34 protein-coding genes and 1 riboswitch are annotated in these 40,499 nt (G+C 66.6%); of the genes, 13 read left to right on the plus strand and 21 right to left on the minus strand.

Annotation, left to right across the window (positions count from 1 at the left end):
- From AC1DR7_RS12395 to AC1DR7_RS12445, 11 genes are all read right to left on the minus strand, one after another.
- Positions 1-689 (minus strand): hypothetical protein (locus tag AC1DR7_RS12395; RefSeq protein ID WP_478076505.1); only part of this gene is annotated, 689 nt, incomplete at its 3' end.
- 68 nt (positions 690-757) lie between these two features.
- Positions 758-2,002: a rhamnosyltransferase WsaF family glycosyltransferase gene (locus tag AC1DR7_RS12400; RefSeq protein ID WP_478051682.1), complete on the minus strand. Its 1,245-nt coding sequence runs from the start codon at positions 2,000-2,002 to the stop codon at positions 758-760.
- On the minus strand, positions 1,999-3,834 hold the full coding sequence (locus AC1DR7_RS12405) for a glycosyltransferase family 2 protein (protein ID WP_457318214.1): 1,836 nt from the start codon (positions 3,832-3,834) through the stop codon (positions 1,999-2,001). Before AC1DR7_RS12405 ends, AC1DR7_RS12400 begins: the two co-directional genes overlap by 4 nt.
- A gap of 52 nt (positions 3,835-3,886) precedes the next feature.
- Positions 3,887-5,134, minus strand: coding sequence for a class I SAM-dependent methyltransferase (locus tag AC1DR7_RS12410; protein WP_256775316.1), 1,248 nt, complete (start codon positions 5,132-5,134; stop codon positions 3,887-3,889).
- The gene (locus tag AC1DR7_RS12415; RefSeq protein WP_457318215.1) at positions 5,115-6,347 is read right to left on the minus strand and encodes an ABC transporter ATP-binding protein; all 1,233 of its coding nucleotides are present in this window, start codon (positions 6,345-6,347) and stop codon (positions 5,115-5,117) included. Before AC1DR7_RS12415 ends, AC1DR7_RS12410 begins: the two co-directional genes overlap by 20 nt.
- Positions 6,344-7,126 (minus strand): ABC transporter permease, encoded by a 783-nt coding sequence (locus AC1DR7_RS12420; protein ID WP_256775315.1) that lies wholly within the window; start codon positions 7,124-7,126, stop codon positions 6,344-6,346. The genes AC1DR7_RS12415 and AC1DR7_RS12420 overlap by 4 nt, the downstream gene beginning before the upstream one ends.
- 3 nt (positions 7,127-7,129) lie before the next feature.
- Positions 7,130-8,323 carry a cystathionine gamma-synthase gene (locus AC1DR7_RS12425; protein WP_457318216.1) on the minus strand — a complete coding sequence of 398 codons (1,194 nt, stop codon included), beginning with the start codon at positions 8,321-8,323 and terminating at the stop codon, positions 7,130-7,132.
- Positions 8,324-8,455: 132 nt separating this feature from the next.
- Positions 8,456-9,826, minus strand: coding sequence for a pyridoxal-phosphate dependent enzyme (locus AC1DR7_RS12430; protein ID WP_478051906.1), 1,371 nt, complete (start codon positions 9,824-9,826; stop codon positions 8,456-8,458).
- A 222-nt stretch (positions 9,827-10,048) separates the two neighbouring features.
- Complete coding sequence (locus AC1DR7_RS12435; protein ID WP_256775312.1) at positions 10,049-10,267, minus strand: HP1242/YdcH family protein; 219 nt, start codon at positions 10,265-10,267, stop codon at positions 10,049-10,051.
- Between the two features lie 368 nt (positions 10,268-10,635).
- On the minus strand, positions 10,636-11,547 hold the full coding sequence (locus AC1DR7_RS12440) for a hypothetical protein (RefSeq protein ID WP_478054195.1): 912 nt from the start codon (positions 11,545-11,547) through the stop codon (positions 10,636-10,638).
- Positions 11,547-11,948: a DUF4398 domain-containing protein gene (locus tag AC1DR7_RS12445; protein WP_306175462.1), complete on the minus strand. Its 402-nt coding sequence runs from the start codon at positions 11,946-11,948 to the stop codon at positions 11,547-11,549. Before AC1DR7_RS12445 ends, AC1DR7_RS12440 begins: the two co-directional genes overlap by 1 nt.
- A 97-nt stretch (positions 11,949-12,045) precedes the next feature.
- On the opposite strand from AC1DR7_RS12445, the gene AC1DR7_RS12450 reads away from it, so the two are divergent.
- Positions 12,046-13,179, plus strand: coding sequence for a PilT/PilU family type 4a pilus ATPase (locus tag AC1DR7_RS12450; protein ID WP_038690656.1), 1,134 nt, complete (start codon positions 12,046-12,048; stop codon positions 13,177-13,179).
- 106 nt (positions 13,180-13,285) lie between these two features.
- On the opposite strand, the gene maiA is transcribed toward AC1DR7_RS12450, so the two are convergent.
- Together maiA and AC1DR7_RS12460 are read right to left on the minus strand one after the other, a co-directional pair.
- Positions 13,286-13,930, minus strand: a complete 645-nt coding sequence (gene maiA, locus AC1DR7_RS12455; RefSeq protein ID WP_457318220.1) for a maleylacetoacetate isomerase — start codon at positions 13,928-13,930, stop codon at positions 13,286-13,288.
- A 29-nt stretch (positions 13,931-13,959) separates the two neighbouring features.
- Positions 13,960-14,949, minus strand: a complete 990-nt coding sequence (locus AC1DR7_RS12460; protein WP_256775310.1) for a fumarylacetoacetate hydrolase family protein — start codon at positions 14,947-14,949, stop codon at positions 13,960-13,962.
- Between the two features lie 489 nt (positions 14,950-15,438).
- On the opposite strand from AC1DR7_RS12460, the gene AC1DR7_RS12465 reads away from it, so the two are divergent.
- A complete protein-coding gene (locus AC1DR7_RS12465; protein WP_256775309.1) occupies positions 15,439-16,839 on the plus strand; it encodes a DEAD/DEAH box helicase in 1,401 nt (466 codons plus the stop codon).
- A 215-nt stretch (positions 16,840-17,054) separates the two neighbouring features.
- Here the strand turns inward: AC1DR7_RS12465 and AC1DR7_RS12470 are convergent, their stop codons facing one another.
- Positions 17,055-19,637: a M14 family zinc carboxypeptidase gene (locus AC1DR7_RS12470; protein WP_478051441.1), complete on the minus strand. Its 2,583-nt coding sequence runs from the start codon at positions 19,635-19,637 to the stop codon at positions 17,055-17,057.
- 72 nt (positions 19,638-19,709) lie between these two features.
- Complete coding sequence (locus tag AC1DR7_RS12475; protein WP_478076506.1) at positions 19,710-22,361, minus strand: TonB-dependent receptor; 2,652 nt, start codon at positions 22,359-22,361, stop codon at positions 19,710-19,712.
- A gap of 188 nt (positions 22,362-22,549) precedes the next feature.
- On the opposite strand from AC1DR7_RS12475, the gene queD reads away from it, so the two are divergent.
- Both queD and AC1DR7_RS12485 read left to right on the plus strand, forming a co-directional pair.
- On the plus strand, positions 22,550-22,903 hold the full coding sequence (queD, locus tag AC1DR7_RS12480; RefSeq protein WP_312237236.1) for a 6-carboxytetrahydropterin synthase QueD: 354 nt from the start codon (positions 22,550-22,552) through the stop codon (positions 22,901-22,903).
- Between the two features lie 194 nt (positions 22,904-23,097).
- The gene (locus AC1DR7_RS12485; RefSeq protein WP_457319637.1) at positions 23,098-23,454 is read left to right on the plus strand and encodes a phasin family protein; all 357 of its coding nucleotides are present in this window, start codon (positions 23,098-23,100) and stop codon (positions 23,452-23,454) included.
- A 298-nt stretch (positions 23,455-23,752) separates the two neighbouring features.
- Here AC1DR7_RS12485 and AC1DR7_RS12490 read toward each other — a convergent pair whose 3' ends face one another.
- Entirely contained in the window at positions 23,753-25,222 is a 1,470-nt protein-coding gene (locus AC1DR7_RS12490) for a sensor histidine kinase (protein ID WP_457318889.1), read from the minus strand.
- Positions 25,219-25,938 carry a response regulator transcription factor gene (locus tag AC1DR7_RS12495; RefSeq protein WP_256775305.1) on the minus strand — a complete coding sequence of 240 codons (720 nt, stop codon included), beginning with the start codon at positions 25,936-25,938 and terminating at the stop codon, positions 25,219-25,221. Before AC1DR7_RS12495 ends, AC1DR7_RS12490 begins: the two co-directional genes overlap by 4 nt.
- 149 nt (positions 25,939-26,087) lie before the next feature.
- On the opposite strand from AC1DR7_RS12495, the gene msrB reads away from it, so the two are divergent.
- The 4 genes from msrB to AC1DR7_RS12515 all read left to right on the plus strand — a co-directional run bounded on the left by msrB (position 26,088) and on the right by AC1DR7_RS12515 (position 31,181).
- The gene (gene msrB / locus AC1DR7_RS12500; RefSeq protein ID WP_457318891.1) at positions 26,088-26,594 is read left to right on the plus strand and encodes a peptide-methionine (R)-S-oxide reductase MsrB; all 507 of its coding nucleotides are present in this window, start codon (positions 26,088-26,090) and stop codon (positions 26,592-26,594) included.
- 36 nt (positions 26,595-26,630) lie between these two features.
- A complete protein-coding gene (locus AC1DR7_RS12505; RefSeq protein WP_457318892.1) occupies positions 26,631-28,403 on the plus strand; it encodes a cytochrome c biogenesis protein DipZ in 1,773 nt (590 codons plus the stop codon).
- Between the two features lie 16 nt (positions 28,404-28,419).
- Positions 28,420-29,160: a peptide-methionine (S)-S-oxide reductase MsrA gene (msrA, locus tag AC1DR7_RS12510; RefSeq protein ID WP_457318893.1), complete on the plus strand. Its 741-nt coding sequence runs from the start codon at positions 28,420-28,422 to the stop codon at positions 29,158-29,160.
- Positions 29,161-29,762: 602 nt separating this feature from the next.
- Positions 29,763-31,181 (plus strand): aminotransferase-like domain-containing protein, encoded by a 1,419-nt coding sequence (locus tag AC1DR7_RS12515; RefSeq protein ID WP_457318894.1) that lies wholly within the window; start codon positions 29,763-29,765, stop codon positions 31,179-31,181.
- A 267-nt stretch (positions 31,182-31,448) separates the two neighbouring features.
- Here AC1DR7_RS12515 and bioD read toward each other — a convergent pair whose 3' ends face one another.
- Positions 31,449-32,135, minus strand: coding sequence for a dethiobiotin synthase (gene bioD, locus AC1DR7_RS12520; RefSeq protein WP_457318898.1), 687 nt, complete (start codon positions 32,133-32,135; stop codon positions 31,449-31,451).
- 74 nt (positions 32,136-32,209) lie between these two features.
- On the opposite strand from bioD, the gene AC1DR7_RS12525 reads away from it, so the two are divergent.
- A complete protein-coding gene (locus tag AC1DR7_RS12525) occupies positions 32,210-32,692 on the plus strand; it encodes a GAF domain-containing protein (RefSeq protein ID WP_256775169.1) in 483 nt (160 codons plus the stop codon).
- Positions 32,689-33,063: a TfoX/Sxy family protein gene (locus AC1DR7_RS12530; RefSeq protein ID WP_457318895.1), complete on the plus strand. Its 375-nt coding sequence runs from the start codon at positions 32,689-32,691 to the stop codon at positions 33,061-33,063. The genes AC1DR7_RS12525 and AC1DR7_RS12530 overlap by 4 nt, the downstream gene beginning before the upstream one ends.
- Here the strand turns inward: AC1DR7_RS12530 and AC1DR7_RS12535 are convergent, their stop codons facing one another.
- Positions 33,064-33,642: a histidine phosphatase family protein gene (locus AC1DR7_RS12535; RefSeq protein ID WP_457318896.1), complete on the minus strand. Its 579-nt coding sequence runs from the start codon at positions 33,640-33,642 to the stop codon at positions 33,064-33,066.
- A gap of 152 nt (positions 33,643-33,794) precedes the next feature.
- A riboswitch (cobalamin riboswitch) is annotated at positions 33,795-34,026 on the plus strand.
- Positions 34,027-34,147: 121 nt separating this feature from the next.
- Between AC1DR7_RS12535 and btuB the strand changes: the two genes are divergently transcribed.
- Positions 34,148-35,989 carry a TonB-dependent vitamin B12 receptor gene (gene btuB / locus AC1DR7_RS12540; RefSeq protein WP_457318897.1) on the plus strand — a complete coding sequence of 614 codons (1,842 nt, stop codon included), beginning with the start codon at positions 34,148-34,150 and terminating at the stop codon, positions 35,987-35,989.
- A gap of 215 nt (positions 35,990-36,204) precedes the next feature.
- Here btuB and gph read toward each other — a convergent pair whose 3' ends face one another.
- Positions 36,205-36,879 (minus strand): phosphoglycolate phosphatase, encoded by a 675-nt coding sequence (gph, locus tag AC1DR7_RS12545; RefSeq protein WP_478051776.1) that lies wholly within the window; start codon positions 36,877-36,879, stop codon positions 36,205-36,207.
- A gap of 173 nt (positions 36,880-37,052) precedes the next feature.
- Positions 37,053-37,955: a LysR family transcriptional regulator gene (locus tag AC1DR7_RS12550; protein ID WP_457320811.1), complete on the minus strand. Its 903-nt coding sequence runs from the start codon at positions 37,953-37,955 to the stop codon at positions 37,053-37,055.
- Positions 37,956-38,052: 97 nt separating this feature from the next.
- Between AC1DR7_RS12550 and AC1DR7_RS12555 the strand changes: the two genes are divergently transcribed.
- A complete protein-coding gene (locus tag AC1DR7_RS12555) occupies positions 38,053-38,691 on the plus strand; it encodes an NAD(P)-dependent oxidoreductase (RefSeq protein ID WP_457320809.1) in 639 nt (212 codons plus the stop codon).
- A gap of 105 nt (positions 38,692-38,796) precedes the next feature.
- Positions 38,797-39,711 (plus strand): MBL fold metallo-hydrolase, encoded by a 915-nt coding sequence (locus AC1DR7_RS12560; protein WP_457320807.1) that lies wholly within the window; start codon positions 38,797-38,799, stop codon positions 39,709-39,711.
- Positions 39,712-40,499: the final 788 nt, after the last annotated feature.

Here is a 40,499-nt window from a genome sequence, read left to right on the forward strand (position 1 = left end):
GTGCAAACAGGTGCAAACAGCGCCAGCGTCGCCTGCAGTACCGGCTGCACCTTCAGGAACGGTCCCATGTGGTGGCCCAGCCCAGGCCAYGCCCACAAGGAGGTGAGCAGGTGCAACATCTTCGGGTACTTTTCCACCCAGTCCGTACTGCCCGCGCTGAGCTTGGGATAGCCGGCGCGGAACAGATCAAGGCTGAAAGCGATGTGCTGGTGCGTATCCAGCCCCAGGCTGCCGGCACGCATGGAGTAATACGCAGCCAGCTTCAGACAGACCAGCCCGCCCAGCACTGCCGGGACCCATGCCAATGCCGATCCTGGCGCAACGTTGCCGCCCGACAGGCCGCGCCCTCTGTCCTTGAGTAAGCTCCACGTTGCCGCGCCGGCCACGCCCATCACGAGCAACGGAAGGGCCCATGGCAGGCCCAGGCCCTGCGTCCACGCATAGGTCAGCGGGCTGCACAACAACCACGCCACGATCAGTACGAACTGGCCCAGCAACGCCTTGAAAAACAGCAGCGGTGCACCTGGCTGCGGCACTATCCCCAGCCAGGTGAGCAGCCGGTGTCCGATCAGCGACATCGTGAGCAGCGACACCGTAAGCAGCAGCATGAATTCGAACTGCCAACGGGTTCTGGCAAACAGCGCCACCACCACCAGGTACAGCAGGAACAGCCAGCGCTTGCTGCGCATGCGTGTTTTCAACACATCCAATGTACGTCCCCTGTCCAATCCCTGTGCACCGGCGCCCATCGATGTGGTTACGCCAGTGCCTGCGCCACGCCAGCGGCGATCCGGTCGAAACTGCCCTGCGCCATCAATGGGTGGTCTCCCGAGGCCACCGGCGCGGCCATCATGCCACGCGCTTCGCACGCGTCGACCAGTGCGCTCAGACCCGCGCAGATAGCCTCGGGCGTCATCGACGCCAGCGAATGGACATTGGCCACGGTCTCGTCCAGCCGCTTGTTGTCGTAGCGGTTGGTCAGCACCGACATGCCGAACGCCGCCATCTCCAGCGGCGGATAGCTCGGATGCGGGGACACCATCAACGACAGCCCAATCGACGACGTCGATAGCAGCGTGGCGTACGCATCGATGTCCAGCTTGCCCAGCGCCTTGAGCTTGAACGGCCCCAGGTCCAGGTCGTTTTCAATCTCGCCCGGGGCGGCCACCTGCCATTGGGCCGAGCGCGGATCCTTCCAGCCCCACAGGCGCAGGCCTTCGCAGATCAGCTCGAACGCGTTGCGCGGGGTCCCCGGGCGCGCATAGACGACGATCCGCCGCTCGCGCGCGGTGGTGGCATTGCGCGCCTCGGCCAAGGCAGTACGCAGGCCGTCATGCAGCACCGGCTCGAATACGCTGGCAGTTGCATACCGCATGCCGTGATGGGCGAAGAAGTCGGCGAGCAGGCCGGTATTGAAGATCGCGATGTCACGGTCGCACCGGTAGGTGCTGAGCGACAGCGCGTACTGGCTGGACCATGCATAGAAGCCAGGCTCGAAATCCTGGATCAGGTAGACCATTGGACGGTCGATCCCGCCGTTGGCGTCCTGCCAAGCCGACAGCCGCTGCGCGGCATATGCCGTCCACCACGCGGTGGCTACCCAGATGTCCTCGCCCGCAACCGGCAAGGTTTTGCCATAGCGGTCACTGAACGGAACGATCTGGCGCTGTGCATCGGACGTGGTGCCGGCGGACACCAGGGTATGGTCGGCGAAGCGCGACAGCGCCTCCTCATCTGGCTCGCTGTCCACCAGGATGATGCGCGAGGCGGGGAAGAACCGGCACAGCTCCCGATAGATCAACACTGCAGTATGGATGCCGCCAAAATAGTGCCGGCGGTTGATCGAGGGCAGCACCAGGTTCAGCCGCTTGCCCTGCCACGGGTCGTGGCGCGCATCACAAGGCGTTATTTCCCCGACGCTGGTGGCCGGGGCCACACTGGCCGGGCCACCGGCCTCGAGACGACCGGCGACACGTCGCAGGAGCGAAGCCAGACGACTCATGCCTCGCTCCGCTTCAGGCGCGGTGAGGACGCCATGTAATCCAGGTTGGGGCTGTAGAACGGATCGCCTTCTTCGCGGTACGGCGAATAAGCCTGCGCCGAACGCACGAAATCGCTCTCCGGGATGGCACGCGGATCGCGCGTCTTGGATTCATGGTGGATCATCGAAGACTCGGCCACGTAGACCGTATGGAAGCCAGCGGCATAAGCACGCAGGCACAGTTCGACATCACTGCCACACACGATGAACGATTCGTCGAAGCCACCGACCTGCTCGAATTTGTCGCGGGCAATGACCATGCAGGCGCCGGTGACGGCCAGCACCTGACGCTGCAGCACCGGCGACACGAACAGGTTCTGGTTGTGCTGGGGCACCTCGCCCTTGAAGACATGGTCGGCCCAGCCGCCCATGCCGATCACAACACCGGCATGCTGGATGGTGCGGTCTCCGTACAGCAGAAGTGGACCGCAGACACCGACATCGCGGCGCAACGCATTCTCCACCAGGCGCTGAAGCCAGTCGCCCTTGATGACCTCGGTATCGTTGTTCAGGAACACCAGCACGTCGCCACGTGCCTGGGCGGCAGCCAGGTTGTTCAGCGCCGACCAGTTGAATGGCACGTCGGCGTCGATGACCCGGAAATCACCGCGCTGCGACATCACCTGCAACCACGCCAGCGTCTCGGGCTGGGTAGAGCCGTTGTCGACCACGATGATCTCGTAGGCCGGGTAGTCGGTCATTGCCAGCAGCGATTCGACGCAGGTGCGCAGCAGGTCCAGTCCGTCGCGGGTCGGGATGATGATGCTGGCCATCGGCGCAGGCGCGAGGATCGGGTAGCGGACGTCGTAGCAGAAAAGCTGCTTGCCATCGTCCACCTGGGCACCCGGGTAGAGCACATCGACATGACGCTGGATCGCGCGTTTGCCGGCATCGTGCGCGTAGGGCTTGGAACCGGCATTGGCGGCCGTCGAGCCGGCATGGGCGCGCCAGTGGTACAACACGCGCGGCACGTGGGCTACACGCGCACCGTCAGCCACGCAGCGCAGGACCAGGTCGTAATCCTGCGAACCATCGCAGCTGCTGTCCAGACCGCCGTGACGCTGGATCAAGTTGCGCTCGAAGCTGACCAAATGACCCAGGTACATCTGCGCCATGAACAGGTCATGGTTCCAGTCCGGCTTGAAATACGGGTGACGAAGGCGTCCGTCATCACCCAGCACGTCATGGTCGGAGTACACGATATCGGCGTTGGTACGGACATGGCATTCGACGACCGAGGCCAACGCGTCGGGTTCGAGYAGGTCGTCATGATCCAGGAACGTCACCCAACGACCGCTGGCCTGCGCGAGCGCCGCGTTGGTGGTCGCTGCAATGCCACTGCGCTGCGCCGAACGGGTCACCCGTAACGTGGGGATCTCGCGCTGCAGTTCGGCGAGGATCGAGGCGACATGCGGTTGGTCGGAAGCATCGTCGTGAATGCAGATTTCCCAGTTCCGGTAGGTCTGCTGCTGCACGCTGGCAATGGCCTCGCGCAAGAAATTCTCCGGCGTGTTGCAGACCGGCATCACCACACTGATCAGGCCGGCGTCGGCCGGTACCGGCACCGGTCGCTGGGCGGCCAGCCACTGCGCATACGCATCAGGCGCAAGCGGGTTCGGCGGGGTCTGCGGCCCATTGGCATAGGCAAGGATCGCCCGCACCAATTGTCGCGGCCCCTTGCGCGAGGCACGCGCAAGCGCAGAGAAGATGCTTCCTGCGGAAACACCTTGGCCCTGTGCACGGCGGACGCTCCAGTAGATCGCCTTGAGCACGTTGCTCAGTTTGGACAGCATCAGATAACTCCCTTTTTATTCGGTGCCTGGGCGCGCACGTAGACAGGCCAACTCACAACGTGACCCATGCGGCGGCGTAGCCGGCCAGCAGTCCGCCGACCCCCAGTGCCAGCATCACCAGCTTCCATTTCCTGCGCGACCGTGTGTAGGCGGCCGCATCGTCCGCCCGCTGGCTTTCCAGCCTGCGGCGCGCCTGATCCTGCTGCTCGCGCTCCTGCAGCAGACGCTGCTCGGCCTGCGCGAGTTGCTCGTCGCGCTGGGAGACGGTCTGCACCATTGCGTGGAGCTCTTCCCGGGCGTGCTGAAGGGCCGTCTGGCTCTCGACGTCACGGGCCAGCCAACCTGCATCGCTTTCGTCTTTGGCCGCCTGCAACTGCTGGGCGTAGTTGGCAGCAGCGCCCCATTCGCGCTTGGCTACCGCCAAGTCTGCGATGTAGGCGTCCAGCATCCGGGCCGTGGATTCCCACTCGCGCTCCGCGTTGTTGGCACGGAGCCCCAAAGCGCGCAGGCCCTTGGCCAACCCGCTCAGCAGGGCAGTCGCTTCCGCGTCCGACCCGGCCTGGAAGGGAGGATTGGCCCGCAGGCGCGCGGCATCGGTGTCACGGCGCACGGCAACGTAGTACTCGCGGTACGGCTCATCGCTATGGTCGCCGGCAAAAACCCGGCTGTTGTACAGGCGATCGGCCGCTTCCACCAAGGGTTCCAGCTCGGGGAACTTGACCTTGATGAAATGCGTGCCCATCAAGCTTGCCCACAAAGTGGCATTGCCTTGGCCAAAGCGCAGTACTTCCATGCCGGCGGCTTCGAAGGTCTGCACGACCTCGGCCGTCTGCACCAGGCCGAACTCCTTGTGCTCCTGCAGCCACACGTAATCTTCACCGAACAACTCATGCCAACGCCCGTTGGCCTCCACCTCGGCCTGCTCCACCCAGGGCCGCTCGGGCGGAAAACCGACGATCACGGCGCGACCTGCAACACGCGCCATTTCTGCGATGGCGCGCGTGCGCAGATCGGCGGGAATATGCTCAAGCACGTCCAGGGACACCACCGCATCGAACTGCTGGTCGGTAAACGGCAGCGCGGTTGCATCGGCGACAACGAAGTCCTTCTCGTCACCCTCAACGTGAAGGTCGGTGTACAGGAAGGTCGCCTGCGGAAGGAACTGGCCCAGCAGGCGTTGCCGATTGGCCCCTACCTCCAGCACGCTCGGCGCGTCGAGCCCCAGGGTCTGGAGCAGGTGTGCGGCCGCAGCGTAACGCTGGTAATGGTCGAACGGGATATCAAGAAGCGTCGACGTCATGGACCTTCCACTCATGGGGGATATAGACCACGCCTTCGCTGAAATAGGGCGCAGCCACGGTGAATACGCTGGCTTCGGACAGGTAGTCCAGGCAGACCAGGCCCTTGTCGGTGAACAGGCCCACATCGACACGGTACGTGCCGGTGAGCAGGGTCATCGAAGGAATGTGATAGGTGACGCGGTGCGACCCACGCGAGGTCGGGATCTGCACGCGCTCCAGATAGGTATTTGGACCGAAGATGTGCAAACCATCCATGCCCTTGATCGCCACGCCGAGCAACAGACCCTGCACCGCGTCGTCGACCACGGTATAGCTGATGTCCACGCTCAACGGCTCGAATGGCGCGAGCATGTCCGTGCTCAACGCAACCGTCTCCAGGTGCGCGGGGATGCTATCCGGGCGTGGCGCACGACACGTCTCGGCCGCCGCCTCACTTGCCTGCTCGCGCCCCAGTTCATAGTCGCGGAATCGATCGGCGACGAAACTGGCCTCGCCATGCAGCTTGACCTTGCCGCCTTCCAGCCACAGGGCGGTCTGGCAGAAGCGCTTTACCTGCTCCAGCGAATGCGAGACGAACAGGATGGTGGCGCCGCGCGCGCGGATCTGCTCGATCCGGGCAAGGCATTTCATCTGGAAGCGGATGTCACCCACCGACAGCGCTTCGTCGATGATCAGCACGTCCGGCTCGGTATGGATGGCCACCGAGAACGCGAGGCGCACGTACATGCCGCTTGAGTACGTTTTCACGGGCCGATCGAAGAAATCGCCGATGTCGGCGAAGGCGATGATCGACTCCAGCTTGTCGTCTACTTCCTTGCGGCTCAGACCCAGCAGCGAGGCACTCAGGTAGACGTTGTCGCGCCCTGAGAAATCTGGATTGAAGCCCGCGCCGAGTTCGAGCAGCGCGGCGAAACGGCCATGGATGTTCACCGACCCGGAGGTCGGGCGGACCGTCCCGCAGAGGATCTGCAGCAAGGTGGACTTGCCTGCCCCGTTGCGGCCGATGATGCCAACGGTCTCGCCGCGGGGCACGACCAGATTGACCCCATCCAGAGCACGGAAGGTACGGCTGGCGCGATCACCGGACGGCCGCAGCAGGGACATCAGGCGATCGCGCGGGCTGGCGTAGACCGGATAGTCCTTGGTGACATTCAGGACTTCGATCGCCGCGTCGGCAAGGGTTGCCGTGTCAGCGGGAAGTGGGCTGTTCATAGGACGTCCGAGAATCCGCGCGAGAGGCGACGGAAGAGAGCGTAGGAGACAAGCGCGAAGATCACCGACAGCGTGAAGTGGGGCAGCAGCACAGCCAGGTCAGGCGCCGCGTTCTGGACCGTGACCGCGCGCAGCTGTTCGATCGGGGTCACCAGTGGATTGAAGTGGATCAGCCCGGCCACGGCCGGAGGCATCGCCTTGGCCGGGAAGAAGATCGGGCTCAGGAACAGCAGCACGCTGCTCAGGATGCCGACGAACTGGCCGATGTCGCGCAGATAGACGCCCAGCGCGGACAACGACCAGGCAATCGCCAGCAGCATCGGGGTCATTTCCAGCAGAATCAGCGGCGCGGTGAGCGCCCAGGCCGAGGGCAGGCCGGATTGCCAGGTTTGCGCGACGAGCAGGATCAGCAAGCCGATCCCAGCGGTCGTCAGCGCGGCCGCCACCTTCACCATGGACAGCACCGGCAGCGGGAACACTACCTTCTTCACGAAGTTGGGCTGCCCAGCGATGATCCCCGGAGCGGTAACCAGCACCTCGGACAACAGGGTGAACGGCACCAGCCCGGCGAACAGCATCAGGGCGAAGTCACCGGTCGATTCGGCCCCTGCCCAGCGTGCCTTGAAGACGCCGCTGAAGACCAGGGTGTAAACGCAGAGCATGAGCACCGGCTGCAGCACCAGCCACAGGACGCCCAACGTGGTAGTGCGATAACGGGCGGCCAGCTCACGCCCCAGCAGCTGGCGGAACAGGAACAGCAGGTTGGCGTGCTTCTGCATCGATCAGGAGTTCCCAGCCAACAGCGCCTGCTCCAGATCCACCTGCAGATCCCCCAACTCCTCAACCCCCACGCTCAGCCGGACCAGCGCATCACTGATCCCCAGCTGCTCCCGGCGTTCCACCGGGATCGACGCATGCGTCATCACCGCCGGATGATTCACCAGGCTTTCCACCCCGCCCAGCGACTCGGCCAGGGTGAACAACTCGGTCTTCTCGCAGAAGCGCTTGGCCGCCGCGAATCCGCCCTTGAGCACGATCGAGACGATGCCGCCGTAGCCGTTCATCTGGCGCGTGGCCAGTTCATGCTGCGGGTGCGAGGTCAGGCCGGGGTAGATCACCTTCTCCACCGCCGGGTGGGTCTCCAGCCACTGGGCCAGGGCCAGCGCGTTGGCGCAATGGGCCTTCATGCGCAGCGGCAGGGTCTTCAGGCCGCGCAGGGCCAGGAAGCTGTCGAACGGCCCCTGCACGCCCCCGATGGAGTTCTGCAGGAACGCCATCTGCTCGGCCAGTTCGGCGTTGTCGCCGACCACCACCATGCCGCCGACCATGTCCGAGTGCCCGTTGAGGTACTTGGTGGCCGAGTGCAGGACCAGGTCCGCGCCCAGTTCCAGCGGGCGCTGCAGCATCGGCGAGGCGAAGGTGTTGTCGACCACCACGATCAGGCCGTGGCGCTTGGCGATGGCGGCCACCGCGGCGATGTCCACGATCTTCAGCATCGGGTTGGTCGGGGTTTCGATCCAGACCATCTTCGTCTGCTCGGTGATCGAGGCCTCGAAGGCGGCCAGGTCGGTCAGGTCCACGAAGCTGAACTGCAGGTTGGCGGTGCGCTTACGCACGCGCTCGAACAGGCGGAAGGTGCCGCCGTAGATGTCGTCCATCGCCACCACGTGGCTGCCGGCGTCCAGCAGCTCCATCACCGTGGAGCTGGCGGCCATGCCCGAGGCGAACGCGAAGCCGCGGCTGCCGCCTTCCAGGGAGGCCACACAGCGCTCGTAGGCGAAGCGGGTGGGATTGTGGGTGCGCGAGTACTCAAAGCCCTGGTGTTCGCCGGGGCTGGACTGGGCGTAGGTGGAGGTCGCGTAGATCGGCGGCATCACCGCGCCGGTGCTCGGATCGGGCGACTGTCCGCCGTGGATGGCCAGGGTAGCCAGGGCAAGTGCACGGTTGCCGTGCCCGGAGAAAGCGTGGTCGGACATGTTGTTTCCCAGCAATGGAGAGCCCCGGTAGGGGCTCCCGCAAAAGGAGCGGAAGTCTATCAGCGGCGGCTTAATTGACCGTTGACGCGGATAAACGCTGATTCAGAGCAGCTGCGGCCGGCGCGGGGCGGTTTACTGGACCCGGCGGCGCAGGTAGTTCAGCAGGTCGATGCGGGTGATCAGGCCCAGGAAGGCGGTGCCGTCCATGACGATGGCGACCTGGCCGCGGTCGAACACCGGCAGCAGGGCCTCGATCGGCGATTTCACGTCCAGCCGGTCCAGCTTGCTGACCATCGCCGTGGCGACCGGGTCGCGGAAGCGGGCTTCGTCGCCGTAGACATGCAACAGCACGTCGCTTTCGTCCACGATGCCCACCAGCTGGTCGCCGTCCATCACCGGCAGCTGCGACACGTCGTACAGCTTCATGCGCTGGTAGGCGGTGGTCAGCAGGTCCTTCGGCCCGATCACCACGGTGTCGCGCTGGCCGTACGGGCGCAGGATCAGGTCGCGCAGATCGCCCGACTGCGGGCGCTCCAGGAAGCCGTTGTCCAGCATCCAGTAGTCGTTGTACATCTTGGACAGGTACTTGTTGCCGGTGTCGCAGACCAGCACCAGCACCTTCTTCGGGGTGGTCTGCTCCTTGCAGTACTTCAGCGCGGCAGCCAGCAGGGTGCCGGTGGAGGAGCCGCCGAGGATGCCTTCCTTGCCCAGCAGCTCGCGCGCGGTATGGAAGCTCTCGGCATCGCTGATCGCATAGGCCTTGGTGACGCGGCTGAAGTCGGCGATCGAGGGCAGGAAGTCCTCGCCGATGCCTTCCACCAGCCAGCTGCCGGACTTGTCGTTGAGCACGCCGTCGTTGATGTACTCGGCCAGGATCGAGCCGACCGGATCGGCCAGCACCAGTTCGGTCTTCGGCGAGGCGGTGGCGAACGCGCGCGACAGGCCGGTCATGGTGCCCGAGCTGCCGCAACCGAACACGATCGCGTCCAGGTCGCCGTCCATCTGTGCCAGGATCTCCGGACCGGTGCCGAACTCATGCGCCGCCGGGTTGTCCGGGTTGCCGAACTGGTTGATGAAGTACGCGCCCGGGGTTTCCTCGGCCACGCGCTGGGCCATGTCCTGGTAGTACTCCGGATGGCCCTTGGCCACATCCGACCGGGTCAGGCGCACTTCGGCGCCCATCGCCTTGAGGTTGAAGATCTTCTCGCGGCTCATCTTGTCGGGTACGACCAGGATCAGCTTGTAGCCCTTCTGCTGGGCGACCAGCGCCAGGCCCAGGCCGGTGTTGCCGGCGGTGCCCTCGACCAGGGTCGCGCCCGGCTTGAGGTCACCGCGCTTTTCAGCGGCTTCGATCATCGACAGGCCGATGCGATCCTTGATCGATCCTCCGGGATTGGCGCTTTCGAGCTTGAGATAAAGCTCGCAGACGCCGGTGTCCAGGCGCTGGGCCTTGACGATCGGGGTCTGGCCAATGAGTTCAAGTACGGAGGAATGGATTGCCATCGGTTCACATCGATTCGCGCCGCAATGCGGCCGGACCGGTGATTATCCGACGGTTGGCGGAGAAAGTCAGGTTGCCGCGATCTACGGCCGTCGGCGGCCGACGAAGGGCCTGCGGCACAAGGCCCTGCACAGAACGACGCGGACGGCGTCCCTCGACGAGGAGACGGACGCCGCCCGCGTCGACGGGGGAAGGTACCGACCGTAGGCCGGTACCCAAAGGGCTCAATGCATGGGGGAGTCGTACATCCGTTCCAGCTTCTGCTTGGCCAGCAGCTTCTCACGCTTCATCCGGCCCAGGGTCAGATCGTCTATCGGCAACACACCCAGCTGGGCATCCATGCACTTTTTGTTCAACTTCTGGTGCCGCTCGTACAGTGCCTTGAATTCCGGGTCACGCTTGCGGCGTGCATCGATCTCGCTCTGGGGCTGACCTTCGAACATGATGAACCTCCTATCGCTTGTTGCAGAAACAAGAACGCCCCGGCCTCACGGCACGGGGCGTTGCTTTTGGGTGGAGCGCCGGACACGAACCGCAACCGAACCTGCACGTGCAACCGGGACTGCCCGGACTGCAGACTGCTGTGGTTCAAGCCCTCGGTTCATCGGCCCGGCCCTCCAATCGTCCGGGTCGCGGAAGGCCACCCGGACAACTGACCCTACGCCTGCTCCGGAGGGTCTTCAAGCGTTTCATCTGAAATTTTCGATGTGGCCCAGCAGAGGTTCAGGCTGAACACGCAGAACAACGAAAATTAAACGAAAACAAGCAGTTGCATCACAACCAACGATCGTGGTCGACCACCGCGCCGTTCTCAGGGCGCGATGATCACCTCGGCCGAACGCGCCTTGGTCGCCGCCGCCTTCTTGCCGCTCACCTGCAGCCGGCTGGCGCTGACGCCCGCGGCCACCAGCGCGTCGCGCAGGGCCTGGGCACGCTGATCGCCCACCCCGGCGGCGGCATCATAGGCCTCGATCCGCACCCGACCCTTCTTGCCGATGTTGAGGTACTCGGCCAGCGCCTTGGCCTGGCCCTTGGCCCCGGCCGACAAAGCACCCTTGCCGGCGGCGAAGGCATCGCCGTTGAAGGTGAAGACCTCGCCGCGGGTGTCGAACTTCGACCCCGGCAGCTTGTTGCCCGAGACCAGTTCGGCCTCTTCGCGGGCCAGCTTGGCCGCGCTCTGCTGGGCTGCGCTCAGGCGCGCGGTCTGCTTGCCGGCCACGCTGGTCAGCGCGGTTTCGGCATCCTGGCGGGCCAGGGCTTCCTGTTCGGCGGCCACGCGCAGGCGCTCGCTCTCCTCGGCCTGGATCTGCGCCTGCACGCGCAGGCGTTCGGCCTCCTGGCGGGCGCGCTGGGCATCGCGGCGGCTGGCTTCGATCAGCAGCTCGCTGCGGGTGCGTTCGAGCTGGTCGACCTCGCGCTGGGCCAGCGCGGCACGTACGCTGGTTTCGGCGATCTCGACCCGGCGCTCGGCCAGGTAACGGGCCTGGTCCACATCACGGCGCTTGGCCTTGGCCAGCTCCGCGACCGCCTGCTGGGCCTGCAGCCGCTCGAAGGCGCCCAACTGGGCCGCATCGGGGTTGGCCTGGATGGCCATCAGCCGCTGGCTCAACTGGGCCACGGCCGGGTCTTCGGCCGCCTGGGCCAGCAGCGGCAGGGCCAGGCTGGCGGCCAGCAGCAGGGTGGAGGCACGCAGCGTCGGGGACTTCATCGGCGAAACCTTCATCAGCGGTTCTCCCCGGTGGCGAGCTGGCGTTGCAGCTGGGTCACCTCATTGCGGCGCAGCTGCAGCTGGGCGGTGGCCGTGGCCTCCTCGCTGCGGGCGCGGGCCAGGTCGGCATCGACCGTGGCGCGAACGGCCAGGGCCGGGGCGTTCTTGCGCTCGCGGCGGTCGCCGGCCGCGCGCTGGGCCTGTTCAAGCCCTTGCCGGGCCACGGCGATCAGGTCCGGGGCGTACTGGTCGGCATCGGCCTGGGTGGCCTTGTCGACCGCCTGCCGGGCCTGCATCAGCTCCAGCGCGCCGTCCTGCGCCTGGGCGGCGCCTGCGAACGCGAGTGTGCACACCGTCACGCATATCAGCAGCGTCCGGTACGGGACACGTCGTATTTGTGCGAAGCTAGGATTCATTGGGGGTGCCGTCGCCAGAAGTAGGAGCGCGGCCATTGTCGGAAGCCTGCGGCGTGCTTGCAATGGCACGCGGCCGATTGTTGGGGAAACATTTCGCATGGATATCGGCTATTTCCTGAAGCTGATGACCGAAAAGAACGCTTCGGACATGTTCTTGACGACCGGAGCACCGGTATACATCAAGATCGAGGGCAAGTTGTACCCGCTGGGCAATACCGGCCTGCCGCCGGGAATGGTCAAGAAGATCGCCTACTCGCTGATGGACGAGGGCCAGGTGCCCGAGTTCGAGCGCGAGCTGGAGCTCAACATGGCCATCGCCCTGGCCGAGGCCGGGCGCTTCCGCGTCAACGTGTTCAAGCAGCGCGGCGAGGTGGGCATGGTGATCCGTGCCATCCGCAGCAAGATTCCCAGCATCGAAGAGCTCAACCTGCCGCAGGTGCTCAAGGACGTCATCATGACCCCGCGCGGGCTGGTGCTGGTGGTCGGCTCGACCGGTTCGGGCAAGTCGACCTCGCTGGCCTCGATGATCGACCACCGCAACAGCACCACGACCGGGCACATCCTCACCATCGAGGACCCGATCGAGTACCTGCACAAGCACAAGATGTCCATCGTCAACCAGCGCGAGGTCGGGCTGGATACGCACGCCTTCCACAACGCGCTGAAGAACGCGATGCGTGAAGCGCCGGACGTGATCCTGATCGGCGAGATCCTGGATGCCGAAACCATGGAGGCGGCCATCGCCTTCGCCGAGACCGGGCACCTGTGCCTGGCCACGCTGCACTCCAACAACGCCGACCAGACCATCGAGCGCATCCTCAACTTCTTCCCGGAAAGCGCCCACCGCAACGTGCTGATGAACCTGTCGCTGAACCTGCGCGCGGTGGTGTCCCAGCGCCTGGTGAAGGGTAAGGACGGGCGTCGCCTGCCGGCCACCGAGGTGTTGATCAACACCCCGATGATCCGCGATCTGCTGCGCCGCGGCCAGGTGCATGAGATCAAGGCTGCGATGGAAGCCTCGCTGGAAGAAGGCATGGAGAGCTTCGACCAGTGCCTGTTCCGGATGGCCAAGAACGGCATCATCGAGCAGGAGGAAGCGCTGCGCGCGGCCGACTCGCGCGATGGCCTGGCGTTGAAGTTCCGGCTGTCCGAAGGTGGCAGTGGCGAGCACGATCCGTACGCGGATTTCTCGGCCAACAGTGCGCCGGCGGCGATCACGCACGGGTTCTGAGGGGTGATCGGGGAGCCACGCGTTGCGTGGCTCTACCGGTGCGGTTTCGATCCAGTCTTTTGAGGAGCCGGCCAACGGCCGGCACTACCCTGCGCGTTACCGCCGGTCAGGCGGCGTCGGGCTGGTTTTCCGGGCGCGCCGTGTCGAAGGCCGGCAAGGCAAGGCACGCCGCATCGATCCGGGCCAGGGTCGGGTACGGCTCCAGGTCCAGGTTGAAGCGGCGCGCGTTGTACAGCTGCGGGACAAGACAGCAGTCGGCAAGGCTCGGGCTGTCGCCATGGCAGAAGCGACCGGTATCGACCGATTCGACCAGCATCCGCTCCATCGCGTCGAACCCCACCCGCATCCAGTGCCGGGTCCAGTCATCGCGCTCGACCTGCGGCACGTTCCAGGTGTCGCTGAAGAACTGCATCACCCGCAGGTTGTTGAGCGGGTGCACATCGCACGCCACCAACTGTGCCAGACCGCGCACCCGCGCACGCCCGGCCGCATCGTCGGGCAGCAGCGCCGGCAGCGGGAACACCTCGTCCAGGTATTCCAGGATCGCCATCGACTGCCGCAGCACCTGCCCGTCATGGCACAGCGTGGGCACCAGTTCCTGGGGATTGAGCGCGGCATAGGCCGCGCTGTGCTGCTGTCCACCATCGCGCACCAGGTGCACCGGGGTGATCCGGTGTGGCAGCTGCTTGAGATTCAACCCGATCCGCACGCGATACGCCGCGCTGGACCGCCAGTAGCTGAACAGTTCGATGGCGCTCTCGTCGGTGGCGGTGGCCGCGTTCAGGGCTTGGCGGCCTGTTCGATGCGCTGCTCGATCGCCCCGAAGATGCTCTCGCCGGCCGCGTCGAGCATTTCGATCCGGACCACGTCGCCGAAGGACATGAACGGCGTGCTCGGCTTGCCGTCGCGCAGGGTTTCCACCGTGCGCTGTTCGGCGAAGCAGGACGCGCCCTTGCTGGTGTCCTCGTTGGCGATGGTGCCCGAGCCGACGATCGCACCGGCGCCCAGCGGACGGGTCTTGGCCGCGTGCGCAACCAGCTGGGCGAAGTTGAACTGCATGTCCACGCCGGCTTCCGGCGCGCCGAACCATTCGCCATTGATATGGGTGAGCAGCGGCAGGTGGACCTTGCTGTCCTGCCAGGCCTCACCCAGCTCATCGGGGGTGACGAACACCGGCGACAGCGCCGAGCGCGGCTTGGACTGCAGGAACCCGAAGCCCTTGGCCAGCTCGCCCGGGATCAGGTTGCGCAGCGAGACGTCGTTGACCAGCCCGACCAGCTGGATGTGGCCGGCGGCCTGTTCCGGGGTCACCGCCATCGGCACGTCGTCGGTGATCACCACGATCTCCGCCTCCAGGTCGATGCCGTAGTCCTCGCTGACCACCTTGACCGCGTCGCGCGGGCCGTAGAAGCCGGCGCTGGTGGCCTGGTACATCAACGGATCGGTGTAGAAGCTCTCCGGCACTTCGGCGCCCCGCGCACGGCGCACCCGCGCCACGTGCGGCAGGTAGGCGCTGCCGTCGACGAATTCATAGGCGCGCGGCAGCGGCGCGGCCAGCGCCTGCAGGTCGATGTCGAACACGCCGTCGGCGCTGCCGTCGTTGAGCGATTCGTACAGCGCGTTCAGGCGCGGCGCCAGGTGCGACCAGTCTTCCAGCGCCTGCTGCAGCGTGGTGGCGATGCCGGTGGCGCGCACGCCGTGGCGCAGGTCGCGCGAGACCACGATCAGGGTGCCGTCGCGGCCGCCTTCCTTCAAAGAACCAAGCTTCATGGGTGGGTATCCGGAATCGCGAAAATAGGTTTCAAGTGTAATCAAATGCGCGGTCAATCCAAGTCGCACTGCGCCAGAACGACGATAGCCCATGCGAATGATGCTGGGGTGGTCGCCTGCGACGGTCGCCCGGCCAACGGCCGGTCGTTACGGATTGCGACGGGCGCCGGGTAGCTCCGGATACGTCGGCGCTGGCGTCTCCAAGCTGAACAGGGGGATTTGGTACGGAACTCAACTATCCGCTAGACTATGCCGGTCTGCAGCGGCCGTCCGTTTCCCTTCGGGATCGCCGGCGATATGGATCATCGATCCGTCGCCCGCCCCCACTCCGACGCCATTCGTCATGCATACCAGTCTGCGCACCGCGCTGGCTGCACCCAATTCTCGCAGCGCGGTTTACGGGAACGCTCCGAGTCAGCCGATCACTCTGATCTGCCTCGCGTCCGGCCATTCGGCCTGGCGTTACTTTGTCTTTGGAGCTTCCACCCGATGTCTTTTGAATCCTTGGGCCTTGCCCCGTTCCTGCTGCGCGCGTTGGCCGAGCAGGGCTACGACACCCCCACCCCGATCCAGGAGCAGGCCATCCCGCTCGCCCTGGAAGGCCGCGACCTGCTGGCCGGCGCACAGACCGGTACCGGCAAGACCGCCGCGTTCGGCCTGCCGCTGCTGCAGCACCTGGGCACCAACCCGCAGGCCGTCGATGGCCCGCGCCGTCCGCGTGCACTGGTGCTGGCCCCAACCCGCGAGCTGGCCACCCAGGTGCATGACAGCCTGCGCGGCTACAGCAAGTACCTGCGCATCCCGAGCGCCTGCATCTACGGCGGCGTCGGCATGGGCAACCAGTTCGACGTGCTGCGCCGTGGCGTGGACCTGCTGGTCGCCTGCCCGGGCCGCCTGATCGATCACATCGAGCGTCGCAGCGTCGACCTTTCCGGCATCGAAATCCTGGTGCTGGACGAAGCCGACCGCATGCTCGACATGGGCTTCCTGCCGTCGATCAAGAAGATCCTCGCCAAGCTGCCGCGCCAGAACCGCCAGACCCTGCTGTTCTCGGCGACCTTCGAAGAGAGCATCAAGCAGCTGGCGCTGGAGTTCATGCGCAACCCGGAGCAGATCCAGGTCACGCCGAAGAACACCGTTGCCGAGAACATCAGCCACCGCGTGCACCCGGTCGATGGCCCGCGCAAGCGCGAGCTGCTGCTGCACCTTCTGGCCCAGGACAGCCGTGAGCAGACCCTGGTGTTCGGCCGTACCAAGCATGGCTGCGACAAGCTGGCCATGTTCCTGGACAAGTCCGGCATCAAGACCGCGGCGATCCACGGCAACAAGAGCCAGGGCCAGCGCCTGCGCGCACTGGGCGACTTCAAGGCTGGCCGCGTGACCGTGCTGGTGGCGACCGACATCGCCGCGCGCGGCATCGACATCAACGAGCTGCCGAAGGTCATCAACTATGACCTGCCGATGGTGGCCGAGGATTACGTGCACCGCATCGGCCGTACCGGCCGTAACGGCGCAACCGGCCAGGCGATCTCGCTGGTGGCCCAGGACGAGGCCAAGCTGCTCCGCCAGATCGTGCGCCTGCTGGACAAGGATATGGACATCCGCGATGTRCCGGGCTTCGAGCCGCAGACCCCGATCCGCTGGGGCAACAGCGCGCCGGGCAAGGCCGAGCTGCCGGGTGGCGATCGCTCGCCGCGCAAGCACGCACGTCGCCCGCACGCCGAGGCCCCGCGCCACGCCCATGCCGGCCCGAAGAAGGCCGGCGGCGCTCAGCGTGATGGCGCCGGTCGCGGTGCTCCGCGTGGTGGCCAGCCGCAGGGCCAGCGCCGTGGCGGTGGCAATGCCGCTGGCGGCCGCAGCCAGGGCGGCGGTGGCGGTCGCGCCAGCTGATCCGTTCGCGGACCGGTTGAATTGAAAAGGGCGACGCTTCATGCGTCGCCCTTTTTTTGGTTTGCATCCGGGCCGTAGAGCCGACCGTTGGTCGGCTGCTCTTCGTTCGGGTGTCCCGGTAGCCGACCAACGGTCGGCTCTACGTGGGATCGCGGTAGCCGACCAACGGTCGGCTCTACGGGTGGCCGCCGTTGCCTTGCGATGGCGGCGTTGCGTTACCCGCGCGGCTTGCTCGGGTTGAGCTGGTTGCCGAAGAAGATCGCGTTCAACAGCAGGCGCTCGGTGCCATGCCAGTACTTGCGGTGGGCCGGATCATCGGCGAACAGCACCACGTTGCCCTGCCCCTGCGGGGACACCAGCAGCCACGCGGCACCGGCGACGCGGCTGCGGTTGCGCTCGGAAAGGTAGCCGTTGACCTTGGGCGCCTCGTCGATGCGCACCACGGTGGAGAACGGATTGCGGCTGGGCTGGAAGCTCAGGCCGTTTTCCTTGTTCACCGCAAGCTGCCGACGCGGCACGCCGAAGCCCAGCGGATGCGTGTTGTCCACGTCCGCGCTGAGGATGTTGCCGCTCACCCGCTCGATGGCTGCGATGTCGCGCTGGTCGCCGAACGCACGTCGGGCGCCTTCCGGCTCCTTCTCCTCCGGCCCCAGCACTTCGTCGCTGAGCTTCTGCTCGATCGCCCAGCGCGCGGCCGTGCCGTAGGTGATCAGCGAGCCACCGGCGTTGATCCAGCGCTTGAGCGCCGCCACTGCGGTGGCGTCCACGCCGGCATAGGTACCGCCGGCCAGGACAATGGTGGTGTAGCGGTCCAGCGTGATCTTGCCCAGCTGGGCCGGATCGATCTTGCTGGCCGGCAACTGCAGGTGCTGATCAAGCAGGAACCATGCCGAGCCGATCTCGGTGGCGCTTACGCCCTCGCCCATCACCAGCGCCACCGCCGGCTTGCGCAGCGCCTTGACGCTGTCACTGCCCAGATCGATGCCACCACGGCTCTGCCCGCTGGACAGCGCCTGGATGTGCACGCCACTGCTGCGTGCGACCGCATCGACCGCGGCAAGCAGCTCGACACCGGCCAGCGGCTGGCCCGCGACCGGCACCACCACGCTGCCATAGCCGAATGACTGCTCGCCCTGCGCGGTGGCCGCGGTGAACGGCTGGAAGGCCGCGCGGGTCACCACGCCCTTGGCCTGCAGCGCATACAGCGCGCGGCTGGCGTTGTAATCGCGCCAATCGAACACGTAGGCGTAGCCCGCCTGACCGCCGACCACGCCACCGTTGGCGGCCGGTACGCTGGCCACGCGCTCGCCACCGGCAATCCGGCTGCGGCTCGCGGCGAAGGCGATGCCGTAGGCCGGCGCGATCGCATAGGAGGTGCTGCCGTAGAACACATCGCCCTTGATCGGCGGGGTGTCGGCGAAGATCGAATGCACCAGGCGGAACTGCGGTTGCGCGGCCTGGACGACGTACGCGCTGCCCGGCTCGAAGCGCTGCCCATCCACGGTGACCGGGGCGCTCAACGCCTGCACCGTGATCTGGTGCTGCAGCAGCAGATCCAGCAGCCGCTGGGTCAGGCCCGGATCGGCCGCGTCGCCGAACACGAAGGACTTCACCGCCTGCTGGTTGGCCTGCTTCAGTGCGGACTGGAAGAAGTCCTTCTGCAGCTTCAGCAGCCCATCGCGTTCGGTCACTGCGCCGCGCACCGTGCCCAGTCCGGTCGCCACCTGGTTGCGGATGGTGAAGCCGAAGGTCAGCAGCCCGTTGGCCGATTCCTGCACGCGGCCGCGCGAGCTGGCCTGCTCCACGGTCACCCCGACCGCGCCGTGGAAGTCCGGGTAGGTCGAGCCGTACACCGGCGAGAAATTGTCGAAGTTCTCGCCCGTGTAATACAGCGAGCCCAGTGCATCCAGTGCCTGCGCGTGGTACTTGGCCAGGGTCTTGTTGAACTCGTACGACGATGCCGGAATCAGCGGGCTGTGCATGCTCGCCGGTGACGGCTCGAAGTAGTAGGTGCTGTCCTTGCCCATCTCGTGGAAGTCGATCTGGACGTTGGGGTACCACTGGTGGAAATAGGCGATCTTCGGTCGCGTGTCCTGCTGGGTGAGGGCCAGCCAGTCGCGGTTGAGGTCGGTGAAGTAGTGGTTGGTGCGGCCCTGCGGGAACGGCTCGACGTGCTCCTTGTCGGCCGGATCGGCCGAGGCCGGCGAGGACGCATAGGCGTTGTGCCAGCTCGCCGCGCGGTCGCGCCCGTCCGGGTTCTGCGCCGGATCGAACAGCACCACCGCCTGCTGCAGCCACTGCGCGGTCTCCGCGCTGCGGTTGGCGACCAGGTAGTAGGCGGTGAGCATCGCCGCTTCGCCGCTGGAGGTTTCATTGCCGTGCACGCTGTAGCCCAGCCACACCACCACCGGGCTGCTGCCGGCGGCCGAGAGCGGCTGCGCCGGATCGGCCAGGGTGACGTGCTGGCGACGCAGCGCGTCCAGGTTCTGCAGGTTCTGCGCCGAGGTCACCGTGGCGATCAGCAGCGGGCGGCCCTCGTAGCTGCGGCCGATTTCTTCAACCTTGATCTTGTCCGAGTGCTTGGCCAGTGCGTTGAAGTAGGCCACCAGCTGATCGTGCCGCGTGTAACGGCTGCCGATCTCATAGCCGAGAAACTGCTGGGGCGTGGGCACGGCCGGATCGAAATCACCGCCGGCCGGGAAGAAGTACGCGCTCTGCGCGGAGGCAGGCGCAGCGAGCACAGACAGCACCAGCGCCACCCAGGCGATGGGAGAGAACAGACGACGTTGCAAAGACACAGCGATTCCCCGAAAGACGGGCCGGTTCCTTCCGGCCCTGTGGATACGCACGCTCCGGTGCGCTGGATGAGGTCAGAAGCGGTAGTCGAAGCCGACGGTGAAGTAGCGGCCGCGCAGGTCGTACTGGCTGAAGTCGTACGGCGCGCGGATGCCCGGGAAGGACGCGTCGTACGGCGGTTCCTCGTCGGCCAGGTTCTGGATCTTGGCGTACAGGGTCAGCTTGTCGATGCCGGTGTAGCCCAGATACAGATCGAACTGGCTGTAGGCATCCACCCGATCCTGTACGGCGGTGGCCGCTGCGCTGGCCTTCTGGTCATAGCCGCTGGTGTAGTACCAGGTGAGCGCGGTGCGGAAATCGCCGTAGCTCCAGTCGAAGGTGGTGGTCGCCTTGTTCTTGGGCAGGGTCGCGCCGAGGTTGCTGCCGGCGTAATCCACCAGCGGGCCACCGACCACGGTGGGGCGGCTGTAGTTGCGCACGTGGGTGAAGGCGGTGCTCAGGCCGAAGTCGCCGGCCTGCGTGGTCGGGAAGCGCTGGCGCAGTTCGACATCGAAGCCGGAGGTCTTCAGCTCACTCAGGTTCTGGTAGCGGTTGAACACCGCCAGCAGCTTGCCGCGCTCATCGCGGCTGACCGCACCCGGCACGTTGTCGGTGACCAGGGTCTGGGTGTTGTTGGTGCCCACCAGGTTTTCCAGCTCGATGCGGTAGTAATCCACGCTCAGGCTGGTGTTGGACCACGGCGAGAGCACGATGCCGGCATTGAAGCTCTTGGTGCGTTCGGGCTTGAGATCGTTGTTGCCGACAGTGAAGAAGGTCGGGTTCTGCCGCGAGCCCGGCACGTCCGGGTCGCGCGGATCGATCACGCTGCCGTAGGCGATGCTGGTGCTGTTGGAATTCTCCGAGAGCGACGGCGCACGGAAGCCCTTGGAAGCGGCCGCACGCACCAGCAGGATGTCCCACGGCTGCCAGCGCAGGCTCAGCTTGGGCGAGAACGCATCGCCGAAATCGCTGTAGTGGTCGGCACGCGCGGCCGCCTGCAGCTCCAGGCGCTCGGCCAGCGGCACGTTGACTTCGGCATAGGCGGCGGTGACCTTGCGCTCGCCGTGCACTTCAGCGATCGCCGGGCGGATCTGCAGGCCGGCATCGATCTGCCAGGGGTTGTTGGAGTCCAGTTTCTCGCGACGCCACTCGGCCCCGGCGGCGAAGCCGATCTCCCCAGCCCAGGTGTGGCCCAGCGCGCCGGAGATTTTGGYGTCCACGCCCTGCAGCACCGATTCGGCCGGGCGCAGCGTGCTGATGTTGATCGCATTGAGAACGTCCGATGACGTCGCGGCCGGATTGAGCAGGTTGTAGCTGCCGCTGGCCAGCGCATCGGCCAATGCGTAGCGGTTGGCGAAGCCGCCGGACACGGTTTCGCGCTCGCTGCTGCGCGCACCGAACGCGCCCACTTCCCAGTCCCAGTTCTGCAGGCTGCCACGCAGCCCGACCAGGCCGCGGTAGGCCTGCGAGCGGTTGGTCTTGATGGTCGCGCCGAGGTTGAAGAAGGTGTACTCGATCGGCACCGCGCGGCCATACGGGTTGTACGGGCTGCTGGCGGGCAGGTTGGAGGAGACCGGTTCGGCCAGGCCGGTATCGGCGTTGAGCGCGAAACGGCCGCTTTCCAGGGTGAAGAACGGGCTACTGCCGAACCAGGACACGCCCTTGATGTCGCTGTAGAGCACTTCACCGAAGGCCTCGATGTTGTCGTTCACCCGGAAGGTGCCGTTGACGTAGGCCTGGTAGCGCTTGGTCGAGGGAATCAGCGTGGTGTACGGCGCCTGGTTGAAGCCGCAGGTGTTGCCGGCCAGGCCGTCGATCGGCGCGCTGGCCACCAGCGTGGTGCCCTGCGGGCAGTTGCCGCTGGCATCGAGCATCGGCACCGACGTGCCATTGACCAGGTAGCGCGCGCCCTTGGCCGACCAGCCGTTCCAGCGCCCGCCAGGCTTGTCGGTGTAGATGCCGGATTTGGTGAGGTCGCGCTGGTCCTGGTCCAGGCGCTCGCGGTTGTAGCCTTCCAGGCTGACCAGGATGTTGTAGCCGTCGGTATCCAGGTCACCGATGCCGCCGACGAACTTCAGGTTCTGCTCGTCCAGCCCGCCCTGGTCGGCRGTGCCGAGGCTGCCACCGAGTTCGGCGCCCTGGAAATTCTGCCGGGTGATGATGTTGACCACGCCGGCCACCGCGTCGGAGCCGTACACGGCCGAGGCGCCGTCCTTGAGCACTTCGATGCGTTCCACGGCCACCAGCGGCAGCGCGTTGAGGTTGACGAAGGTGTCCGACAGGCCGCCGGCCGGGAAGCCGTAATTGGCCAGACGCCGACCGTTGAGCAGCACCAGCGTGTTCTTCTGCGACAGCCCGCGCAGGCCGATGCCGGCCGAACCGGAGGCCCAGCCGTTGTTGGTGGTTTCGTTGTTGGCGTTGCCGGTGTTGGCCGAGATCGAGCGCAACAGGTCGGCGACGGTGGCCTTGCCGGTCTCTTCCAGCTGCTGGCGGCCGATCACCTGGACCGGGTTGGCCGACTCGGTATCGGTACGTTTGATGTTGGAACCGGTGACCCGCACGGCGGCAAGGGTCTTGCTGTCGCCGGCGGCATCGGCGGTTGCATCGGGGGCGGCATCGGCGAACGCGGGCAAAGGCGTAGCCAGAGCGGCGGAAAGCGCCGCTACAAGAAGGGTGTGCTTGGGCATGGACTTCAGTGGGGTGGTGGACGACGAGTTCCGCAGTAATCCATGCCTGGCGATGAACCGGCCAATAACATCTCTTCATACGGATATAAGAGAACCTAACATCTCTTCATCCGGATGGAAATGTTTCCGTGAAGGAGCGATGGGCTGTTGCCGTCACCGCCCGGCAGGTCCACCGGTACAATGCGCCAATGGAAATCTTCAAAGTCTTTACCCTCGAGGCTGCCCACCTCCTCCCCAACGTGCCGCCGGGCCACAAGTGCGCGCGCCTGCACGGGCACTCGTTCCGGGTGGAGCTGAAAGTCGAAGGCGAGCCGGGCGAGCACAGCGGCTGGATCATGGATTTCGGCGACGTCAAAGCGGCCTTCCAGCCCATCTACGACCGCCTGGACCACCACTACCTCAACGACATCCCCGGCCTGGAGAATCCGACCAGCGAACGGCTGGCGATCTGGATCTGGGACGAACTCAAGCCGGCGCTGCCGCAGCTGAGCGAAGTCACTGTGCACGAGACCTGTACCTCCGGCTGCCGCTACCGCGGCTGATCCGCACCAAGGTAGTGCCGGCCGCTGGCCGGCTCCCAGCGCCACGAGCGCCACGAGCGCCCTCGGCACTTTGAAGCAACCCATTGATGTAAAAACAGTTTCACTGATACCGGACCACAACTGGCAACAAGTTGTTGCAATGCAATATATTTGGCGTATGCTGCAGTGCATCAACGTTCTCGAGCCGTCCTGCCATGACGTCCGCGTTCACCGATTCCTTCAGCGCCTACACCCGCCAGCTGGCCGCCACGGCCACGCGTGCCAATCGGCTCGCCCTGGAAAATGCCGAAAGCATGTTCGGGGTGCAGTTGAAGACGCTGGAGAAGAACATCACCGCCACCAGCGGGTTCTTCGGTGACATCGTGCAGTCACGGCAACCGGATACGCTGCTGCCCAAGGGTGCGCAGCTGGCCCGCGACAATCTCGAGCGCTGGACCCATGCCAACCAGGAAGTACTGGGGCTTGGGTTGAAGGCCTCCGAGGCCTTCGGCGAACTCGCCCGGCAGCCGTTCGCGGCCGCCACGCCCGACGCAGGCAAGACGCGCGGCTGAGCAGACACACCATCGAATTTGCGTGGGTCCCTCCCCCCACGCAATCCCAGACCCGACAGAACCCTCCCTCTGTCGGGTCTTTTTTTGGGCGCGCGTCAGCGCCTCGGTTGTTGTCGCTGACCTGCCCACGATCGCCTTGCCGTTTCCCGCCTGCGGAGGGAACGCGCCACGTTGTTTGGCGGGTAGTGCCGGCCGCTGGCCGGCTCCACGTAAACCACACGCAGGCTGCGCGTGCAGCCGACCAAYGGTCGGCTCTACCAGCGCGCGGGCCGTCGACGCAACGTCCCCGCCCCGGGCATCAGCGTGCGGCAGTTGGCAGGGTGAACACGAACAGCGCGCCTTCGCGGCTGTCCATCAGGCGGATGTCGCGGTGGTGCAGTTGCAGGATGCGGTGGACGATCAACAGGCCGAGCCCGCCGCTGTCCGGGCGCGCACTGCCCAACGCGGGCGGCGTGTTGAACAACCCGGCGCGGCGCTCGGGCGCGATGCCCGGTCCGGTGTCGGCGATGGCGACCTGCACCTCGCCGTCCTGCGCGCGTAGCACCACCTCGATGCGGCCGCCTTCAGGAGTGTGGCGGATGGCGTTGTCGAGCAGGTTGGTCAGTACGCGCTCGATCAATGGCAGATCCGCCACGACTGCCGGGAGCCCGGGCGGTATGTCCGCGCTGAGCGTCTGCCGGCGTGCCTGCGCGCCCAGTTCGAATTTCTGGAACACATCCTGGACCAGGTCCGGCAGCGAGAACGCCTGCAGGTCCAGGCTGACCGCGCCGTGTTCCAGCCGCGCCAGTTCGAACAACGCCTGGGCCAGCGCACCGACCTTGCGGCTCTGCGCCAGCGCGATGCCAAGGTAGCGCTGGCGCTCGTCGGCGCTGAGCGTAGCGTCCTTCAGGGCCAGGGTTTCCAGGTAGCCGTGCAGCGAGGACAGCGGCGTGCGCAGGTCGTGGGAAATGTTGGCCACCAGCTCGCGGCGCTGCAGGTCCTGTTCGCGCAACTGCTGCCACTGCTCGCCCAGGCGCTGGCCCATGTGCCCGAAGCTGTGCTGCAGGATCGCCAGTTCGTCGCGCTCACCGGGACGCAGCGGGGTCGGTGGCAGCGGCGTGCCGGCACCGGCGGCGTCCACGTCGAAGGCCTGGATGCGGCGGGTCAGCTGGCGCAGCGGCCGGGTGACCCAACGGAACGCGACCCCGCCGGCCAACAGCCCGACCGCCGCCAGGATCGCCAACGACCACAACGTCGTGCGCAGGGTCGCGTTGGCGGCGATGTTGGCGGCCAGCGCCTCGCGCTGCTCGCCCACCAGCACCACGTAGATGTAGCCGGCCTGGCGTCCCTGCACCCACAGCGGGGCGGCGTTGAACACCTTGCGGCCGGTGGCGCTGCGCGGGTCGTCGCCGAGGATCGGCAACGGTTCGTCGCGCAGCAGGGCGCGTACCGGCGCCAGGTCCACGCGGTCGCGCTTGAGGTGGCCATCGGGCGCGTCATGGCCGAGGATGCGGCCCGCGTCGTCGAGCAGGTACACCTCGACGCTGGGATTGACCGCCATCAGCTTGCCGAACAGCGCGCGCACTTCGCCGCCGCGCATGCCGCGCGCGTCCATCAATTCACCACTGCGCGCGATATGTTCGGCCAGCCCGCGCGACAGCCGCTGCACGGTCTCCTGCTCGTGCATGGCGGTGCTGCGCATCTGGATCCACATCAACGCGCCGCAGCACACCAACAACAGTGCGCAGAACACTACCGACAGGCGCTGGGACAGGGTCAGGCGGATCACGCCGCTGCTCCTTCATCGCCGACCAGCTTGTAGCCACGACCCCACACCGTCTGGATGCGCTGCGGGCTGGCCGGGTCGCGTTCGATCTTGTTGCGCAGCCGGTTGATGTGGGTGTTGACGGTGTGTTCGTAGCCGTCGTGCTGATAGCCCCAGACCTGGTTGAGCAGGTCCATGCGCGAGTAAACCTGGCCGGGATGGCGGGCGAAGAAGTAGAGCAGGTCGAACTCGCGCGGGGTCAGCTCCAGCGCACGCCCGTCGACCTGAGCGTTGCGCGCGACCGGATCGATGCGGATGCCGGCCACGTCCAGTTCGCCGGCATCGATGCGCGCGTTCTGCGCCATTGCTTCCACCCGGCGCAGCAGGGCTTTGACCCGCGCCACCAGCTCCAGCATCGAGAACGGTTTGGCCAGGTAGTCGTCCGCGCCCAGTTCCAGGCCGAGGATGCGATGCACTTCGCTGGCACGCGCACTGGTGATGATGATCGGGGTGTAGCGCGTCATCGCGCGGGCGCGCTTGCAGATCTCCAGGCCGTCCACGCCGGGCAGCATCAGGTCCAGCACCAGCGCGCTCCACGGCTGCGCTTCGAGCAGGGCCAGCCCCTCGTCGCCGGTGGCGGCGTGGGTGACCTCGTAGCCCTCGTCGCGCAGGTGCATGCGCAGCAGGGTGGCGATGTGGACATCGTCTTCGACGATCAGGACACGCTTGGCGCTGCTCATCGGTGCGGGCGGGCCGGCCAGGAAGGGATGCCCGCATTGTCGGTCGATCCGGGCCTGAATGTGTCACGGAAAATTTAACCCTGCGTGAGGATTCGTTGACCGGCCCGGGCGCAGCATGGCCCCATCGTTCCCGGACCTGGAGATCGGCCATGCGTTACTCCCGTCGCAATGTACTCGGCATGGGCGCCATGACGGCCGCCGCCGGCGTATTTGGTCTGACCGCCTGCAGCGGCCCGGCACCGGCTGCCACCGCCGCCCCGACCCGTCGTTTCGAGGTGATGCGCACCGATGCGCAGTGGCGTGAACAGCTCAGCCCGGCGCAGTACGCGGTGCTGCGCCGGCAGAGCACGGAGCGGCCCTTCAGCAGCCCGCTCAACAAGGAGCATCGGCGCGGCACGTTCAACTGCGCCGGCTGCGCGCTGTCGCTGTTCTCTTCGTCGACCAAGTTCGACAGCGGTACCGGCTGGCCCAGTTTCTGGGCACCGCTGCATGACGCCGTCGCCGAAGACCGCGACACCACCCTGGGCATGATCCGCATCGAGGCGCATTGCCGGCGCTGCGGCGGCCATCTCGGCCACGTGTTCGACGATGGTCCGCGCCCGACCGGGCTGCGCTACTGCATGAACGGCGTGGCGATGACCTTCACCGCGGCCTGAGCGCCGTTTCTCCCTGCATCCTGGAAGGATCTGTCCATGTTCCTGCTTGTCCTGGCCTACCTCGGCGGCGTACTCACCATCCTCAGCCCGTGCATCCTGCCGGTGCTGCCCTTCGTGTTCGCGCGCTCGGACCGTCCCTTCCTGCGCAGTGGCCTGCCGCTGCTGGTGGGCATGACCCTGATGTTCGCGGTGGTCGCCAGCCTAGCGGCGGTGGGTAGCCAATGGGTGGCGCAGGCCAACCAGATCGGGCGCTGGATCGCGCTGGTGGTGATGGCGCTGTTTGCGCTGGCGCTGCTGTGGCCCTCGCTGGCCAACCGCCTGCTCTCGCCGTTCCAACGCCTTGGCGCACGCCTGAGCGCCTCGGCCGATGCGGCCAGCGACGCCGGACGCGGCGGGATCGGTACCTCGTTGTTGATCGGCATCGCCACCGGCCTGCTGTGGGCGCCGTGCGCCGGGCCGATCCTGGGCCTGATCCTCACCGGCGCGGCGCTGCAGGGCGCCAGCGTGGGCACCAGTGGCCTACTGCTGGCCTATGCACTGGGCGCAGCGACGTCGCTGGCGCTGGCGATCTGGATCGGCGGCCGGGTGTTCGCCGCACTCAAGCAGCGCCTGGGCATGGGCGAATGGATCCGTCGCGCGCTCGGCGTGGCCGCGCTGCTGGCGGTGGTGGCGATCGCGATGGGCTGGGACACCGGCGTGTTGACGCGCTTGTCCACGGTAAGCACGGCCAAACTCGAACAGGGCCTGCTGGATACGCTGCCCGGGCAGCAGCCGGCCGCGGGTGCGGCGATGACGACGGCCAGCGGCCAGCCGAACGGCGAACTGCCGGTGGAAGGCACCCTGCCCTCCCTCGCCGGCGCCACCGGGTGGCTCAACAGCCCGCCGTTGAGCGCTGAAGGCCTGCGCGGCAAGGTCGTCCTGGTCGATTTCTGGACCTACTCCTGCATCAACTGCCTGCGGGCCCTGCCGTATGTGCGTGAATGGGCCGAACGCTACCGCGACCACGGTCTGGTGGTGATCGGTGTGCATGCGCCGGAGTTCGCCTTCGAACGCAGCCTGGGCAACGTGCAGGGCGCGGTGAAAGACCTGAAGGTCACCTACCCGGTGGCGATCGACAATGATTTCGCGATCTGGCGCGGCTTCAACAACCGCTACTGGCCGGCGCACTACTTCATTGATGCCCAAGGCCGTATCCGCGCGCACCACTTTGGCGAAGGCAATTACGCCCAGTCCGAGCAGATCATCCGCCGGCTGCTGCGCGAAGCGGGCAACACGCTGCCCGACGAACCGGCGCAGGCGATGGCGATGGCCGCGGCGGCACCGCGCGATGGCGTGGAGCAGCAGGCCGACATGCGCAACCTGAAATCGCCGGAGACTTACCTGGGCCATGCGCGCGCGGAGAACTTCGCCTCGCCTGGCGGGCAGCAGCCGGACCGCGCCGCGGACTACACCGTGCCGGCCACGCTGGGCCTGAATCAGTGGGCGCTCGGCGGTCGCTGGACCGTGGGCAATGAGGACGCAGCGTTGGACGCGGCCGGTGGCCGGATCGCGTTCCGCTTCCATGCCCGCGACCTGCACCTGGTGCTGGCGCCGGCGGTCGATGGCAGGCCGGTGCGCTACCGCGTGCGCATCGACGGCCAGCCGCCGGGCGCGGCCGCCGGTGGCGATGTGTCGGCCGATGGCAGCGGCCAGGTCGGCGGGCACCGTCTGTACCAGTTGATCCGCCAATCCGGCGATGTGCGCGAACGGACTTTCGAGATCGAGTTCCTCGATCCGGGTGTGCACGCCTACGCCTTTACGTTCGGTTGAGCCCTGGAGGCCTTCGATGAAGATCGCAATGGACAAACTGGTTGCCGGCAGCATCGCCGCGGTGATCGCCGCACTGACGGTCACGGCGGTGCTCAGCCTGGACGGCCCGGTGCATGCCGCGCCGGCGCAGGCCCTGGTCACGGTGCCTGCACCGGGCGGCAGTGCCGATTTCAAACAACCCGGCAGCACGCGTGCGCAGGTGGTGTTCGCCGGCGGTTGTTTCTGGGGGGTACAGGGGGTGTTCCAGCACATCAATGGCGTGGACAACGCGGTGTCCGGCTACATAGGTGGGAGTGGGGCCGATGCCAGCTATCCGCGCGTGGGCGGCGGTGGCACCGGCCATGCCGAAGCGGTGCAGGTCACCTATGATCCGTCGAAGGTCAGCTACGGGCAATTGATGCAGGTGTTCTTCTCGGTGGTGCATGATCCGACGCTGCTGAATCGGCAAGGTCCGGATCGCGGTACCCAGTACCGTTCTGCGGTGTACGCCGATGACGCCGCGCAACGCGACGCCACGCGCGCCTATATCGTCCAGTTGCAGCGCGCCAAGGCGTATGCGGCGCCGGTGGTGACCCAGGTCGACGGCGGCAAGCGTTTCTATGCTGCCGAGGGCTATCACCAGAACTACCTCACCCTGCATCCCGAATCGCAGTACATCCAGATCAACGATGCGCCCAAGGTGGCGGCACTGAAGCAGCAGTATCCGGCGCTGTATCGCGAGAAGCCGAGGTTGGTGTCGACTCTTTCTGCGCGGTGATGCTGTTCTTTTGGAGCGTCGATGTCTGCGGTGCTCCCGCCCCAGACAGTGGGCTGGTGGCCGTCGAAAACCCTGGAAGCACGACGCAAAGACGGCAGGGCTGATGCTTGTAGCTGATGCTTGGGGCTGATGCTTGTGGCTGATGCTTGGCTGTCGCTGTCGCTGTGGCTGTGCTTGTGCCTGTTCGCTGCGCACCAGCCAACTGTCTGGGGCGGGTACGGGTGGGCTTGCGGGACCGTCATGCGCCATGGGTCCGACGCATGCGTCGGACGGGCTGGGCAGGACGCCCAGCCCCGGTCTTGCCACGTGCGCAGGATTGCGCACGTGCGCAAGGCGTACGCGAGCCTACAGGGACGTACTTGCGGCGTGTCCCGCAAACCCACCCGTACCCGCCCGAACCAGCGAAAGCCCGCACACGCCGGCCGTTGATCTGGAAAAAAAAGCGCACGGCGAAACACCGCACCGCCGTGCGCGAGGGAAGGACCGGGGTGCGCGGCGGAGGTGGGCCGGGCGCTGACAGGAGCATGCTAGGCTGCGTCAAGCCGCGGATACAGAGCCAGCGTTTGGCCATCCGCATGGTTACAGATTCCTGCGGGCACCCCATGGCAGCCAACCTCTACCAATCCCTGGCCGATGAAATGGCCGACGCCATCCACAGCGGCCGTCTGCCCGTCGGTACGCGCCTGCCGTCGCTGCGTGGGCTGGCCGCACAGCGCCAGCTCAGCCTCAACACCGTCATCGCCGCCTACCGCCAGCTTGAAGACGCCGGCCTGGTGATTCCACGGCCGAAAGCCGGCTTCGTGGTCAGCGCGCGCCTGGCCGAGCCCACCCGCTCGCTGCGCCAGGCGCCGTCGCTGGCCACCACCCAGGCGCAGCAGTTGATGATGGCCCGCGTACTGGCCGCACAGCAGCAGCCCGGCGTTGTCGACCTCGCCTTCGCCGGCCCCCGTGGCCGCCGTTTCTATCCCGGCGACAAGCTGGCGCGCAGCACCGCGCAGGTGCTGCGCCGCGCCGGCATGGTGGAAACCTACGCGCGGCCCAATGCCGCTACGCGCCTGCTCGAACAGATCGTGCGGCGCGGTCCGCGGCTCGGGCTGCACACCAGCGTCGAACGCCTGGTGCTCACCCACGGTGCGATGGAAGCGCTGCAGCTCGCATTGCGCGCGGTGACCCGTCCGGGCGATGCGGTGGGCATTGAAGCGCCGTCGTATTTCAACCTGTATCCGCTGCTGAGCAACCTGGGCCTGAAGGCGATCGAACTGCCCACCGACCCGCGCCTCGGGCTGGACGTGGATGCCGTCGCCGCGCAGCTCGAACGGGGCGCGCTGGCCGCGATCGTGGCCATGCCCAGCGTGCACAACCCGCTTGGTTTCACCATGCCGGTGGCCGAGAAGCAGCGGCTGGCCGCGCTGGTGAACCGTTATCGGATTCCGTTGATCGAAGATGCGGTGTATGCCGAGCTGCAGTTCCAGGAGCCGCTGTCGCCGTTGCTCAAAGCCTTCGATGACGACGGTTGGGTGATGGTGGTCAGCAGCTTCTCCAAGACCCTTGCCCCGGACTACCGGATCGGCTGGCTCGACGCCGGTCGCTTCGCCGCCGACATCCAACTGCTCAAGTTCCAGTCCACCGGCGCCGAACCGCGCCTGCTCGGCGAAGCGGTCGGTGCGTTTCTCGAGGCGGGCAGTTATGAGCAGCACCTGCGCCGGTTGCGGCGTCTGTACAGCGACCAGGTGCGACGCGTGCGCAGCCTGATCGCCCAGCATTTTCCGGCCGGGACGCTGGCCACCCAGCCCACCGGCGGCTTCCTGCTGTGGGTCGAACTGCCCGCCAGTATCGACACCGGCGAGCTGTTCGAGCAGGCGTTGGCCAAGGGCGTGGTGTTCATGCCCGGCCAGGTGTATTCGCGCGGTGCGCGATACCGGCATTGCCTGCGCTTGTCCTGCTGCCAGGAGCTGGACGAGCGCTACGTGGCGGCGATCAGCACGCTGGGCCAACTGGCCTGCGCACTGCGCGGCGAATGAAAACGCCACCGGCCAACACCGCGCGCCAGCCACCCATGGGGTGGCTCTACCCGATTGGGACACTGCCACGGTGGCGTCAGCCACCCATGGGGTGGCTCTACCCGGTTGAGGCGCTGCTACGGTGGCGTCAGCCACCCATGGGGTGGCTCTACCCGGTTGAGGCCCTGCCACGGTGGGGCCAGCCACCCAAGGGGTGGCTCTACCCGATTGGGACCGTGCCACGGTAGAGCCACCCCATGGGTGGCTGCTTCGCCGCGCTCGGAAGCCCTACGCCTCCTGCAGGCGCAGGCAATCCGCCAACCCGGCCGGTTCGGCCCCCGGTGCGTACGGCAACCGCCCCAGGCAGGGCATCGCCAGCCGCGTATGCAACAGGGCCATGTTGTCGTCGATGCGCGCCATCTGCGGGTCGACCTCATTGCCGATCCAGCCGATGCAGGTCGCTCCGCTGGCCGCGATCGCCGCCGCGGTCAGCCGCGCGTGGTTGAGGCAGCCCAACCGTAGCCCGACCACCATCACCACCGGCAGGCGCAGGGCATGCACCAGGTCGGCCTGGTCGAGGCTGCCCGACAGCGGCGCCAGCCAGCCGCCCACGCCTTCGACCACGACCGTATCGGCCTGGGCACGCAGGCGCGCGAACGCGGCTTCTATCGGTTCCAGCGCCAGGCTCACGCCGGCGTCGGCGGCGGCCAGCTCGGGCGCCAGTGGCAGCGGCAGCGCATACGGGTTGAGGTCGGCATAGGCCGGCTGCGGGTCGCTGGCGGCCAGCAGCGCAGTGGCATCTTCGTTGCGCAGGCCCTCGGCCGTCCATTGGCAACCACTGGCGACCGGCTTCATGCCCACCGCGCGGCCCCCGCGCTGGCGCAGGGCGTGCAGCAGAACGCAGCTGCTGAAGGTCTTGCCGATGCCGGTATCGGTGCCGGTGACGTACAGGGCGGGGAGCGGTGGGGCAGTCATCGGCGCGGTGGTCGGGAAGGAGCGGTGCATTATCGGCGGTCCCGGGGCGCCCTGCTGCTTGCTAGACTCGGCCCATGTTCGAGAACTCCACGCTTACCGGCAGCAAGCCGGAACAGTACGGCCAGCTGCTGGCCCAGGCCCGTGCACTGGTGCACGGCGAGCGCGACCGGATCGCCAATGCCGCCAACCTGTCGGCGCTGGTCTACCACGCGCTGCCGCACCTGAACTGGGTCGGTTTCTATTTCTACGACGGCACCGAGCTGGTGGTCGGGCCGTTCCAGGGCCTGCCGGCCTGTGTGCGCATCCCGCTGCACAAGGGCGTCTGCGGTGCGGCCGCCAGCCAGCGGGTGACCCAGCGGATCGAGGACGTGGACGCCTTCCCGGGCCACATCGCCTGCGATTCGGCCTCGCGCTCGGAACTGGTGGTGCCGCTGGTCCACGGCGATACGCTGATCGGCGTGTTCGACCTCGACAGCCCGTCGCTGGCGCGCTTCGATGCCGAGGATCAGGCCGGCCTGGAAGCGATCGCCGCGGTGTTCGTCGAGGCCCTGGGATGAGCGTCAAGCTGCGCAACATTGGCCCCAAAAGCGCGGCCTGGCTGCGCCAGGTCGGTCTGCGCACGCCCGAGGAGCTGACCGCGGTCGGCGCGGTGGGCGCCTTCGTGAAGGTCCGCCGTGCCGGCTTCAAGCCCAGCCTCAACCTGCTCTATTCGCTGGAAGGCGCGCTGCAGGACTGCCACTGGCAGGAACTGCCCGAAGCGCGCCGCATCGAACTGGTCGCCGAGTACGACGCGATCATCGCCGACAAGCCGCTGAAGAAGGCCCCACCCGCCTCCGGCCCGGTGTACGACCGCACCGCCGAGCGCCGCGATGACGACGACGCCGGTGATGCGCCGCTGTTCGACCGTGAGGACGAACCGGCGGAGTGATCAGACCTGCTGGAGTTCCAGCAGTTCGCCCCATAGCCGCCCGTCCTCGCGTTCAACGCGCAACTGCAGCCGCGTACCGTGGTCGATACGCAGCGCCCAGCACATCGCCATCGGCAGCCCGCACACCTGCGACAGCACCATCCGCAACGGGCCACCGTGGCTGACGATCAGCGTCGCCGGCGGGTCGGGCTCATCGAGCAGCCGATGCAGGCCGCGCCCGATGCGGCGTTCGAAGTGCCCCCAGCTTTCGCCCTGCGGCGGTGGATTGGCATGCGGGTCCAGGTGGAAGGCGGACAGTTCCTGCATCGGCAGGTCGTGCAGCGCCTGCCCGTCCCAGGTGCCGAAATCCAGCTCTTCCCACTCTTCGTCGGCGATCACCTCCAGCCCGCGCGGCAATGCCAGTGCATCGGCGCTGGCCAGCGCACGCTGGCGCGGTGAACTGAGCACACGCGCCCAGCCCAGCGTCGCATAGCGTGCGCACAATGCATCGGTGCTGCCATCTTCCAGCGGTGGATCGGTGCGACCGTCCAGGTGGCCATCGCGGCCGGTGCTGGCGTGGCGGATCAGGTCGAGGATCATGCCGCGCCCCGTCTGCTGCCCGCTGCGGCCGGCCGGTACGGGTCACGGGCGTCGGTGCCGGGGTGCTGCAACCACAGTGGGGTCATGGAGATCACATCGAAAAAGCGAGGCGCATTCTAACCGGTGCGCTCCGCCGGCCCGGCCGATGGCTTAGACTGCGCCCACTTTCAGGTGACCTGGGGCTGCGATGCCGCCAGGTTGAAACGGGAAGCCGGTGACGCGTCAGGCCCTGTGCCTGGCCGCCACTCCGGCGCTGCCCCCGCAACGGTAAGCGTGGAAACACCAGGCAATACGCCACTGTGCTCCGGCATGGGAAGGCGCCTGGCACGATGGCACCGCCATCGCCATGCGAGCCCGGAGACCGGCCTGGAAGACGACTGGTTGCGATGCGGCGGGCATGGCGGCGGCAAGCGGTGCCGCGTGCCCGCTCTCCGTCGAGTGACTCCTGCAGCGCGATCATCCCCACCCTTTGCCGCGCGGGCGTGCGCGGTGCATGGAGTCATCGATGAAGCTGCAGATCCGCGTTCTTTCCCTGGCCGTGTTGTCGGCCCTGCCCCTGCTGGCGTCCGCCCAGGACGAGGCCACCGCACTGGACCAGGTGCTGGTCACCGCCACCCGCACCCCCATCGCCCTGCAGGACAGCATCTCGCCGGCCCAGGTGATCGACCGCGCCGAGATCGAGCGCAGTCAGGCACCGTCGCTGCAGGACCTGCTGCGCGGCCGCGCCGGCATCAACCTCACCAACAACGGTGGCCTCGGCAAACAGAGCTCGCTGTTCCTGCGCGGCACCAATTCCGCTCACACCCTGGTGCTGGTGGATGGCGTGCGCATCAACACCGGCGACCTGGGCCTGGCGATGATCCAGGACCTGCCGCTGGCGCAGATCGAACGCATTGAAATCGTGCGCGGTCCGCAGTCCAGCCTGTACGGCGCCGATGCGATTGGCGGCGTGATCCAGATTTTCACCCGCCGCAACGTCGGCACCTTCGCCCCGCACCTGCAGGTGGGTGGCGGCAGCAACGGCCTGCGCGAGGCCAGCGCCGGCTTCGGCGGCAGCGGCGAGCGCGGCTGGTTCGGCACCGACATCGCCTACCAGCACACCGACGGCATCAATTCCTGCCGCGGCGATGCGGCCACCTTCGCCGGCTGTGGCGCCGACGAACCCGATCGTGACGGCTACCGTAACCTGTCCATGAGCCTGCGTGGCGGCTACACGCTGACCGATGCGCTGAGCGTGGAAGGCACCGCGCTGCGCGCCAAGGGCGAGAACCACTACGACGGCTACTACAACTATTCGGAGACGCTGCAGCAGGTGCTCGGCGGCAAGGTCCGCTACAGCCCAAGCGAGCGCTTCAACCTGACCGTCAATGTCGGCCGCGCCGACAACGAGTCGGACAACTACAACGGCAGCACCTGGCTGGGCGCGGCGCAGACCCATCGCGACAGCGCATCGGTGCAGACCGACATCGGCCTGGCCGAGGGCCAGTTGCTCAGCGCCGGCGTGGACTGGAGCCAGGACAACCTGGATGGCAGCAGCGCCGGTTACCTGGTCGACAACCGCGACAACACCGGTGTATTCCTTCAGTACCAGGGCCGCTTCGGCGCGCACCACCTGCAGGCCAGCGTACGCAACGACGACAACGAACAGTTCGGCAACCACACCACCGGCAGCCTCGGCTGGGGCCTGGAACTGGGGGGCGGCTTCCGCCTCAATGCCAGCTACGGCACCGCCTTCAAGGCCCCGACCTTCAGCGATCTCTACGACCCGTGGAGCGGCGTGCCCGGCCTGGATCCGGAAAAATCCAAGAGCGCCAACCTCGGCATCGCCCAGCAGGGCGACAGCTGGCGCTGGGGCCTGGATGTGTACGAAACCCGCATCGACGACCTGATCACCTACGACGCCACCACCTTCATGATGTCGCAGGTGGAAAAGGCGCGTATCCGTGGCGCGGAACTGACCGGCGCGATCGCGTGGGCCGGGTTTGACTTCAACGCACAGCTCAGCCACACCGATCCGCGTAACCGCACCGATGGCAGCGCGCAGTTCGACAACTGGCTGGCGCGCCGCGCGCAGAACACCGCACGTCTGGACATCGACCGCAGCTTCGGCGGCTTCCGCGCCGGCATCACCGCCAACGGTGCCGGCAAGCGGTACGACAACGCCGCCAACACGGTGCGGCTGGCCGGTTACGGCACGGTCGATCTGCGCCTGGAATACGCGCTGAGCCGCGACTGGTCGGTGCTGGGCCGGGTGAGCAACGTGTTCGACCGCGATTACGAAACCGTGGCCTGGTACAACCAGCCCGGCCGCGAATACCGCCTGAGCGTGCGTTACCAGCCGAGGTAAGCACCCGTCAGGTAGTGCCGAGCCATGCTCGGCAGCCCCTGATGCCGAGCCATGCTCGGCAGCCTTTCCAACCGTCGCGCCACCCAAGGCGCGACGAACTCCCCCTCACCCGCCACCCAAGACAGCGGGCCAGTGGCCTTCAAATAGCAAAACATGCCAACCATTGGCCGTCACACAGCCCCACCCACACCCCTTGGACCAATGCTCCACCAACGTTACAGCGCCAGCAGTTCCCGAAGATCATCCATCACTGCCACGGCCTCGACGGTGTCCAGGTCGAGTCCACGCGGATAGCCGTAACGGACCAGCGCCACCGGCATGCGTGCATCCACCGCCGCGCGGTAATCGGTGATCGAATCGCCCACCATCAACGCCGCGTCCGGCGCGATGCCGAAGTGCGCGGCAATATGCCGCAGTGGCGCGCCACTGGGCTTGCGCTCAGGCAGCGAATCACCGCCGAGCACCAGCGCGAAAACATCCTGCAGCCCGAAATGCTGCAGCAGCGGCGCCACCAGGGCCGAGGGCTTGTTCGTGCAGATGGCCATGGGAACCTCGCGCGCGCGCAGACCCTGCAACGCCGCTTCTACCCCGTCGAACAGACGCGGGCTACGCAGCAGACAGGCCTCGTAGTGACGCATGAAACCGGGCATCACCGCATCCAGATCCACGTTACTGCCTGCCGCAGTGAACGCCTGTTCCACCAGCCGGCGCACCCCATCGCCGATCCAGGTCAACACCGTCGCCTCCGGCACGCGCGGCAACTGCCAGTCCTGCAGCGTGCGGTTCAACGCCTCGGCAATATCGGCCGCGCTGTCCACCAGCGTGCCATCCAGATCAAACACCACCAACGGATACGGATACGGATACGACAAGGCAATGCTCACTTCCACAGCAGGGAAGCGCCATTGTACGTAGGTGCGTGTGTGATGCCGATGCACGCCCCGGTAGAGCCGACCGTTGGTCGGCTGCACTTGAACCGGCAACCGCGCATCAGCACGTCGTGCAACTGCAACCGCAGTGGCCGCATGCAGCCGACCAACGGTCGGCTCTACCGGGGCTGCGTTTACAGCTGCGCCAGGAACGTCGGACTGGCAAAGCGTTCCACCAGGAAATCCAGGAAGCTGCGCATGATCGTCGGCAGCTGCCGGCGCGACGCGTAGACCGCATGGATGCCCAGGCCTTCCACGTCGTACTCGGGCAGCACTTCAACAAGTTCGCCACTGCGCAGCAGCGGGGCAATCTGGTAGGTCGGCAGCATCGCGATGCCTGCACCGGCACGCACCGCTTCGAGCAGCAGCGAGGCTTCGTTGGCGCTGATGTTGCCGCCTACCGCTACGGCGATCGCACGTCCGTCGCGCTGCAGATGCCAGACGCTTTTGCCAACGTAGTGGTGGGTCAGGCAGTTGTGCCCGGCCAGTTCGTCGGCAGTGGTCGGCGTGCCCCGCTCGGCCAGGTACGACGGCGCTGCGCACAGCACGGAACGACAGGGCGCCAACCAGCGCGCGATCAGCGCCGGATCGATCGCGCGCGAAATGCGCACGGCGATATCCACGCGTTCTTCGACCAGGTTGACCACCCGGTCCACCAGCAGCAGTTCGACCCGGGTCAGTGGATGGCGCTTGACGAAATCGGCCACCGCCGCCGCCAGGTGGATCTGCCCGAACGACACGCTGGCCGTAACCCGGATCAACCCGTGCGGTTCGGGATTGTCGGTGGCCAGCTCGCCGTGCAACTCATCGCCGATCGCCAGCATCTGCCGGAAGCGCAGCAGCGCGGCCTCGCCGGGCGCGGTCAGGCTGATCCGGCGCGTGGTCCGGTGCAGCAACCGCGCGCCCAGCCACCGCTCCACCTCGGCCAGGTAGCGGGTGACCATGGCACGCGACATCTCCAGCGCCTCGGCAGCGGCGGTGAGGCTGCCGCGCTCGACCACCTCCACGAACACGTTCATGGCTGTCATACGGTCCATCTGATCGATCCATGCAACAAATTAGACCGTTATACGCGGTTTTTCGGACGATTTAAGGCGCATACGCTGGCCTTCCTTCCTCAACGGATCCGCCCCCATGAAGATTGCCCTCGTTGGTGCCACCGGCAACATCGGTCGTGAAATCGCCCGTCAGGCCCTCGCCCGTGGCCATCAGGTCACCGCCATCGTGCGCCGTGAAAACGACCTGCCGACCGAACTGGACGGCGCCCAGCTCGCCGTCGCCGCGCTGGACGATACCGACGCCCTGGCCGCCGTGATCGCCGGTCACGACGTGCTGGCCAGCGCCTTCGGCCCGCGCCCGGGCGATGCCCCCGGCACGGTGACCAGCGTCTCTGCCGAGCTGGTCAAGGCCGCGCGCCAGGCCGGCGTGCCGCGCTTCATCATGGTCGGCGGCGCCGGCAGCCTGGAAGTGGCCCCCGGCGTGCAGCTGGTGGATACCGAGGGCTTCCCGGACGCCTACAAGCCGGTCGCCCTGGCCGCGCGCGAAACGCTCAAGCAGCTGCAGGCCGTCGATGACCTCGACTGGACGTTCTATTCCCCCGCCGCCGAAATCGGCCCGGGTCCGCAGCGCGGCGGCTTCCGCACCCAGGCGAAGAACTTCCTGGTGGCCGCCGACGGCCACAGCCGGATCAGCTATGCCGACTACGCCGATGCGTTCGTCAGTGAGATCGAGACGCCGCAGTACGTGCGGCAGATTGCCACGGCCGCGTATTGACGCAGCCGCCGGCCCTTGGTTGGCACGGACAGAGCAGCCGAGCATGGCTCGGCTCTACCGGGCCCCGGCGTGATGCCGGGGCCGCACCGCACAGGAATTAGTGAAATGCCGAACTTCTCGCGCGCCACTTTGGCGCTTGCGCTGGCCATCGGCACGGCGCTTGGCGTGACCGCACCCGCCGCCAGCCAGGCCGCCCCTGCAGCCGTCCAGGCGCATGCACTGCACGTGCAGCCCTACCATCCCGGTGACGAGGCGCTGTTCTCGGTGGCCTCCAACCTGATCACCGGCCAGCACGACGCCGTGCTGATCGACGCCCAGTTCGCTGCCTCCGACGCCGCCCAACTGGTCCAGCGCATCCGCGCCTCCGGCAAGCGCCTGACCACCATCTACATCAGCCACGGCGACCCGGACTACTACTTCGGCCTGGCCACCCTGCAGGACGCCTTCCCCGACGCCCGCATCGTCGCCACCGCGCAGACCGTCGCCCACATCACCGCCACCCAGGTTGGGAAGCTCGCCTACTGGGGACCGCAGATGGGCGCTGACAAACCCGCACGCATCGTCATCCCGCAGGTCCTGGACGGCAACACCCTCACCCTCGAAGGCCAGCCACTACGGATCATCGGCCTCGACGGTCCGACCCCGGACCGCACGGTCGTCTGGATACCCACCCTGCGCACCGTCCTCGGCGGCATTCCCATCGTCGCCGGCGAACATGTCTGGATGGCCGACACCCAGAGCGCGCAGTCGCATGCCGATTGGCTCACCACCCTGGCCACCATCAAGGCCCTCAAACCCACCCGCGTCATCCCCGGCCACTACGCCAGCGGCGCGACACTGGACAGCAGCGCCCTCGATTTCACCGCCGCCTACCTCCGCGCCTTCGACGAAGAAACCGCACGCAGCCGCAACGCCGATGCGTTGATTGCCGCGATGAAAAAACGCTACCCCACCCTGCAGGGCGTCAGTTCGTTGGAGGTGAGTGCCAAAGTCGCCAAGGGTGAAATGCAGTGGCCGTAACGGTGCATTGAGGTGGTGCAGAAACCCCGCGTTGGTCGTGGGTCATGCCATCACCGGATGTTGAAACACGGCCAGCGGTCGATCGGGATGCGACCCTACCGTGGTCATGCACTGTCGTCGTGGTGACGCGGGATGTTGTTCGTTTGCCATGCCACCACCGGATGTTGAAACACAGCCAGCAGTCGATCGGGATGCGACCCTACCGCGGTCATGCAATGTCGTAGTGGTGACGCGGGATGTTGTTCGTGGGTCATGCCACCACCGGATGTTGAAACACGGTCGTTGGTCGATTGGGATACGAACCGATTGCGAAGCAAAATGCCAGCAATGAGGCATCGCATCATTCGCAGGTCATGCCCCCACCAGATGATGAAGCTCGGTCGGCGGTCGATCCGGATCCAACCCCGCCGTGAAGCAAAATKCCGCGCCGCAAAACAGAGTAATGCTCCTTGCAGTTGCAGTTGCAGTTGCAGTTGCAGTTGCAGTGGCAGTTTTACTTCCCCTGCCCACCGACACGGTATCGAAGGGTGGCGTGGGTGGGGCTGCGGGACACGCCGTGAATCCATCCCTGGAGGCTCGCGTGCGCCATCCATGGCGCACGACGGTCCCGCAGCCCCACCCACGCCACCCTTCGATACCGTGTCGGTGGGCAGGGGAAGTAAAACTGCCACTGCAACTGCAACTGCAACTGCAACTGCAACTGCAAGGAGCATTACTCTGTTTTGCGGCGCGGCATTTTGCTTCACGGCGGGGTTGGATCCGGATCGACCGCCGACCGAGCTTCATCA

The organism is Stenotrophomonas sp. P5_A9 (assembly GCF_056400525.1).

Bases quoted from the DNA above. Each gene is read 5' to 3' on its own strand.
- AC1DR7_RS12555 (WP_457320809.1), top strand. From the start codon at position 38,053: ATGAAGATTGCCCTCGTTGGTGCCACCGGCAACATCGGTCGTGAAATC.
- AC1DR7_RS12525 (WP_256775169.1), top strand. From the start codon at position 32,210: ATGTTCGAGAACTCCACGCTTACCGGCAGCAAGCCGGAACAGTACGGC.
- AC1DR7_RS12495 (WP_256775305.1), bottom strand. From the start codon at position 25,938: ATGAGCAGCGCCAAGCGTGTCCTGATCGTCGAAGACGATGTCCACATC.
- AC1DR7_RS12515 (WP_457318894.1), top strand. From the start codon at position 29,763: ATGGCAGCCAACCTCTACCAATCCCTGGCCGATGAAATGGCCGACGCC.
- queD (WP_312237236.1), top strand. From the start codon at position 22,550: ATGGAAATCTTCAAAGTCTTTACCCTCGAGGCTGCCCACCTCCTCCCC.
- AC1DR7_RS12535 (WP_457318896.1), bottom strand. From the start codon at position 33,642: ATGATCCTCGACCTGATCCGCCACGCCAGCACCGGCCGCGATGGCCAC.
- AC1DR7_RS12415 (WP_457318215.1), bottom strand. From the start codon at position 6,347: ATGAACAGCCCACTTCCCGCTGACACGGCAACCCTTGCCGACGCGGCG.
- AC1DR7_RS12550 (WP_457320811.1), bottom strand. From the start codon at position 37,955: ATGGACCGTATGACAGCCATGAACGTGTTCGTGGAGGTGGTCGAGCGC.
- AC1DR7_RS12450 (WP_038690656.1), top strand. From the start codon at position 12,046: ATGGATATCGGCTATTTCCTGAAGCTGATGACCGAAAAGAACGCTTCG.
- AC1DR7_RS12430 (WP_478051906.1), bottom strand. From the start codon at position 9,826: ATGGCAATCCATTCCTCCGTACTTGAACTCATTGGCCAGACCCCGATC.
- AC1DR7_RS12440 (WP_478054195.1), bottom strand. From the start codon at position 11,547: ATGAAGGTTTCGCCGATGAAGTCCCCGACGCTGCGTGCCTCCACCCTG.
- AC1DR7_RS12410 (WP_256775316.1), bottom strand. From the start codon at position 5,134: ATGACGTCGACGCTTCTTGATATCCCGTTCGACCATTACCAGCGTTAC.
- msrA (WP_457318893.1), top strand. From the start codon at position 28,420: ATGAAGATCGCAATGGACAAACTGGTTGCCGGCAGCATCGCCGCGGTG.
- AC1DR7_RS12530 (WP_457318895.1), top strand. From the start codon at position 32,689: ATGAGCGTCAAGCTGCGCAACATTGGCCCCAAAAGCGCGGCCTGGCTG.
- btuB (WP_457318897.1), top strand. From the start codon at position 34,148: ATGAAGCTGCAGATCCGCGTTCTTTCCCTGGCCGTGTTGTCGGCCCTG.
- AC1DR7_RS12460 (WP_256775310.1), bottom strand. From the start codon at position 14,949: ATGAAGCTTGGTTCTTTGAAGGAAGGCGGCCGCGACGGCACCCTGATC.
- AC1DR7_RS12425 (WP_457318216.1), bottom strand. From the start codon at position 8,323: ATGTCCGACCACGCTTTCTCCGGGCACGGCAACCGTGCACTTGCCCTG.
- AC1DR7_RS12505 (WP_457318892.1), top strand. From the start codon at position 26,631: ATGTTCCTGCTTGTCCTGGCCTACCTCGGCGGCGTACTCACCATCCTC.
- msrB (WP_457318891.1), top strand. From the start codon at position 26,088: ATGCGTTACTCCCGTCGCAATGTACTCGGCATGGGCGCCATGACGGCC.
- AC1DR7_RS12435 (WP_256775312.1), bottom strand. From the start codon at position 10,267: ATGTTCGAAGGTCAGCCCCAGAGCGAGATCGATGCACGCCGCAAGCGT.
- AC1DR7_RS12560 (WP_457320807.1), top strand. From the start codon at position 38,797: ATGCCGAACTTCTCGCGCGCCACTTTGGCGCTTGCGCTGGCCATCGGC.
- AC1DR7_RS12420 (WP_256775315.1), bottom strand. From the start codon at position 7,126: ATGCAGAAGCACGCCAACCTGCTGTTCCTGTTCCGCCAGCTGCTGGGG.
- AC1DR7_RS12485 (WP_457319637.1), top strand. From the start codon at position 23,098: ATGACGTCCGCGTTCACCGATTCCTTCAGCGCCTACACCCGCCAGCTG.
- bioD (WP_457318898.1), bottom strand. From the start codon at position 32,135: ATGACTGCCCCACCGCTCCCCGCCCTGTACGTCACCGGCACCGATACC.
- AC1DR7_RS12400 (WP_478051682.1), bottom strand. From the start codon at position 2,002: ATGAGTCGTCTGGCTTCGCTCCTGCGACGTGTCGCCGGTCGTCTCGAG.
- AC1DR7_RS12445 (WP_306175462.1), bottom strand. From the start codon at position 11,948: ATGAATCCTAGCTTCGCACAAATACGACGTGTCCCGTACCGGACGCTG.